The organism is Mycobacterium sp. NPDC003323, from assembly GCF_053589535.1.
This window is the reverse complement of sequence record NZ_JBSFSB010000008.1, coordinates 55985-113161: the sequence shown is the minus strand read 5'-3', so window position 1 is coordinate 113161 and position 57177 is coordinate 55985. Positions and strand designations below refer to the sequence as shown.

The 57177-nt window shown below is 67.8% G+C and carries 53 protein-coding genes and 1 pseudogene (2 of these 54 only partly in view); 21 read left to right on the top strand and 33 right to left on the bottom strand.

From position 1 onward, the window contains the following. Positions 1–551, top strand: the 3' portion of a protein-coding gene (locus ACWDUN_RS19080) for an iron-containing redox enzyme family protein (protein WP_449931364.1). The gene continues 469 nt to the left of window position 1, outside the view; only the last 551 of its 1020 coding nucleotides appear in the window; the start codon falls outside the window, past its left edge; the stop codon is at positions 549–551. A gap of 60 nt (positions 552–611) precedes the next feature. Here the strand turns inward: ACWDUN_RS19080 and ACWDUN_RS19075 are convergent, their stop codons facing one another. Continuing rightward, positions 612–848 (bottom strand): CDGSH iron-sulfur domain-containing protein, encoded by a 237-nt coding sequence (locus tag ACWDUN_RS19075; RefSeq protein WP_449931362.1) that lies wholly within the window; start codon positions 846–848, stop codon positions 612–614. After that, the gene (locus ACWDUN_RS19070) at positions 845–1543 is read right to left on the bottom strand and encodes a HemK2/MTQ2 family protein methyltransferase (protein ID WP_449931360.1); all 699 of its coding nucleotides are present in this window, start codon (positions 1541–1543) and stop codon (positions 845–847) included. Before ACWDUN_RS19070 ends, ACWDUN_RS19075 begins: the two co-directional genes overlap by 4 nt. Positions 1544–2222: 679 nt before the next feature. Between ACWDUN_RS19070 and ACWDUN_RS19065 the strand changes: the two genes are divergently transcribed. Beyond that, positions 2223–4067 carry a cellulase family glycosylhydrolase gene (locus ACWDUN_RS19065; RefSeq protein ID WP_449931358.1) on the top strand — a complete coding sequence of 615 codons (1845 nt, stop codon included), beginning with the start codon at positions 2223–2225 and terminating at the stop codon, positions 4065–4067. 289 nt (positions 4068–4356) lie between these two features. Then, entirely contained in the window at positions 4357–6240 is a 1884-nt protein-coding gene (locus ACWDUN_RS19060) for a hypothetical protein (RefSeq protein WP_449931356.1), read from the top strand. Positions 6241–6306: 66 nt separating this feature from the next. On the opposite strand, the gene ACWDUN_RS19055 is transcribed toward ACWDUN_RS19060, so the two are convergent. After that, complete coding sequence (locus ACWDUN_RS19055) at positions 6307–7146, bottom strand: glycoside hydrolase family 16 protein (protein WP_449931572.1); 840 nt, start codon at positions 7144–7146, stop codon at positions 6307–6309. Between the two features lie 180 nt (positions 7147–7326). Between ACWDUN_RS19055 and ACWDUN_RS19050 the strand changes: the two genes are divergently transcribed. Next, positions 7327–8550, top strand: coding sequence for a hypothetical protein (locus ACWDUN_RS19050; protein ID WP_449931354.1), 1224 nt, complete (start codon positions 7327–7329; stop codon positions 8548–8550). 254 nt (positions 8551–8804) lie between these two features. Here the strand turns inward: ACWDUN_RS19050 and ACWDUN_RS19045 are convergent, their stop codons facing one another. From ACWDUN_RS19045 to ACWDUN_RS19035, 3 genes are all read right to left on the bottom strand, one after another. Then, entirely contained in the window at positions 8805–9494 is a 690-nt protein-coding gene (locus ACWDUN_RS19045) for a hypothetical protein (RefSeq protein ID WP_449931352.1), read from the bottom strand. A gap of 160 nt (positions 9495–9654) precedes the next feature. After that, complete coding sequence (locus ACWDUN_RS19040; protein WP_449931350.1) at positions 9655–11493, bottom strand: Hsp70 family protein; 1839 nt, start codon at positions 11491–11493, stop codon at positions 9655–9657. Between the two features lie 100 nt (positions 11494–11593). Continuing rightward, complete coding sequence (locus ACWDUN_RS19035) at positions 11594–12361, bottom strand: hypothetical protein (RefSeq protein ID WP_449931348.1); 768 nt, start codon at positions 12359–12361, stop codon at positions 11594–11596. A gap of 47 nt (positions 12362–12408) precedes the next feature. Here ACWDUN_RS19035 and ACWDUN_RS19030 point away from each other — a divergent pair, with 47 nt between their 5' ends. Next, entirely contained in the window at positions 12409–12888 is a 480-nt protein-coding gene (locus ACWDUN_RS19030) for a nuclear transport factor 2 family protein (protein WP_449931346.1), read from the top strand. On the opposite strand, the gene ACWDUN_RS19025 is transcribed toward ACWDUN_RS19030, so the two are convergent. Further along, positions 12881–13531: a L,D-transpeptidase family protein gene (locus ACWDUN_RS19025; RefSeq protein WP_449931344.1), complete on the bottom strand. Its 651-nt coding sequence runs from the start codon at positions 13529–13531 to the stop codon at positions 12881–12883. The two genes, ACWDUN_RS19030 and ACWDUN_RS19025, sit on opposite strands and share 8 nt — an antisense overlap. A 77-nt stretch (positions 13532–13608) precedes the next feature. On the opposite strand from ACWDUN_RS19025, the gene ACWDUN_RS19020 reads away from it, so the two are divergent. Continuing rightward, the gene (locus ACWDUN_RS19020) at positions 13609–15060 is read left to right on the top strand and encodes a diacylglycerol kinase family protein (RefSeq protein ID WP_449931342.1); all 1452 of its coding nucleotides are present in this window, start codon (positions 13609–13611) and stop codon (positions 15058–15060) included. On the opposite strand, the gene ACWDUN_RS19015 is transcribed toward ACWDUN_RS19020, so the two are convergent. Continuing rightward, complete coding sequence (locus ACWDUN_RS19015) at positions 15011–15655, bottom strand: phosphatase PAP2 family protein (protein ID WP_449931340.1); 645 nt, start codon at positions 15653–15655, stop codon at positions 15011–15013. The two genes, ACWDUN_RS19020 and ACWDUN_RS19015, sit on opposite strands and share 50 nt — an antisense overlap. 58 nt (positions 15656–15713) lie before the next feature. Here ACWDUN_RS19015 and ACWDUN_RS19010 point away from each other — a divergent pair, with 58 nt between their 5' ends. Then, complete coding sequence (locus ACWDUN_RS19010; protein ID WP_449931338.1) at positions 15714–16196, top strand: hypothetical protein; 483 nt, start codon at positions 15714–15716, stop codon at positions 16194–16196. A gap of 9 nt (positions 16197–16205) precedes the next feature. Further along, positions 16206–16922 (top strand): NUDIX hydrolase, encoded by a 717-nt coding sequence (locus ACWDUN_RS19005; RefSeq protein ID WP_449931336.1) that lies wholly within the window; start codon positions 16206–16208, stop codon positions 16920–16922. A 21-nt stretch (positions 16923–16943) separates the two neighbouring features. On the opposite strand, the gene ACWDUN_RS19000 is transcribed toward ACWDUN_RS19005, so the two are convergent. Next, the gene (locus ACWDUN_RS19000; RefSeq protein ID WP_449931334.1) at positions 16944–17708 is read right to left on the bottom strand and encodes a trans-aconitate 2-methyltransferase; all 765 of its coding nucleotides are present in this window, start codon (positions 17706–17708) and stop codon (positions 16944–16946) included. Positions 17709–17752: 44 nt separating this feature from the next. Here ACWDUN_RS19000 and ACWDUN_RS18995 point away from each other — a divergent pair, with 44 nt between their 5' ends. Next, a complete protein-coding gene (locus ACWDUN_RS18995) occupies positions 17753–18640 on the top strand; it encodes an amidohydrolase family protein (RefSeq protein WP_449931332.1) in 888 nt (295 codons plus the stop codon). Positions 18641–18709: 69 nt separating this feature from the next. Further along, a complete protein-coding gene (locus ACWDUN_RS18990) occupies positions 18710–19900 on the top strand; it encodes an alpha/beta hydrolase family protein (protein ID WP_449931330.1) in 1191 nt (396 codons plus the stop codon). On the opposite strand, the gene eccE is transcribed toward ACWDUN_RS18990, so the two are convergent. The 12 genes and pseudogenes from eccE to ACWDUN_RS18930 form a co-directional block, all read right to left on the bottom strand. Further along, a complete protein-coding gene (gene eccE, locus ACWDUN_RS18985) occupies positions 19890–20783 on the bottom strand; it encodes a type VII secretion protein EccE (RefSeq protein ID WP_449931328.1) in 894 nt (297 codons plus the stop codon). The two genes, ACWDUN_RS18990 and eccE, sit on opposite strands and share 11 nt — an antisense overlap. After that, positions 20780–22171, bottom strand: a complete 1392-nt coding sequence (gene mycP / locus ACWDUN_RS18980; protein WP_449931326.1) for a type VII secretion-associated serine protease mycosin — start codon at positions 22169–22171, stop codon at positions 20780–20782. Before mycP ends, eccE begins: the two co-directional genes overlap by 4 nt. Continuing rightward, the gene (gene eccD / locus ACWDUN_RS18975; protein ID WP_449931324.1) at positions 22153–23559 is read right to left on the bottom strand and encodes a type VII secretion integral membrane protein EccD; all 1407 of its coding nucleotides are present in this window, start codon (positions 23557–23559) and stop codon (positions 22153–22155) included. The genes mycP and eccD overlap by 19 nt, the downstream gene beginning before the upstream one ends. Further along, the gene (locus tag ACWDUN_RS18970; RefSeq protein ID WP_449931322.1) at positions 23541–24401 is read right to left on the bottom strand and encodes an ESX secretion-associated protein EspG; all 861 of its coding nucleotides are present in this window, start codon (positions 24399–24401) and stop codon (positions 23541–23543) included. The genes eccD and ACWDUN_RS18970 overlap by 19 nt, the downstream gene beginning before the upstream one ends. Continuing rightward, positions 24402–24689, bottom strand: coding sequence for a WXG100 family type VII secretion target (locus tag ACWDUN_RS18965; RefSeq protein WP_449931320.1), 288 nt, complete (start codon positions 24687–24689; stop codon positions 24402–24404). It abuts the gene before it with no gap. Positions 24690–24717: 28 nt separating this feature from the next. Continuing rightward, positions 24718–25011 carry a type VII secretion protein EsxS gene (locus ACWDUN_RS18960; protein WP_449931318.1) on the bottom strand — a complete coding sequence of 98 codons (294 nt, stop codon included), beginning with the start codon at positions 25009–25011 and terminating at the stop codon, positions 24718–24720. A gap of 55 nt (positions 25012–25066) precedes the next feature. After that, positions 25067–26641 carry a PPE domain-containing protein gene (locus ACWDUN_RS18955; RefSeq protein WP_449931316.1) on the bottom strand — a complete coding sequence of 525 codons (1575 nt, stop codon included), beginning with the start codon at positions 26639–26641 and terminating at the stop codon, positions 25067–25069. Next, positions 26642–26953 carry a PE family protein gene (locus ACWDUN_RS18950; RefSeq protein WP_449931570.1) on the bottom strand — a complete coding sequence of 104 codons (312 nt, stop codon included), beginning with the start codon at positions 26951–26953 and terminating at the stop codon, positions 26642–26644. Continuing rightward, a pseudogene (eccCa, locus tag ACWDUN_RS18945) lies at positions 26954–30918 on the bottom strand (type VII secretion protein EccCa); the annotation flags it as partial. Beyond that, a complete protein-coding gene (gene eccB / locus ACWDUN_RS18940; protein WP_449931314.1) occupies positions 30918–32462 on the bottom strand; it encodes a type VII secretion protein EccB in 1545 nt (514 codons plus the stop codon). The gene eccB and the pseudogene eccCa, both read right to left, overlap by 1 nt. A 61-nt stretch (positions 32463–32523) precedes the next feature. Further along, positions 32524–34368 (bottom strand): type VII secretion AAA-ATPase EccA, encoded by a 1845-nt coding sequence (gene eccA, locus ACWDUN_RS18935; RefSeq protein WP_449931312.1) that lies wholly within the window; start codon positions 34366–34368, stop codon positions 32524–32526. 229 nt (positions 34369–34597) lie between these two features. Next, entirely contained in the window at positions 34598–35488 is an 891-nt protein-coding gene (locus tag ACWDUN_RS18930) for an oxygenase MpaB family protein (protein ID WP_449931310.1), read from the bottom strand. An 83-nt stretch (positions 35489–35571) separates the two neighbouring features. Here ACWDUN_RS18930 and ACWDUN_RS18925 point away from each other — a divergent pair, with 83 nt between their 5' ends. Beyond that, a complete protein-coding gene (locus ACWDUN_RS18925; protein WP_449931308.1) occupies positions 35572–36180 on the top strand; it encodes a TetR/AcrR family transcriptional regulator in 609 nt (202 codons plus the stop codon). Here ACWDUN_RS18925 and ACWDUN_RS18920 read toward each other — a convergent pair. After that, positions 36177–36752, bottom strand: coding sequence for a VOC family protein (locus ACWDUN_RS18920; protein ID WP_449931568.1), 576 nt, complete (start codon positions 36750–36752; stop codon positions 36177–36179). The two genes, ACWDUN_RS18925 and ACWDUN_RS18920, sit on opposite strands and share 4 nt — an antisense overlap. An 86-nt stretch (positions 36753–36838) precedes the next feature. On the opposite strand from ACWDUN_RS18920, the gene ACWDUN_RS18915 reads away from it, so the two are divergent. The 4 genes from ACWDUN_RS18915 (at position 36839) to ACWDUN_RS18900 (ending at position 41820) form a co-directional block, all read left to right on the top strand. Beyond that, positions 36839–37462: a TetR/AcrR family transcriptional regulator gene (locus tag ACWDUN_RS18915; protein WP_449931306.1), complete on the top strand. Its 624-nt coding sequence runs from the start codon at positions 36839–36841 to the stop codon at positions 37460–37462. Beyond that, positions 37459–38592, top strand: a complete 1134-nt coding sequence (locus ACWDUN_RS18910) for an alpha/beta hydrolase (RefSeq protein WP_449931304.1) — start codon at positions 37459–37461, stop codon at positions 38590–38592. The genes ACWDUN_RS18915 and ACWDUN_RS18910 overlap by 4 nt, the downstream gene beginning before the upstream one ends. Further along, the gene (locus tag ACWDUN_RS18905; protein WP_449931566.1) at positions 38589–39542 is read left to right on the top strand and encodes a 2-hydroxyacid dehydrogenase; all 954 of its coding nucleotides are present in this window, start codon (positions 38589–38591) and stop codon (positions 39540–39542) included. Before ACWDUN_RS18910 ends, ACWDUN_RS18905 begins: the two co-directional genes overlap by 4 nt. Before the next feature lie 88 nt (positions 39543–39630). Continuing rightward, a complete protein-coding gene (locus ACWDUN_RS18900) occupies positions 39631–41820 on the top strand; it encodes an acyl-CoA dehydrogenase (RefSeq protein WP_449931302.1) in 2190 nt (729 codons plus the stop codon). 111 nt (positions 41821–41931) lie between these two features. On the opposite strand, the gene ACWDUN_RS18895 is transcribed toward ACWDUN_RS18900, so the two are convergent. Beyond that, positions 41932–42711 (bottom strand): SDR family NAD(P)-dependent oxidoreductase, encoded by a 780-nt coding sequence (locus ACWDUN_RS18895; RefSeq protein WP_449931300.1) that lies wholly within the window; start codon positions 42709–42711, stop codon positions 41932–41934. A 121-nt stretch (positions 42712–42832) separates the two neighbouring features. Then, the gene (fadD2, locus tag ACWDUN_RS18890; RefSeq protein WP_449931298.1) at positions 42833–44518 is read right to left on the bottom strand and encodes a long-chain-fatty-acid--CoA ligase FadD2; all 1686 of its coding nucleotides are present in this window, start codon (positions 44516–44518) and stop codon (positions 42833–42835) included. A 55-nt stretch (positions 44519–44573) separates the two neighbouring features. Between fadD2 and ACWDUN_RS18885 the strand changes: the two genes are divergently transcribed. Continuing rightward, a complete protein-coding gene (locus ACWDUN_RS18885) occupies positions 44574–45794 on the top strand; it encodes a DNA polymerase domain-containing protein (RefSeq protein WP_449931296.1) in 1221 nt (406 codons plus the stop codon). A 222-nt stretch (positions 45795–46016) separates the two neighbouring features. Continuing rightward, positions 46017–46439, top strand: a complete 423-nt coding sequence (locus tag ACWDUN_RS18880; RefSeq protein ID WP_449931294.1) for an STAS domain-containing protein — start codon at positions 46017–46019, stop codon at positions 46437–46439. Between the two features lie 134 nt (positions 46440–46573). Here ACWDUN_RS18880 and ACWDUN_RS18875 read toward each other — a convergent pair whose 3' ends face one another. The 6 genes from ACWDUN_RS18875 to ACWDUN_RS18850 form a co-directional block, all read right to left on the bottom strand. Continuing rightward, positions 46574–46966, bottom strand: a complete 393-nt coding sequence (locus ACWDUN_RS18875) for a cupin domain-containing protein (protein ID WP_449931292.1) — start codon at positions 46964–46966, stop codon at positions 46574–46576. A gap of 15 nt (positions 46967–46981) precedes the next feature. Next, positions 46982–47710 carry an SDR family NAD(P)-dependent oxidoreductase gene (locus ACWDUN_RS18870; protein ID WP_449931290.1) on the bottom strand — a complete coding sequence of 243 codons (729 nt, stop codon included), beginning with the start codon at positions 47708–47710 and terminating at the stop codon, positions 46982–46984. 29 nt (positions 47711–47739) lie between these two features. Then, on the bottom strand, positions 47740–48333 hold the full coding sequence (locus ACWDUN_RS18865; RefSeq protein WP_449931289.1) for a sigma-70 family RNA polymerase sigma factor: 594 nt from the start codon (positions 48331–48333) through the stop codon (positions 47740–47742). Positions 48334–48640: 307 nt separating this feature from the next. Continuing rightward, positions 48641–49447 (bottom strand): acyl-CoA thioesterase, encoded by an 807-nt coding sequence (locus tag ACWDUN_RS18860; protein ID WP_449931287.1) that lies wholly within the window; start codon positions 49445–49447, stop codon positions 48641–48643. A gap of 32 nt (positions 49448–49479) precedes the next feature. Continuing rightward, positions 49480–50556 (bottom strand): NAD(P)H-dependent amine dehydrogenase family protein, encoded by a 1077-nt coding sequence (locus ACWDUN_RS18855; protein WP_449931285.1) that lies wholly within the window; start codon positions 50554–50556, stop codon positions 49480–49482. Next, positions 50553–51581 (bottom strand): Rieske 2Fe-2S domain-containing protein, encoded by a 1029-nt coding sequence (locus ACWDUN_RS18850; RefSeq protein WP_449931283.1) that lies wholly within the window; start codon positions 51579–51581, stop codon positions 50553–50555. The genes ACWDUN_RS18855 and ACWDUN_RS18850 overlap by 4 nt, the downstream gene beginning before the upstream one ends. 56 nt (positions 51582–51637) lie before the next feature. Here ACWDUN_RS18850 and ACWDUN_RS18845 point away from each other — a divergent pair, with 56 nt between their 5' ends. Then, positions 51638–52261 (top strand): TetR/AcrR family transcriptional regulator, encoded by a 624-nt coding sequence (locus ACWDUN_RS18845; RefSeq protein ID WP_449931281.1) that lies wholly within the window; start codon positions 51638–51640, stop codon positions 52259–52261. Between the two features lie 49 nt (positions 52262–52310). Then, a complete protein-coding gene (locus ACWDUN_RS18840) occupies positions 52311–53297 on the top strand; it encodes an Acg family FMN-binding oxidoreductase (RefSeq protein WP_449931279.1) in 987 nt (328 codons plus the stop codon). On the opposite strand, the gene ACWDUN_RS18835 is transcribed toward ACWDUN_RS18840, so the two are convergent. Further along, a complete protein-coding gene (locus ACWDUN_RS18835) occupies positions 53287–53850 on the bottom strand; it encodes a TetR/AcrR family transcriptional regulator (RefSeq protein WP_449931277.1) in 564 nt (187 codons plus the stop codon). The genes ACWDUN_RS18840 and ACWDUN_RS18835 overlap by 11 nt on opposite strands. A gap of 180 nt (positions 53851–54030) precedes the next feature. Here ACWDUN_RS18835 and ACWDUN_RS18830 point away from each other — a divergent pair, with 180 nt between their 5' ends. Together ACWDUN_RS18830 and ACWDUN_RS18825 are read left to right on the top strand one after the other, a co-directional pair. Further along, on the top strand, positions 54031–54987 hold the full coding sequence (locus ACWDUN_RS18830; protein WP_449931275.1) for a ferritin-like domain-containing protein: 957 nt from the start codon (positions 54031–54033) through the stop codon (positions 54985–54987). A gap of 79 nt (positions 54988–55066) precedes the next feature. Beyond that, positions 55067–55984, top strand: coding sequence for an acyl-ACP desaturase (locus tag ACWDUN_RS18825; RefSeq protein ID WP_449931273.1), 918 nt, complete (start codon positions 55067–55069; stop codon positions 55982–55984). Here the strand turns inward: ACWDUN_RS18825 and ACWDUN_RS18820 are convergent. Then, positions 55958–56830 (bottom strand): LysR family transcriptional regulator ArgP, encoded by an 873-nt coding sequence (locus tag ACWDUN_RS18820; RefSeq protein WP_449931271.1) that lies wholly within the window; start codon positions 56828–56830, stop codon positions 55958–55960. The two genes, ACWDUN_RS18825 and ACWDUN_RS18820, sit on opposite strands and share 27 nt — an antisense overlap. A gap of 91 nt (positions 56831–56921) precedes the next feature. Beyond that, on the bottom strand, positions 56922–57177 hold the 3' portion of the coding sequence (locus tag ACWDUN_RS18815) for a PPOX class F420-dependent oxidoreductase (protein WP_449931269.1). Its footprint extends 203 nt past the window's final position; only the last 256 of its 459 coding nucleotides appear in the window; its start codon lies off the right edge, out of view; the stop codon is at positions 56922–56924.

Below are 57177 nucleotides of genomic sequence, written 5' to 3'. Positions count from 1 at the left end.
ATGCGTGGGCGATCCCGCGGCTGACCGGTCAGGCCAAGGCGGCCTTCGTCGCCGTCGAGTACGACGAATTCGGCGCCGGTAACGGCACCCGTCTGCACCAACGACTGTTCGCCGACCTCTTGGACGCCGCGGACCTGACATCGGCCTACCTCGGATACATCGACGTGGTACCCGCCGAGGCACTGGCCGCGGTCAACCTGATGTCTTTGTTCGGGCTGCACCGGCGTCACCGCGGTGCGGCGGTCGGGCATTTCGCGTCCACCGAGATCACCTCGCCCCCGGGGTCGCGCCGACTGGTCGATGCCCTGCAGCGAATGGGGGCCCCGCAGCCCTGCATCGAGTTCTATGCCGAACACGTCGAGGCCGACGCCGTGCACGAGCAGGTGGTGCGCACCGACGTCGTGGGCGATCTGCTGGCCCACGAGCCGCACTTGGACCACGACATCGTATTCGGTATCCGCGCACACGCTTTCGTGGAGGACCGACTGGCCGACCACATGATGCGATGCTGGCAGCGCGATGAGTCCTCGCTGCGGCGGCCGCTGGAGTGAGCGCACGCGAAGCGGGCCGGGTAGCCACGGCTACCCGGCCCGCATTGCGTGGTCCTGCGCTCAGTCCTTGGCCGGTTGCGGCGCGCTGACGTTCTTGGCACCCGATGTACGGCACCGACGGCGATGGCTGGTGTCGCACAGCGGGTAGGTCTTACTGCGCCCACAGGCGCAGATCGCCACCATGAACCGGTCGGATTCGACGGTGGATCCGTCGGGCAACTCGACCGACACCGGTCCCTGCACCAGGACGGGTCCGCCCCGTACCGCCCGCACGGTGCGGGGTTGCTGCCCACTCACGGCTTGTCGGCCCGGATCACCAGCAGTTCCTCTTCGCGCCGGCCGGGCTGGAGAAGACCTGCGTCCTCCATCCACTGGGCACGCGCCGTCAGCACGGGTCCGAACGGGATCCACTCCCACGCCACGATGTCGGCGTCCAGTCCAGCAGAAGACAGCGCTTCCAACGTCTTTCGCGGATCGGCGAATTCGGACTGCACGATCAGGACGCTGCCGCCGTCGGCGAGCAGGTCGGGCACCGCCTCACACAACGGGTCGAGAATCATCCGACCGTCGGAACCGGCGTCCCATGCGCGGGCAGGTCCGACGGTGGCCGGCAGCGCCTCCAGGGCCGGATCGTGCGGGACATAGGGAGGATTGCAGACCACCAGATCGAACGGGGCGAATTCCGCGGCGCGCGCCCACGAACCGAGGTGGACATCGACGTTCGCGCCGGCGATCTCGGCGTTGGCACGGGCGCAGCGGACCGCGCGGGGGCAGATGTCGAAGGCCGCGACACTCGCGGCGCCCTGGGCCGCGGCGTTGATGGCCGCCACACCGCTGCCGGTGCACAGATCGGCCACCCGGCTGCCGAGCGCCAGGCCCGACTTGTCCATCGTCTCGACCAGCAGTCGGGAGTCCTCGCGAGGGGCGTACACACCGTCGGCCACCATCGTGACAAGTCGGGAGTCGCCGTCGTACGGGTAAGCGGTAGTCATCTTTGCCTCTCGCGGGTCAACGGGCCGGTTCTGCATGCTCTGATGCCCTGCGCTGCAAGCACCCAAACAACGCAGGTCAACCGTCGCGCCGCCTGGATACCCATTCGTCGCGCGGCCCACCACACGCTGCGCGGTCAGGCAGCCGTGGCCGTGTTTCGAGGCCGAACTGGCCATCTGACACCGACTGTCACTTTGCTAAGGGTCTCGACCATCTCGATAAGCAGTTAACTGGGAACTTCCGCGCAAGAGAGCCGATTCAGCAAATTACGATCTTGAAATAGCCGACTGCGCAAATGCCGTTTAGTGTCACTAACTTGCGATATTGAAAAATTTGTATGACCCTGGTGAACATTTGTTCGTCGCATGACTTCGCAATTCGTACAAGCGAAAACTCCGCGCGCACGATCTTCGCGACAATTGACACACCAGCAATATGTTAGGGGGCCTTGAACTGGCCATTCGTAGACGCCAAGGGCATCTAACCATTCTTTGCGCGAATGGCGCCGGTTCCCGCCGGATTGATCTTCAAAATGCTCGGGTACAGCTCGAGTTGCAAGCGATGTGAACCGCATCACTAACTACTAATCCGGTTGAACGGAAGTTTGGGGAAGGCATTATGTGGGGGCCATGGCAGCGAGCAGCAAAGCCACTTTGCTCAGTCGCAGCGCCACTGTTTGCAATGACACTCGTCGGGGCGACGGTGCACGTCGGCACACCGCCCGCACCGTCGGACCAGATCCGACAAGTGTCTTCACCGGTGAATCTGGCCGCCGCCATCGACACTTCCCCGAACGCGGTCGGCATCGCCGAGTCCGAGCTGTACTTCATGACCCCCGAAGAGGTCGAGGTCGCGCTGGACACCATGCAATCGCTCGGCGTCACGCAGGTGCGGATCTTCGTGCCTTGGCGCGCCGTCGAACCGGCGCCCGGTGAATACAACTGGACCGAGGTGGACAAGGTCGTCAACGCGGCCTACGAGCGCGACATGGCCGTGCTCGGTGCGGTCACCAGTACGCCTACCTGGGCATCCGACGTCCAGAACTCGGCCTACGGCGCACCGCGCAACCCCGAGGACTTCGGCAGCTTCATGGGCGCACTGGCCGAACGCTACGGCGCCGGTGAGGGTGATCCCGAGACCGCACGCATCTCTGCATACGAAATCTGGAACGAGCCACAGAGTTTCGTGTTCTGGAATCCGCGCCCCGATCCCGCGGCGTACACCGAGCTGCTCAAGGCCGGCTACACCGCGGTGAAGGAAGTCGACCCGACCGGCACCGTCGTCGGCGGTGTCGTCACCGCAGGACTGTCCTGGGGTGGTGTGAACATCAACCCGGTCGAGTTCGTCCAGACGATGTATGAGAGTGGGGCGGCCGGGTACTTCGACGCGCTGTCCTACCACCCGTACAACTACGACTGGAAGTTCGGCGACGGGTTCGGCAACGAGATCTCGGCGGTCGAACAGCTGCGGTCCATGCAGGCACTGATGGAGCAGTACGGCGACGGGGACAAGACGGTCTGGACCAGTGAGTACGGCCTGCCGACGTCCTACGTCTCGGAGGAGCAGCAGGCCGAGTTCATCGGCGACTTCATGGACACCTGGTCCGAACTCGACGGCGTCGGTCCGCAGTTCATCTACTCGCTGGTCGACCGCAACTCGGCGTCCACCGAGGTCGAGGACACCTGGGGGCTGTTCCGCGACGACTACACGCCCAAGCAGGCGGCCGCTGTCGTCGAGGCCTGGATCGAGGAGAACGGTCCCATCCCGGATGGCGGGATCCCCATCGACGAACTGCCGCCGCTGGAAGAGTTGCCGGAGGCCGAGGTTCCGACCGATCCCGTGATCGACCCGGTGACCGAAGAGCCGACCTCGCCCGAACCGGTGGATCCGGTCGCCGAGGCGGTGGCCAATTGGCAGGCCGCACTGGCCGAAGCCGCCGCCAACTGGGCAGCGGCCTGGGGCCAGACGACGACGCCCACGGCGACGACGCAGCCGGTGTCGGCGACCACCGAGCCGGTCACGGCATTGAGCACCCCGACAGCACCGGCGGATGCGGATACCACGGTTGCCGAGGCTGAGCTGGCCGAGGCGGTTGCCGAGGCGACGACGGCCACCCAGGAGGCCGCCACCGCCGAGGAGACCACCGAAGAGGTCGATGCACCCACCACCGCAACGGATCCCGCGCTGGAGAGCACGGATTCATCCCGCGCGGCGGTGATCGAAGCGACCCAGGCCGAGCCCGAGGACGCTGCCGCCGTCACCGAGTCCGATACGACGGATGCACAGGAGGCGACCGCCGCCGAGGAGACCGCCGACACGTCGGACGACGCTGCCGCCGACTCGACCGCCGATGCGGCGACCGACGATTCTGCGACCGACACGGACAGCAGCTCCACCGACGGCGCCGCCGATTCGGAATCGTCGACATCCGACACCGACACCGATTCGGGCTCCAGCTCGGACAGCGGCTCGGACAGCAGTTCAGACAGCTCGACGAGCAGCAGCTCAGACGGTTCCGCCGAATAGTCACTCGATCATCGGTCGGGGTAGGTCAACACCTACCCCGACCGATTTCGTTTTTTGGCTAACTCGTTGATCATCGAAGCAATCCGGACATCGGGCATTTCCGTCGCCATGACCGCCCGTCGGCAAATGCCATTCCGCAAACTCGATAATTCGTGGAAATCATGACCGGACACCCAACCCGACCTAAGCATCTGCCGACGTCATTGGATGTTTTCGCCGCCCTCGATGGTCTAAGGTCTGAGCAGAGCTGCGCAGCCGCCAGCCAACATTTCGACCGTCGGGAGTCGTCATGGGCAAACCAGCTTCTCACGCCTGGCGCCAACGCGTCACCATCACCATCGCGTCGACCGCCGTGCTCGTGTGCGCCACCGCCGAGTTGCGCGCACCGGCCGAGGTGCGCGCGATGTCGCTACCGGTCGGGCTGGTGGCCGCCATCGAGGAGACACCCACGACCATCGGTCTGGCAGACTCCAATCTGGTGCGCCTGGGCACCGAGGATCTCATCGACGAGCAACTGGACATGATGCAGGCCCTGGGCGTGCAGAACGTCCGGATCGGCATCTCCTGGATCTCCACCCAGTTCACCGAGAACGGCAACTTCTTCTGGGGCGCAACGGATTACGTCATCAATGAAGCTCACCGGCGCGGCATGGGCGTACTCGGCGTCCTCCATGAGACACCGGCGTGGGCGGGCAGCCCGCCACTGTCGGGCACCCCCAACCTCGAAGCGTTCGGGAAGTTCGCCGGCGCCGTCGCACAAAAATACGAGGGCAAGATCTCGGCACTAGAGGTGTGGAACGAACCCAACGGCCGCTTTTTCCTCAATCCCGTCGACCCGGCCAACTACGCCGCCATGGTGCGGACCGCGTACACCGCCATAAAGGCGCACGACAATCCACTGGATCCCAGCGATGACATCACCGTCGTCGCCGGCGTTCTCGGCTCAGGCCGCACCCTCGGTGACGACTTCACCATGAACCCGGTCGACTTCCTGCAGGGCATGTACGACGCCGACGCCCACGGCTACTTCGACGCATTCTCCTTCCACCCCTACCACTACGACATTCCGTTCTCCGAGGGCGAGACGCAGTCGGACTCACCCGTCCTCCAACTTCGTCAGATCCGAGCGCTGATGGAACAGTACGGCGACGGGGCCCTCAAGGTGTGGGCCAGTGAGTACGGGCTGCCCACCACACCCTTCAATCCCGCCAATCCGCTGCTGTACAACTCCCCCCAGAAGCAAGCCGAGTTTCTGGCGGACTTCTTGGCCAATTGGCAGCGGGAGGCCGGCACCGGCCCCATCTTCATCTACTCGACCAGAGACCTGAACAGCGGAAGCCCGAGCGATCAGGACAATTTCGGCATCTGGTACACAAACTGGGACGAGAAACCTGCGGTCGACGTGATCCGCGACTTCCTAAAGGATCTCGATCCCGAGTACCCACTTCTCGCCGCGATCAGGAACGCCATCAATCGATTCGTGGAGATCACCGGCGAGGTCATCAACGACCTCGTCGACATCGGTTTGGCCGTGGCAGAAGCGATCATCGATGCCACGGTCTGGGTCGCCAAGACCATCGCGCAGGTGACCGTCAACGTGGTGGAAGGGATCGTCGACATCACCTCGAAGGTGGTGCACGGCATCGCCGACGCCATCGGCAATGCGGTCAACTGGGTGGTCGACAAGGTGAAGAGTTGCCTGGGCATCGACGCCCCCGCCCCACCGGTGCACAGCCGAATGACCGGGCCGGCAGCGACTTTGACCATCGAGCAACCCGAATCCGCGCCGATGACCGCGGACAAGTCGATCGACGCGGCCGATGAGGTCACCGTCGACAACGACGCGCCCGAGCCGGAATCCAGCGAGATCAAGGAAACAGACGGGGCCGAGGTCGGGCTGGTCGGTGTCGACGCGGTAGAGACCGAAACCGTGGATACCGAACTCGAAGCCGAGATCGAAGAAACAAAGACGGACGATGAAGATGTCGTCGAGGACGATCTCACCGAATCGCCGGGTCTCGACCCGGAATCGACCGATACCGAGGTCACCGAACCCGATACCGACGAGGAATCCGCTGCCTCCGAACAGGAGAAGGCGGACGAGGACGCCGACACATCCGACGACACCTCGGCGGCGAAGTCCGACACGGAGAAGTCTGCTACCGAGGACTGACGCGAATGGCCGGTTATTGCACGCCTTCAACGAAAAGTTGTGCAATAACCGGCCATTCGGCGGCGATCAGAAGACGCGGATCCAGTCGACGAGCATCTCGGCGGGGTAGGTTCCGCCGGCCGGTTCGCGACCGCCCGAACCGCCGATCGCGATGTTGAACACCGGAGCCATGGTGAAGCCCGGATCGTTGAAAGGCCAGTCCGGCAACGAGTTCGACTTCACCGTGTAGAACGGCTCCATGCCGGGCTGGTAGTCCTTCCAGAAGTACATGCCCTCCGGCTTCCAGGTCATCCGCCAGGTGTGCCATTCCCCGTCGACCGGGTGCTTGAAGGTCTGGAACTGGGTGCCGTCGAGTTTGGCGTGCACGGTGGTGCCCGAGGGCCAGTCCTGGTTGCCGTACCACTCGAACAGGTCGACCTCGCCGCCGCGCACCGGGTTGTCGTTGATCAGCCAGAAGGCCGGCCACGCCCCGTTGGTCAGGCAGTTGAGCTTGACGCGGGCCTCCCACGTCGTCCCGACGCCACCGCGCCAATTGCCGATGATCTTCGCGCTGGCGAACTTCTCCTGGATGTTGGCGCCGGGTCCCTCGGTGGCCCGGATCACCAGGTTGCCGTTGCCGTCCTGGAAGACATGCTCCTGGTCGGTGACATAGCGGCCCATGTTGAACGGTTTGTCCCACTCGACGGGGTTCCGGATGGTCTCTCGCTGCGGGACGATGAACCACGCGGCCGGGTCGGGAGGTGAACCGGCGGGACCGTTGAACTCGTCCTGCCAGAGGATCGGAGGCGTGGCGCCGGCCGGCGCCGGGACCCCTGGACCGGGAGCGAGGTCGCCCGGAAGCGGCTCGGCGTGGGCGGTGTTCACGGGCAGCGCCGCGGCGGCTGCACCCAGTCCGAGCATCATCATCGCACTGCGTCGATCGAATTCAGGCACGACCGAACCATAACGATGTCCGGCCGTTTTCGGGCGTAACTGGGCCTGAGCGAACTCTCAGGGGGCCGAAAAGGGAGCCCCCACTTTCGGCTTCTGCTCGGCTAGCGTTTCCGTCGGCAAACGTCCCGACCGACCTCAGGAGTCACTAAGAGCATGGCCAACAAGGTGTTTCGGCAAACCCTCTCCACCGGCGTGGCCCTGGCAAGTGCCGGTGCCATCGCCTTGACTCCGGTGACCGTGGCACCCGAGGTGAAGGCCGTCATCGACACTCCTCGCCTCGTCACCGCCGAGGTCATGCCTGCCGGCCTGATCCAGGATCTGCAACTCGTCGCCTCCGGCGCCCAGGCGGCGCTCGGTCAGAGCTACGACGCGCTGACCCGCAAGATCCCCGACCTGTGGTGGACGGTGCACGAGCAGTGGCCCGACGCCGATCTGCTGCACTGGAACTACGCCCTGGTCAGCGACATCCTGTTGGCGCCCATCACTCCGCTGGTCATCGGGCCGCTCAACGACGCCGTCGCCGAAGCCGTGGCGCGCAACTTCCCGATCCTCGGCGACCAGATCCGGGAGATCCCCGAGTTCGTCGAATACGCCTTCGTCCGCCTCGTCGGCCCGCTGCTGAGCGCGATCGGCGGCGCCGGCGTGGCCCATTCCGAGATCTACTACTCGATGACGACGTGGCGCATCGAACCGTTCATCGAGGCCATCGTGCGGGCCCCGTTCCATGTCATCGACGGCCTGCTCTTCGGCGGCTACGGCGATCTCGGACCGATTCTGCCGGGCCGCGAGGGGCAGTACATCCCGGCGCCGGGACTGCTCACGCCGTGGGGCAAGCCTCCGCCGGTGCGCGATATCAAGACTCCCGACGACATCGTGAACACCACCGTTCCCGGCGCCGACGCCGCACTGGTGAGTCTGGTGACCGAGCCGGGTGAGCAGACCGAGGGCGCGACCACCACGACAACCGAGGTGACGACCATCGAGATCACGACCACCGAGATCACGCCGGCCGTCGAGACGACGGAGACCACCGAGGTCCTCGATCCGGCCGAGGTCCCCGAGCCCGTCGAGACGACGGCGCCGGAAACCACCGCGCCTGAAGTCACCGAGCCGAGCACCGCCCCGACCGACGTGGACGAACCAGTCACCGAGACCGAGATCGAGACCGACGCCGAGACCGAGGAGTCGACCAAGCCCGCCAAGAAGGATCCGGCGGCCGGAATCCGGCAGGGCATCAAGGACTTCCGCGACAATGTCGGCCGGACCGTACAGAAGCTCACCGGCGGCGGAGCACCGTCGCGTTCCGGATCGCAGGATTCCGGCACCGGCAGTCGCAGCAGCGACTCCGCCAAATCCGATTCCGGCGACTCCGAGTAACCGGGCACTTCGGGGGCCCCGTGCACGTCTGCACGGGGCCCACAGTCGTCTCTGCCGAGTGTGTGGCCTGGATGTCGCGTGGTCCGGGCGCGCGAACTACCTGAGCGCAGCCCAGTCGCCACACCCCTGACCAGACTGAAGTCACGCACGCAAACCTCTACGCAACACCTACCTCAACGCAGCCCGGTCACCACAACCCCGACCACACTGAAACCACGCACACGATCGATTCACAGCGGCGGTGGGCCGGCGAGCTAGCGGTAGTAGACCTCGTCACCGGTCGGGTAACCGCCGCCGGTGGTGGTGACGTGCACGTGGTCGTAGTGGCCATAGCCACCGGACCCCGAAGCGCCGGTGGGCGTGTAATAGGTCCCGCGCCAGATCGCGTCCTGCATGCCGAATCGGGCGGCGTTCTTCATGACGTAGGCCACGATCTGATTGCCCAGCGCGATCCCCTGCGCACTGCCGGGGTTGGGGATCATCACGTCCAGGGCCAGGCCGTTGGGATGCCAGCGCAGCGCATCCGGGCGGACGCCACCGATGCTGCGGATCTCCGGGAACACGGCGCTGATCGCCCGGGCCGCCAGAATGGTCTTGACCTGCAAGCCGTGCTCAGGTGCCACCCCGGGCGGCAGCAGCAGCGGTCGGTTGTCGGGACGCCAGCGGGAGGCCGCGACCAGTTGCGCAGACGGGGCCGACGACGCCACCGGCACCACCGCGCCGGGGCTCCAGGCGAACGCTTCGGGGGCGGCGATGACCTCGACGCCGGGCACTGCGCTGTCGACGGCCGGAGCGGCAACGCGGGCGGTGACCGTCATGGCACGTTCGGGGGCGGGAGGCTCGGCTTCCGCGCCTACGGAGAACAGCACGGCCGCGGGTGCGACGATCGCGGCAAGAGCCGCTGCGGGCCGATACCGGCCGCTCGCCGTTCTCTGTCGCGCCATTCACCGCACCTTACGAACTGGTTCAGCAACCGCCGAGACCGTGGCGTTTGCTTGCCGTTACATATTCGTGACTTTGACCACGGGACTATAACCCGGCGTGTCGCTGCGGCTCAACTCTTCGGAAAAACCCATCCGCGCAGGTGAAGGCACTTCCCGGTGGTTACGGGCCTGCCGGAGCCCCCTGATTGGGCACCTGGATCGGTATCGACGGCAACCCCGGGATCACGAGATAGGTGGTCGTCATCGCCGGTCGTGTGGTGGTCGGCTGCGCCGTCGTCGTGACCGGCGGGACAGTCGTCGTGGTCGTCGTCGGCGGCGTCGTGGTCGTCGCGGTGGTCGCCGCCGTGGTGGTGGTCGTCGACGGCGTCGTGGTGGTCGTGGTCGTCGTCGTGGTGGTGGTCGTCGTGGTTGTCGTGGTGGTCGTGGTGGTGGTCGGTTGGGTGGTCGTCGTCGTGTACGTCGTCGGAGCCACCGGCTGCACCGGCTGCGGTTGCGGTGCGACGGGTTCCGGCGGCGGTGGCGGCGCCTGGGTCACGGTGACGACGCCGGGCGGCGGCTCGACGGGCGGGGCCTCCGCCGGCGGCGGCGTCAGCACACCGGTCACCGGAGCGGTCGACGGGCTCGGCGCCGGGCTCTCCGACGTGCCGGTCAGGGCGATCGCGACACCGCCGAGCGCGAGCAGCGAGATGATGCCCACCGCGGCGAACACGGCCATCGGCACCCGTGGCAGGCCGCGCGGCTCCTCATCGTGACCGGCCGGGACATGGTGCGACACAACGCGAGTGGTGTCATCGGTCAGATACGGGTTGACCGGCGGGTAGTCATCGGGCCCGGCGTAGGGCACCGGTTCTGCCCCGACGTCGTCGTCCTGGGACCAGGCCAGCGCCCGGAACGTCGACGATCCCGACGGGTCCTGGGTGATGGCCGACGCCGGCGCCAGACTGGTGGGGGCATCCCCACCGATCGCCGGCGCGATACCGGTCTGCGCGCCGGTATCGGTGCCATAGGCCGCCCGCAGCGCCGCCCCGAGCGCGGCATCCAACGCGGGCTGCGGGGTGTTCACCACCAGGGTCTGGGTGTGCTCGGAGAGCTTCTGGGTGACCAGCGGGATGCTGGCACCACCGCCCACGGTGGCGATCACCGATACCGCGGACCACCCGATCCTGTTGCGTTGCAACAGGTTGTCGAGCTCGGTGAGCACCAGCGCAAACGGCTCGGCGAGCAGCGCCTCCAGCTCGGCACGGGTCACCCGCACCACCGAACGCACACCGGGCAGATCCACGGGCACCTCGGTGGCCGTGGTCGCCGACAGCCGCTCCTTGGCCTGGCGGCACTCCTCGCGCAGGACGCCGAGCTGCCCGACCGCTGCGGTCGCGGCGGGGTCGGCATCGTTGACGCCGGCCAACACATGCGCCAGCAGCGCCTGATCGATGAGGTCGCCCGAGAAGTCGGCCACCCGGACCGTCTCGTCGATCGGTTCGAACGCCGTGTCCGCGTCGGCCAGCGTGATGCTGGTGCCCCCGCCGCCGAGGTCGATCAGCACCACCGGCCCGGTCGCGTTCAGTCCCGGGTTGGCATTGAGCGCGGTCAGCGAGGTGACGGCGTCGGACACCAGCCGCGGTGGCGTGCCACTCGGTGAGAGCACCGGGTTGGCACGCATGGTCGCCCGCAGCGTGCGCATGGTGGCCGGTGTCCAGTGCGCCGGGACGGCGATCACCGTCTGCGCCGGTGCCGGCTGCCCGATCAGTGCCTCCAGCGCCTCCACCAGCAGGTCGTCGGCCAGGTAGGTCGAACCGTCGGCGGCCACCAGGGGAATCGGGTCGCCCACGCGTTCAACGAAACCGGTCAGCACCTGACCGGGGCGTGCCGAGGGCACACCGACTTCCGGTGCGCCGTCGCTGGGTAGGGTCAGCACCGCGCGCCGGATCATGGGTCGGTCGCCGACACGAGCCGCGACCAGGTTGGTCGTCCCGATCGACAACCCCAACGGGTCGCTCATATCGTGACCCACCATAACCACACGGCCGGCGATCGGCGCAACGGACACTCCGCAGCTGGTCGAACTGCGCCGAATTACGTTCGGTCGCTGAACTTTTGAACTATGCGCGGACGGGTGCCAGTCTGCGCAGCACCGCTGACCCGGCCGCTCCGGCAACGATCAAGCCCACCCCCACCGGTACCGATACCGAGTCGGAGACCAGCCCAGAGATGCCTGTCACCAGCACGAACGGCGGCAGCCAGTCCAAGCAGCCGGACACCGGCGGAACGGCCTGCCCGGGTTCCGGCGCCACCCGAGCGGTCGCATAGTCGGGATAGAACTCCGTGAACGACACCGCGAAGACGACTGCGCCGATGGGGATGATCCAGGCGGTCCAGAAGTTGTCGGCATCGCCCAACACCGCACCGCCGACCGCTCCGGCGATCGCCGATATCGTGAAGGCGAACGCCCACGCCGCCGAGATCACGTAATTGATCCGCAGGAACAGCGGCGACTCCCAATACTCGGACGGCGTGGTGTCCTTGGCGTAGGCCAGGGTGAACGGCCGCCGGATCAGGAGTGTGACGATGGCGAAGGCCGCCAACGCGACACTGCTGAGTTCGCCCGCCCACGCCTGCAGCCAATCCAGAACGGCGGGCCCGGCGATCAACCCGATGACCGCCAGGATGCCGAAGAACACCAAAGCGAACGCCTCCAGCAGGTGCACCTTCACTCCGCGCCGTCGCCCGACCCACAAGGTCAACAGCGTCAGACCCAGCGCCGCCGAGGCGGCCTCCTCGAAACGGTCGGGTCCGGCGATGAGCGCCATCAGAATCCACGGCGCGATACCGGCGAACGGGCTTTTAACGAACACGTCAATAAAGCGCATGGCCGGACTCTAGGACATCACGCGCCTTGCTGTGCTGTGATGTCGGCATGGCAGACATCGCGAGCGAAATCGAAGACATCAAGCAGGTCAAGTACCGCTATCTACGCGCCCTTGACACCAAGCACTGGGACGATTTCGCCGCCACCCTGACCGAGGACATCGAGGGCGACTACGGCTCCAACCCGGACGGCACCGGCACCCTGCGCTTCACCGATCGGGACTCCCTCGTGAAGTTCATGCGCGACTCCCTGGGGCCGGCGGTGATCACCGAGCATCGCGTCGACCATCCCGAGATCACCCTGGACGGCCCCGATGAGGCCACGGGCCGGTGGTACCTGCAGGACCGGGTCATCGCCGCGGATTTCAACTACATGCTCATCGGCGCCGCGTTCTACCGTGACCGCTACCGGCGCACCGCCGAGGGCTGGAAGATCTGCGCAACCGGCTACGACCGCACCTATGAGGCCACCATGTCGACCGAGAACCTCGGCTTCCACCTGAAAGCCGGTCCGGCGCTGGCTACTTAGACACCGCGATCACCGCGCCCGGACGTAGCCAGCGCATGATCTGCACCAGCATCGCATCGTCGATCGCGACGCATCCGGCGGTCGGACCGCCGTCGGTGGTGTGCAGGAAGAAGGCGCTGCCCGCGCCGGGCACGCGGGCCTTATTGACGCCCATCACCACCGCGTGCGCGTACTGCGGTATCTGCAGATTCTCGGTACCGGTGCCTTCCATGCCGAACGGGCACTGATCCTTCTTGCACACCTGCATGGTGTTGTAGGTCGGGCTGTCGACATCACCGTCCCACCAGTGATCCGGCCCGACCTGCACATGCGGCAGGCCGCCGCCCGGATTGGGTTGGGTACCGAAGGCGAAGTCCAGGCTGAAGACGCCCATCGGTGTCTTGCCCGAACCCTCGTGGATCTCCTGGGACATGCCGTTGGTCCCGATCTGGGCCGGGATACCGACGCCGATCGGGCGCCACCCCGCCCCGGTGCGCTCCCAGACGTCCATCTTGGCGGTCGAAGGGCCCACGCCCACAACCGAAATCACCTGGGTCGCAGTACCGACGGAGCCGGCGAACCAGGGCGTCTCAGCGGCCTGGGCCACCGGCGCGGCGCCGAAGACCAGCCAGAGCGCGCTCAACACCACGAGCAGTCGCCGCATCGGACCATCGTCGGTACCGGCCGCGCTGTGGGTCAAGTCAAGTTTCGGACACGATCGCGTTGGCTAGGTTGGAGGTCATGGGACTGGGAACGCTCGACCGCCGCATCTTCGACGCCGTCGCCGAATCCGACAGTCCCCTGCTGGACTCCGTGATGCCACGGCTGACCTCGGCCGCCGACCATTCCAAACTGTGGTTCGCAATCGCTGCGGCGCTGACCGCGACGGGCTCACCGTCGATGCGCCGCGGCGCGGCCCGGGGTGTGCTGACGCTGGCGGTGACCAGCCTGCTGACCAATCAGGGCGCCAAGCGCATCTGGAAGCGGCCGCGGCCCAACCACACCGGTGTGCCGTTGATCCGCCGATCACGACGGATGCCGACGTCGAACTCGCTGCCGTCGGGGCACTCGGCCAGCGCCGCGGCCTTCGCGGTCGGCGTCGGGCTGGAGAACCGCTCGCTGGGCGTCGGACTCGGCGTCCTGGCCGGCCTGGTCGGACTGTCCCGGGTGGCCACCGGTGCCCACTATGCCGGCGATGTGCTGGCCGGATTCGGGATCGGGACGGGCGTGGCGCTGATCGGCGCCGCTGTCGTGCCGACCGTCGTCGAGCCACCGGTCACCGCGAGCAACCCGCTGCCCTTCGAGACGCCACCGCGGCCGGACGGCGCCGGTGTGGTGCTGGTCGTGAACCCGAGTTCCGGCAGCGGCACCGGGGCGCGCATCCTCGACGAGGTGCGCACGGCACTGCCGGCGGCCGAGATCGTCGAGGTGGGTGATGACGAGGACATCGAGAACTCGCTGCGGGACGCGGCCACCCGTGCCGAGGTCCTGGCGGTCGGCGGCGGCGACGGCACCGTGTCCTGCGCCGCGGGCATCGCGCTGGAGGCCGGCGTGCCGCTGGCAGTGTTCCCGGGCGGCACCTTCAACCACTTCGCCAAGGACATCGGTTGCGACACCGTGGCCGCCACCGTGGCGGCGATCCGCACCGGGTCGGCCGCCTACGTCGATGCCATCCGGTTCAACGACACCGACACCGTCGTCAACACCGCCAGCATCGGCGCCTATCCGCGTTTCGTCCGCATCCGCGAGAAACTCGAACCCAGGATGGGCAAACCCCTGGCCGGGGTTTACGCGCTGTACCGGACCCTGCGCAGCGATCCGGCCGTCCGGATCGAGTACGACGGCAAGACGGTGCAGACCTCACTGTTCTTCCTGGGCAACTCGCTGTATTCGCCGTCGGGCTTCGCACCGTCGCGCCGGGTGAGGATGGACGACGGTCTGCTCGACGTGCGGATCCTGGAGACCGGCAAGCGCTTCAGCACGCTGCGGATCCTGACCGCGCTGGCGACGGGCCGGCTGGTACACAGCCCGCTCTACCGCGAGCTGCGGGTCCCCGAGTTCAGTTTCACCGCGGTCGACGGACCCACCCCGATCGCCCATGACGGTGAGGTCGAGATCGTCTGTCAGGACGCCAGTTTCAAGGTCATGTATCGGGCGCTGCCAGTGTTTCGTCCGTTGCCACGCCGCGCCTGAGCACCGGCAACCAGGCCAGCACCCACAAGTAGCCCAACGCCCACCCGGCCAGCACATCCGACGGGTGATGCACGTTGAGTACCACCCGCCCGATACCCACCGCGGCGACGGCCAACACCCCGACCAGCACAACCGTTGCGCGCCAACGTCGCAGCCGGTCCCACGCCGCGATCGTCATCGCGATGACGGCGACCGCGCCGCCCAACGCGTGCCCGGACGGAAACGACGAGGACATCTCGGCCACGAGTGCGGTATCCGGGCGGGGGCGGTCCACCACGGTTTTCATCAGCACCACCAGCAGGGCCGACGCCTCGACGGTGAGCATCAGAAAGATCGCAACCGAGTACCGACCGCGCCACAACGCATACCCGATCCAGATCAGGGCCAGCACGCGGAAAACCGCCGGATGCAGCACATTGCACAGCAGATTCCAGCCGTCCACCCACAGCGGATGCGCTGATCCGTAGCGGTACAACGGGTCCAGCACCGTCCAGTCGGCGTCGTCCATCCATGTCCAGTGCAGGACCACCCCGGCCAGGGCGGTCAGGAACACCGCCAGCGCGGCCGCCGCGGACAGACGCATCGGTCGGGACATCCCATCGAGCCTAGGTGACGGCCGACCCGCGTTCGCCGGTTCGCGTATCGTGCGCTTCATGGCTGTATTCCTGCGCAAGTTGCTGCGGATCGGCAAACTGCCGAGCGCGCTGCGCGCCGAAGTCGAGGCCGAGGGCATCCTGTATCTCGCCGAGTATGTCGCGGTCACCCGCCGGTTCAGTGGACAGGTACCCGGCAAGAGATCCGCGGGCAGTATCTCCAGTTTCACCGGGTCACTGGTGTTCACCAATCAGCGGGTTTTGGGCACCCTGTCGACGGTGCCGAAGCTGGCCGGCCGCACCATCGACCAACGCTGGGATGCACAGCAATCGGGCACCGTCACCGCCGAGATCTCGGCCACCGGGGTGGTCTTGGACGTCGATATCGCCAGGGTGGATCCGCGGTGCTCGGGCACGCTGTCGCTGCATTACAAGGAGCCGCTGCCCGATGATCTGCTGGCCCGGCTGCCGCGGCGCACGCTCGCCTACGACGTGCCGCCGGAGTTCGTCTTCCGCGCCGTCGGGGTGCCCTACCACCCGTAAGGTCGGTGCATGACCGTCCCGTACGACGCCGCGCTGCGTGACCGTTTCCGCGCCAACCTGGCCGCCCATGATCGCCGCACCGTCACCGATCCGGCCAAGCGGCACGCCGCGGTCGCGGTCACCCTGGTGGATTCGTACGTCGGCGAAGACCGTGTCGACCCGGCGCCGGTGCAGGACTGGATCGCCGGACGGCCGATGCCCGAGAATTTGGACGGCCGGATGGTCGATGTGTCCGGTGGCGCGTCGTTTCTGTTGTGCCGCAGGGCTTCGCGACTGAACTCGCACGCCGCGCAGTGGGCGTTGCCGGGTGGCCGAATCGATCCGGGAGAAACCGTCGTAGAGGCGGCGCTGCGCGAACTGCACGAGGAGATCGGCGTCGAACTGGCGGCGGACAGCGTGCTCGGACTGCTCGACGACTATCCGACCCGGTCCGGCTACGTCATCACCCCGGTGGTGCTCTGGGGTGGCGGGCGGCTGATGCTGTACCCGTCCCCCGATGAGGTGGTGGCGGTCTACCGGGTCGGTCTGCACCAACTGCTCCGCGAGGACTCGCCGCGATTCATCACCATCCCGGAGAGCCCGCGACCGGTGGTGCAGATTCCGTTGGGTGGCGACCTGATCCACGCCCCGACCGGGGCGGTGCTGCTGCAGTTGCGCTGGCTCGGGCTGGAGGGCCGCTCCGATGCCGTCGACGAGCTCGAACAGCCCGTGTTCGCCTGGAAATAGCGCGATTTGACGAGCGACGAATCACCGCTTCTGGGCCACCACGAACACCCGCCGGAACGGGAAGAACGTCGTCCCGTCGGCGCGTACCGGATACGCCCGCGCCAGCAGCGGGATGATCGCCTCCCGATAGCGTTGCCAGCCGTCCTCGTCGAGCCGCTCACGCACCTGCGTCAGCGTGCTCCCGGTGATCCAGTCCAGAACCGGTGTCTCGCCGCGTAACTCGTGCACATAGGTGGTTTCCCAGGCATCCACGGTGCAGCCGACGTCGGTCAGCAGACCGGCGTAATCGGCCGGCGCGCCGACCACCTCGGCATCGCGGAACGGCATATCGCGCAGCGCCGCGGCGAACGGTTCGCTGCGCGCCACCGCGCGCACCGCCTCGTGCGAGGCGGCATGGAAGTTGCCGGGCACCTGGAAGGCGACCCAGGATCCGGCGGCCAGCTGCCCCGCCCACCGCACCAAGAGCTCACGATGCTCGGGCACCCAGTGCAGCGCGGCATTGGAGATCACCACATCGGTATCGGGTTGCGGCGACCAGTCGGTGATCCGGTCCAACCGCACGTCGAGTCCGCGCTGCACCGCCGCCGCCACCATCTCCGGTGACGAGTCCACCCCCTGCACCACCGCGTCCGGCCAGCGCTGCGTCAGCGTCTCGGTCAGGTTCCCGGGTCCGCAACCCAGGTCGACGACCCGGCGCGGTGCGGTGGCCGCCACCCGGTTCACCAGATCGAAGAACGGCCGGCCGCGGTGGTCGGCGAAGGCGAGATAGACATCCGGGTTCCACATGCCCCCAGTGTCCCGCACGACTACGGATGACAGGATCGTCGGTGATGGATGAAGCAGCCGAGGTGCGCGCGATCTGGGACGGGCTGAGACTGCCCGGGATCATCGACGTGCACACCCATTTCATGCCGAAGAACGTGATGGACAAGGTGTGGAAGTACTTCGACAGCGCCGGGCCGCTGATCGGGCGGCCCTGGCCGATCACCTACCGCTCCGACGAGCGCGACCGCCTCACCATGTTGCGGGCCTTCGGTGTGCGGGCTTTCACGTCGCTGATCTACCCGCACAAGCCAGATATGGCCGCTTGGCTGAATCAGTGGGCGGCGGCCTTCGCCGCGCAGACCCCGGACTGTCTGTCCACGGCGACGTTCTTCCCCGAGCCTGGGGCCGCCCGGTATGTCGCCGACGCGATCGACGCCGGGGCGCGGGTGTTCAAGGCGCACGTCCAGGTCGGCGGCTATGACCCCACCGATGCGCTGCTCGACGACGTCTGGGGCGTGCTCGCCGACGCGGGCACACCGATCATCACGCATTGCGGCTCGGGTCCCACCCCCGGCGCGCACACCGGCCCCGATCCCATCCGGGCGGTGCTGGCCCGGCATCCCCGGCTGCGGCTGATCGTGGCGCACATGGGCGGACCGGAGTACAGCGATTTCCTGGACATCGTCGCGGCCCACGACGGGGTGCACCTGGACACCACGATGTCGTTCACCGCGTTCGTCGAACAGACCATGCCGTTCCCGCCCACGGAGTATCCCCGCCTGCGCGATCTGGGCCACCGCATCCTGTGGGGCAGCGATTTCCCGAACATCCCGTACCCGTACACCGAGGCGATGCAGGTCGTCTGCGATCTCCCCGGCATCGACGACGACTGGTTGCGCGGCGTGTTCCACGACAATGCCGCGGCGCTGTTCGGTTTACCTGCCGATGACTGACTGACACGTTCGGCCGCACCGGGCTACCATCGGCCAGGCTGCGACGGTGCAGCGAGAAAGGCCAGCGACGTGACCGAAACCGCACCCGTCGATCCGCCGATTCCCGTTCCGGACGTTCCCGGCGCCGACGCAGGTGTGCGCGGCCTGCCGCGGCGCATCGACCTGACCCGTCAGCAGCGGCTGGTGGTGGATGCCTCCGCCGTCGCCGATCTCGCGCTGCGCACCACGGTCGCCTCGATCGTCGGCGCGGCAATGCTGCCCCGGATGGCCGGCGCGGCACTGCGCCCCTCCGGCGTCGGTGACGAGGACGCCGCGCTGCAGTTCTACATCGACCTGGCCGCCCGGCGCGATCCGCGGCTGTCGTTCCCGGCCCCGACCGAACCGCCGCGCGTCTCATCGCGTCCGGCGAACCTGCTGGCGTCCTGGGTCGCCCATGGTGCGGTGCACAACATCCGCTTCCGCAGCAGTTTCCAGGCCATCAACCCGGCGCTGCGCGAGCAACGCGCCGGCTACGCCCGCAACAATGTGGTGCACGCCCAGCACTGGGTGCACGGCGACGGACCGCGTCCGACGCTGTGCCTGATCCACGGTTTGATGGGATCGGCGTACCTGTTCAACGGTCTGTTCTTCTCTCTACCTTGGTTTTTCCGGTCCGGGTACGACGTGATGCTCTACACGCTGCCGTTCCACGGGCTGCGCGCCGAGGCAAACTCGCCCTACAGCGGGTATGGCTACTTCGCCGACGGTATGGCCGGTTTCGCCGAGGCGATGGCTCAGGCCGTGCACGACTTCCGTTCGGTCATCGACTATCTGGAGTACACCGGCGTCGACCGGATCGCGCTGACCGGCATGTCGCTGGGTGGCTACACCTCGGCGCTGATCGCCTCGGTGGACGACCGGATCCAGGCCGTCATCCCGAATGTGCCGGTGGTGACGCCCGAGTCGGCGTTCGACGACTGGTTCCCGGCCAATTACCTGGTGCGGCTCGGCAATCGGCTGACCGGGGTCGACAAGTCCCGCTCCGCTGCCGCCACCATGTTCCACTCACCGCTGAACTACGCACCGCTGGTCGGAAAGGAACGCCGACTCATCATCGCCGGCCTCGGGGACAAGCTGGCACCACCGCAACAGGCCGAACTCTTGTGGCGGCACTGGGACCGGTGCGCATTCCACTGGTTCCCCGGCAACCACGTGCTGCATGTCAGCCAGCCGGATTACCTGCGTCGGATGACGCGGTTCCTGCGGTCGTTCATGTTCTGACCGCACCGTCGGCGGGCCAACGGATCTCGGCAGCCAGGCTGCCCGCCGGCTGGTGTCCCGGCAGGCGCTGCGACGAGAACGGGTTCAGCGCGTTCAGCGTGACGCGCTGCCGGCCACCGAGCGGGACCAGCCCGGTGATCGGCGCACCGGGCGACGGCCGTTCCGCGGTGCGCAGCGCGACCGCGGCGGCCACCGTGTCGGGTCCGAATTCGACCGCGGTCCACCGCTCGTCGCCGGGATGCGATCGGACCGCATCGAGTGCGCCCGGCAGTGCGCCGGCCGGAATCCGGTAGGCGGTCAGGAAACCCGCATCGTCGGACAAGGCGCGCCAGGTCTCCTTGGCGTGGTCGCCGACCGGTTGCGGGGCCGCCTGCAGCGGGGTCACCGTCCAACCGCCCTCGCGCAGATGGTCGGCCAGCCGACGGCCGATGACGTCGACGGTGTCGTGCAACGGGATCCGCGGTGAGCGGGCCTGCAAGGCGGACAGGTTCTGGGCGGCATCCATCGTCAGGCTGACCCAGTGCGTGCGCTGCCCGGCGGCATCACGGCTGGTGATGCGCACCTTGTCCAGTCGCAGTCCGTACCGGTCGGCGTATCCGGCGATCAGTTCGACGGGCAGTTCGTCATCCAGTGGATCCTCGATCTGCAGCACGGCGGTGGCACGGTCGGACCGATCGCGCCGGTTGCCGCCGCGGTTCCCGCGCCAGATGGCCCATCGGTGGGCAAGCTTGGTGGTGGCGAATTCCCCACGCCACCAGGCCAACAGCACGATCACCACGACGACCGACACACCCAGCACCCACTGCTGGGTGACGGTCCGGAACGGATAGGCCAGCGCGGCAGCCACGATGAACAGCAGCGCCAAGGCGAGTCGAGCCGTCATGCGGCGTTGTCCTTCCGTCGTTGGGTGGCGGTGACGGCGGTCACCGCGGCGACGAGGGCCAGCAGCCCCGCGCCGATATAGGCGATGGTGCGTCCGGTGTGGTCGGGCTCGACCGGATCCGGGGGTGCGGCAACTTGTCTCGTGGTCTCGGGGGCGCTGCCCGGACCGGGCACGTCCCAGGTCAACGCGGCGACCGGATCGATGGTGCCGGCGCCGACCAGCGAGGACGGCGACCGGTCGGCGCCACGCGCGGTCACGGTCAGCCTGCGGATCACCTGGGCGGCCGAGAGGTCGGGAAACCGACTGCGCACCAAGGCCGCCACACCGGAGACGTACGCGGCCGCGTAGCTGGTTCCCGCGACCGGGGTCAGCTCACCCTTCTCGTTGGGCTGGCCGTTGGCCAGCCCGCCGTCGGGGCTGTTACTCACCGAGGTGATGTTCTCCCCCGGCGCGGCCAGCCCCACCCACGGACCGGACATGGTGAACGGTGCGGGTTGTCCGGCCGGGTCGAGCGCGCCCACCGACAGCACGTAGGGCTGCCACCAGGACGGCGTGGACACCGAGCTGACACCCGCCCAGTTACGCGGATCGTCGGGCCGATTCGGGTCGGTCAACGGATTCGGCGCGCACGCGGTCCCCCCGGCGATGCCGCCGCCGGTGTTGCCCGCGGCGGCGACGATGACGGCGTCCCTGTCCACGGCGGCGTAGCGCAACGCCGCGCCCAGCGCGCTCTGGTCGAGCGTCGTGGTCGCCGGCACGCAGGCCACCGAGGAGATGTTGATGACCCGTGCGCCCAGATCGGCGGCCCGCACCACCGCCCGGGCGAGCGTCGCGATGTCATTGCTGGCCTCGGCGATCACCGGGTCCTCGCCGGGCTGATTGGGCGAGTACTTACCGGAGGTCTGCCGGATCGAGAGCAGGCGGGCGCCGGGTGCCACGCCGGAAAAGCCATCCGGGCCGGGCTGACCGGCGATCAGACCGGCGACCATCGTCCCGTGCCCGTCGCAGTCGGTCAGCCCATCGGTGCTTGCCACGTAATCACCGCCGGCCTCGACGTCGGGCAGGCGCGGTCCGGGCTGCACACCGGTGTCGATCACCGCCACGGTCTGCCCGTCGCCGCGGCTGTGCCGCCATGCGTCATCCAGGTTGAGCGACAACTGATTCGGTGATGCCTGCGCGGGGTCGGTGCCCGGGATGATCCCGGTCACGGTGCAGGCGGCGCGCTGCGCCATCGGCTGCACGGGGCCCGCGGTTCCCGGTGGGGGTGCCACCGCATCGTCGACCTGGGGCGGGGTGATGGCTCCCGCGGCCGGGCAGCCGATCATCGCGACGGCCACCACGGCCGTCAGCGCGGCGGCTCCCCTGCGCATCACCGGTTCAGGACCCATTCGAACAGGCCCAGCAGGTACGCGGCGATCGGGATCAACGATGCATCGACGGCTGCCGCGGCGAAACCGAACAGCCGGCGCATGGGCAGCGAATAGGTGTCCGGGGAGGCGACGCGCGGGTTGAGCGCGGCGATGATCCAGAACGCGACGACCGCCACCAGCGCGCCCAGCGCCCACCATGCGGCGGCGTACCGCTCGGTCAGCGCGAACACCACCAGCAGGCCGGCGGGCAGCAGGAACGACTGGCTCAGCAGCCACGCCTTGCACGGTGTCGAATCCCACACCCGGGCGCGCAACGTGGTGCCCACGGCGGCAACGGCGACCAACACCCACGCCCACACCGACACCTCGGGCCGGCCGACCAGGATGAGCGATCCGACCACCGACAGCAGCACACCCGCGGCAAGGAAGCCGGTCTGGTGCGCATCGGTGACGCGGATGCGGCGCGGCAGGTCCTCCAGCACGCGCAGCGGCTGCGCCGACGGCGTGGGATCACCGGGTGCGGGGATGACCGGGACGGGTAGCCGTGCCCACAGCGCCGACAACCGGGCGGCCTGCACGGTGACCAACAGGGCGAAGACGATCAGCCCGGTGCCGGTCCGGGTGGGGGTCATGTCCCAGATGGTGGCCAGCGCGGCGAACAGGGCGACCCCGACACCCAGCACGGTCGCAGTGGTGAACGCGGCGATCGCGCGTTCGAAGACCACGATGCTGATCACCGACCAGGCGGCCACACCGGCGGCGGCCAGCAGCACCTGGGCGGCACCGAGCTCGCCGGGAACGGCCAGGCCGAAGGCAGCCGCGATCGGGGCCAGCGCGGTCAGCGCCAGGGCGGTGCCCAGCCCGGGGTGGCGCACCCGGGCCGCGAACGATGTCACGACGGTGATCGCGGCCAGCGCGGCGACGGCGAACAGCCCGGCGGAGTGCCCGGTGACCAGCCGCACGCCGGTGGCCAGCGCGGTGCCGAGCAGGATCAGTGCGATACCCGCGCTCGCCGCGGCACGCTGGATCTGCGGCTGACCCCACGGCCGCTCCCGGGCCGCGGAGAAGATGACCGCCGCGTCGGCGATGTCCTCGATGATGCGCGGCGCGGCGGGTCCGGCCGGGATCTCCTGCAGCGCCAACAGATCGCCGTCGACGACGCCCACGGTGTCCAGGGTCGCGTCCAGACTGAACGGAGCCCCACCGATCGGTGCGAGACTGAGCCGCGCCGGTGCGCCGTCGGTGCCGTCCGTCGCGGGCAGCACCGTGCGCTGCACGGCGGGGATGATCTCGCGCAACGGCAGCTCGGCCGGCAGCGCCAGCTCGGTGAGGCGTCCACCGGCGGAGCCGTCCCCGGCGGACAGCACGGCCACCCGCACGATCGGCATCACAGTGTTGTCGGGCATCGGTTTTCCGTTCTCTGGTCGAAATCTCGGTTGTGCTGTCGGTGCGCGAACCACGCGCCGTCGGGCAGCGTGGCGATGAGGTTTTCCACGGCATCGGCGATGGCCGACGCGGTTCCGGGTGTGAAGGTGGACACCCATTCCCCGTCGAACGCCTTCGACGGGCTGATCAGGATGCGGCCGGCCTCGGAGTCCATCACGCTGACCCCCACGTCGGTGCTCACCCGGTGGCCGTCGTGGTGCTCGCCCGCCACGATCTCGATGTAACTGCGTCTGCCGGTGAACACGGCCTCGACCACGGGCCGAGCCGAGGACGGAATCCCCAGGTACTCAAGCACTTCGGTCATGTCGGCTCCGGCTCTCAGTTTCTCGTCGGCGCGGGCGCCGGCTCGGACGGGTACGGTGAAATCGGCGAAGGATGCGGGTCGGCGACCCGACAGGCCGGCCACCAGCACCGGCGCCAGATCGCGCGGGGTAGGGATGTCCATCACGGTGAAGGTGACCAGACCGCCGTTGCGCAGGGCCACCACCGTGCTGCCGTCGCGGCGTGCGACGACGCCGCGCAGCATGTCACCGCGCGCGGACACGATCCGTAATTCGAGCCACTGCCGCGCCTGGCAGGTCTGCTTGATCCACTGCGCGACAGCGGAATTCACGGCTCCGCCGCCTGAGAACACCCCCAGGGCAGTCAGCTCGGCGATCCGCTCGGCGGCGAACGGTTCGGCGGCTGACGGCTCGCTGTAGGGCGGCGTGATCGCCAGAACCCAAGGGAACGAGCCGCAACCGACCTCTTCCGCGATGAACCAGGCCTGCTCGACGGTCAGCTCGACCGCATTAGCAGCCATCTATCCCCATTTGGCGCCTTCTGCCCGGTCCCGGGCGTTCATGGCGATGGTGTTCGTCTCATGGGTGCTCGCCATGGCCTGGTAGGCGCGCACCAACTCGGCCAGGCTGGCGTTCCACTGGGCCTGCCAGGCCTGGTAGGTCATCCCGGTGTCGCCCTGCCACGCGCCGGCCAACGCGGCCTGCTCGGCGGCGATATCGGCCCCGACGGTGTTCAAAGCGCCTGCATAGCCGTTCATCTCGGCGGACAGACCCAGCATGGCCGGATAGTTGTACATGATCTGAGACATACGATTTCTCCTGTTCGGCCGAGGGTTATCAGATGCCGGTGTACGTGCTGGCGGCGGCCGCGTCCTGCGCGACGTAGGTGCCTGCGGCGTCGGCCAGGTTGGCCTGGGCGATGTCCAGCAGCGCGTTCACCCGGGCGGACACCTCGATGAAGCGGGCGTGCGCGGCCTGGAAGGCCGCGGCGGACTCACCCATGTGGAAGGCCTGCGAGGCCTGGGCGGCGGATTCGGCCTGGGTGATGGTGCTGCGCATCAGGGCGGCCTTGGCGGCGAATGCCGACTCGGAGGCGACCAGCTGCGGGATGTGCGCGTCGAGCATGCTCATGGATTTTCCTTTCCAAGCACTGTATTTCGTGGTTCAAGCGGTACGGGCGGGGTTCTCAGTGTGGTCTGCCCCCTTCCGATGCGGGCGGATCCTCCGGACTCCATGACCCGGGCAGCATCGGGTTGGTGGGACCGCCGCCGAAGGTGTCGCCGGCCAACTCCGTCATACCGGCGGCGGTGCGCTGCTCGTCGGTCACCGCTCCGGTGAAACCGAGCTGGCCGGCGCCCTTGTCCCCGGCCTGGATGCGCGGCTCGGAGCGCGGCAGTGGAGGTTCGGGATCCTCGTCGTAGTCCATGAATTCGTCGGCGTAGGCGCGATCCTTGATCTCGCCACCACGCTTGCGCCGGCGCTTGCGGCGTTCGGCCGCCGACAGGGCAGCCGCCGAGGACACCGCCGCCGCCGAACCCGATGCGGGTGCCTTGGCGCTGGTGCCGTCCCGCACGGTCGGGCTGAATCCGCCACCGGGATGTCCGCCGTACACCGCGTAGGCCATCGCCGGGGCGGTCGCGGCCGGCGTCGCGGCGGGTGCCGTGGCCGGTGCGGTGGCCGGTGCCGCGGGTGCGGCAGGCGCAGCGGACGGGGTGCCCGCCGGCGCGATGCTCGCCACCGGGAGTGCGGCATCGGGTCGCTGCGCGGCCGGCGCGGCCGGGTCGCCGAGCACCAGCGGCGGCAGGTCGGTGAATTGCGGTAGCAGCGCCAGGAATCCGAGTGCCGCCAGACCGATTCCGAGAAGCGGCACCAGGAACGGCGACAACGCGACACCGATCCAGGTGCCCCAGCCCACCGGCTGGAAGAACGCCTGATAGCCGACGCCGAACAAGAACGGCCCCCAGGTCGCCAGGAACGCCGCCGGGTTGGTCAACAGGTCGACCATCATCTGCTGCAGGGTTCCGAACGGGTCCAGCAGGAACCGCGCGACATACTCGCCGCCGATCAGGCTGGGCTGGTTGAAGTAGTCGGCCAGCAGCCGGATGATCGGATTCTGCGACCACCAGTCCGGGGTGCTCAGCGCCTGCGCCGAGATGGCGCCCTGCACCTGTGCGCTGGCCTGCATCAGGCTCGCGGATGCGGCGCCGGCCGCACCGGCGCCCGGTGCCAGCAGCATCGGTGCCGGGGCGCTCGACGGCGTCGCCGACACAGCCGCGCCCGACACCGCCTGATAGGTGGCCATGGTGGTGGCCGCCTGGATCCACATCCGGACGTAGTCGGCCTCGTTGAGGGCGATCGGAATGGTGTTGATACCGAAGAAATTGGTCGCGACCAGCACACCGTGCACGGCGTGGTTGGCGGCCAGTTCGGCCAGCGTCGGCATGGTCGCCAGCGCCGTGGTGTAGGCCGCGGCGGCCGTCTCGTGTTGGGCTGCGGCCACGGCGCTGTTGGCACTCTGCTGGGCCAACCAGGCGAGGTAGGGAACGTGCGCGGCCAGGTACTGTGCCGAACTCGGTCCCTCCCACGAACCACCCTCGACCGCACCGAGGACGCCGGTGAGTTCTGCCGCGGCGGAAGCGTATTCGGTGCTCAGCGATTGCCAGGCCCCCGCGGCGGCGAGCAGCGGCCCGGGGCCCGGACCGCTGCTCAGCAGGGCCGAATGCACCTCGGGTGGCAGCGCCATCCAGATGGGGGCGGTCATCTAGCCGCCTTGGATCATCGTGTAGGACGACGCGGCCATCGCATCACCGGTGGCGTAGCTGGCACCGGACTGGGCCACCCCGACACCGGACCGCCCGAGTTCCTCGACACCGAGGGCCGCGATCGCGGAATGCTCGACGCCGTGCGCGCTGAACGCCGCGGCGGTCTGCAACGACACCGGGTCGGCGGCCGGCGGCACCACGGCATTCACCAGCGGGGCGGCCGCGGCATGCGCGGCCGCCAGCCGGGCGGTCAGCGATTCGACCGCCGCGCCCGCAGCGGTCAGTCCTTCGGGAACCACACGCAGAGTCATCAGCTGTATTCCTTTCCGTTCGAGCTCGCCGGTGAGATCCGCTCAGGCACAAGCGGGTTGACAAGTTGTACGTACGTCGCCTCTTCGCTGTCGCCCAGCAGCATCGCCCGGCCCGCCGGCAGCCTGCTGAACCGCTTGCCGCGGAGTTTGCCCCCGTCGGCGGGACTGCCCGACAACATCACGGTAGTCGCCTGCAGGTCGTTGAGGCGGCGCAACAGCGGCGCGGTCATCACCGCATGTGCCGAGCCGCCGGCCCGCGCGGTGACGATTACGCGCAGCCCCAGGTCGCCCGCCTCGGCCAGCAGTCCCAGCAGCGGCGTCCACGGGCGCTGCCCGGCGTAGGGCCCGCTGACCGCGGGGCCGTCCGGGATCTGATCGACATCATCGATGATCAGGTAGTGGGTCTGGCCTCCCCCATGAGCACGGAAGCTCCAGCGGCGCAGGTCCTCGGCGCTCAGGCCGGCCGGCGGCCGACGCTTCTCGATCAGCGCCGACAACCCCAGCATGGCCGGGGTGACCCGGTCGATGTTCGGGGTGTACTCGTTGTCGGGGAACAGCGGTTCCTCGACCAGGTGCAACCGCCGGTCGATGACCGTGAACGCGACGTCCTGCTCGTTCGAGTTGTCCCGGATGGTCCGGATCAGGTGCCGCAGCAGGGTGGTCTTGCCGGAGCGGGAGTCACCGAACACCATCATCAGCGGGTGCCGGGCGAAGTCGATCGCGACCGGGCGCAGGTCCTCCTCGCGCTGGCCGATGACCACCTGCTCCGGACCCACGTACAGGGTGCCCAGCGCCGCGGGCGACAGCTGGGTGGGCAGCAGCCGGATCGCCGGGGCGTGCTGCCCGGCGTACCGGGTGTTGAGCACCGCGATATCCCGCAGATCCGGCGCGGCGAACAGGAAGTGCTCGGCGGCCATGGTCAGGCCGCGGCCCGGCTGGTCGGCCGGGACACCGTCGGCGGGACGGTGCAGGGCGCCGACCACCCGGACATTGCTGTCGTGCGAGTCGCTGAGCTTGAGCTCCAGACGCATGCCCAGGCCGTCACGCATCGCCAGCGGCACCTCCAGCCAGTTCGGCGTGGTGATGACGACGTGGATGCCGTAGGCCAGACCGGAATTCACCAGTTCGGTGACCCGGGCCAGCAGCGGATTGCGGGTGTTGAACGTGTCGGTGTTGTCCCGGCTGAACGCGTACAGGTTGTCGATGACCAGGAAGACCTCGCCGTACCCGTCGGCATACGCGCCCGAACCTGCGGCACCAAGTTCCTGCCGGGTGCGTAGCAGCTGTTCGAGTTCGGCGAAGGTGCGCCGGATCAGTTCGGGCTCCAGCGCGGTCGCGACGGCACCGACGTGGGCCAGATCGGCCATCGGGCGCAGCTGCCCGCCGCCGTAATCCAGGCAGTAGAAGCTGACGTCACCGGGCGCGTGCAGGGCGGCCGCCGACAGCATGAACGTCTGCAGGGCGGTCGACTTGCCCGACCGCGGGCCGCCGTGGATCAGCAGGTTGCCGGCCGCGGTGGCCGCGTCGAACACCAAAGCGTCGCGGCGCATCTCGAAGGGCTTGTCGATCTCGCCGAGCGGCCAGCGCCAACCGCGTTCGGCGATCTCGGTGCGCGTCAGCAGATCGGCCAGCAGGATGGTCTCCTCCAGCGGGGGCAGCCACAGCTGCGGTGCCTTCGGCCCGTAGTTGGCCAGCTGCTCGCCGATGGTGGCGATCAGCTTGCGCGGCGGCGGAACGTCCTCGACCTCACCGGTGACGATGACGGTGTCGGGAGCCGGCTCCACCCAGCCCGCGGTGAACACCTGTGGTTCGGGCACCGAGTGCACCACGACCGAGCGACTGTTGCGCGGCGGGTCATAGATGCCATCGACGTAGGTGCTGCGGAACTTGATCGGATTGGCACCCGGCGCCGGAACCAGGAAGCCCTCACCCTTGTGTTCGCGGCCCGACTCGATCTGGAAGGCGTCCTCGGTGCCGATGATCTGCCGGCTGATCGACGGGCTGGCCACCTTCAGACCGACGCGGTAGGAGGTGTTCTTGTCGATGTCCTTGATTCGGCCGACATCCAGGGTCTGCGACGCGAACAGGATGTGGATCCGGAACGACCGGCCTTTGCGGGCGACATAGTCGAACAGTTCGGCGTACTCCGGGTGATCGGCGAGCATCAGGGTGAACTCGTCGGCCACCACGAACAGCGTCGGGATGGGCGCCAGGTCGTGGCCGGCCGTGATGGCTGCCTCGTACTCGGTCACCGAGTTGAACGCGCTGCCCTGCACGGCGCGGCCCGCGTCCTTGAGCAGCTGCTCGCGGCGGGCCACCTCACCGCGCAGCGTGTCGGCGAAACGGTCTGCCAGCGAACGCTTCTCGGCCATGTTGGAGATCACCGCGACCACCTGCGGGAAGTTGCGGAAGATGTCCGCACCCGCCTCGCCTTTGAAGTCGGCGTAGATGACGATCAACCGGTCCGCCGAATGCGTGGTCAGCAGCGACAGCAGGATCGACATCAGCGTCTGGGACTTGCCCGAGCCGGTCATACCGATCATCAGGCCGTGCGGGCCCATACCGCCCTCGGCCTCGTCCTTGAGGTCGAAGATCAGTGGTTCACCGGTGGCGGTGACGCCGATGGGAACCCGCAGTTCCTCGTCGCGGCTGCGCGGCGCCCACAGGCTTGCCACATCCAGTGCCGAAGCGTCGGTGATACCGAACAGGGTGGTGAACGTGGTGGCGCCGGTGGCGGCGGTGCGGGCCTGCTCGGGATTGGTGTCCCAGCGGGCGAGCCGACGGGCGAGGTGGCCGGCCTGCGCGCCGGAGAAGGCGTCGGCCGCATCCACGTAGGGCTGCCATCCGCCGCTCTGCCAACGCTCGATCCGGCCGCCCGTGATCTGCAGGATGGGGCGTTCGGGGTCCGAATACTGTTCGCGGTGCGGCTGTTTGGTCGACCGGTGGATCACCGTCACGCCCGCCACACCGGCCCTTCCCACCACCGTGTCGGGGTCGGCGTCCGGGTCGTCGACCAGCACCACCAGGTGCTTGCCCGCCGCCAGAGCGCTGCCGCTGAACGGATCACGCTCGTCGAGTACCGGTGTGAGCAGTCCGCGCAGCCCGTCGACCGAGGTCGACAGATAGCGGGCCGGACCCACCCCGTCGACGCGGCCGGGAACATCGGTGTGCGGCAACCACTTCAGCCACGACCAGTCGGCGGCCTCCAGGTCGGGCGTGGCCAGCGCCACGCCCAGCACCGCGGGATCGTGCCAGGTGACGGCCTGCGCCACCCAGGCGCGCATGGCGTCGCGGACCTCGTCGGCCGAACCCAGCACGGTGATGCGCGAGACCTTGCCCAGGTCGATACCGGTCGGCGCATTGCGCACGGTCCGGTGCACGTCGAGCAGACCGCGCAGGGTGGTGTGCGCCACCGGTTCCAGGTCGACCTCGTCGGCGGCGTCCTTGACGCGCAGTGCGGTGTTCAGCGGGACGTCGGCCAGGCCGGTGCGCACCACCAGGAAGTCGGGATCGTGCGGGTCACGCTCCCACTGCCTGCGGGTGCCGGGCACCGCCGACAGCGAATCCGGTTCGGGGTGTGACCATTCCAGCGCGGCTCGCTGATCGGCGGCCTGCGCCCGCACGTTGTCGCGGACCACCGACAGGTAGCGCAGGTAGTCGGCGCGTTCGGCGTCGACCTCCTCGGTGCGCAGTTTGTTGTCCGAACCGCGGTACAGCGCGGTGGCCGCCAGCAGCAGCACGAACGGGAAGAACAGCATGGTCGGCGAGATCATCCGCATGCCCGTGGCGAACAGCGCCACGATCATGCCGACGATCAGGATGACGATCAGGTACGGCAGCACCCGGCGCAGCAGCGACGGCGGCACCAGGCGCGGCAACGACGGGGGTGCCTCGATGGTGATGGTGCCCTTGCGGGCCTCCGGCACGGGCAGTCGGCGGCGTGCCTCGAAGATCAGGCGACTCATCAGCGTTCTCCATCCGGGCCGGATGCCACCGCACCGACGGCATCGTGGGCCACCAGCGCGTCGGCCCGCGACAGCGTGGGGCCGGGGGCGAACTGGGTGAGCACCGACCACGGGATGGCCAGTGGCGGCGGGGTCAAGCCCAGGGCGTCAACGGCTTTGGAGTCCGCGGCGGCGTCAACCCCGTAACGCACGCCGGTATCGCTGATCCAGAACGCCGCACCGGCCGGCGGTGCTCCGGCGTCGGAGCCGACGGACTGGACGAAGTAACCACTGCCCGGGGTGAGCGCGACCCGTTCGGCGGTGATGGCACCACCGGAGCCGACCAGATCGACCGTGCCCATCCCTTCGGGCAGCGGCAGTGCCGCACCGGACAGCAGCGTCAGCCTGCCCTCGGTGGCGTCGGCGGGTTTGGCCCAGTATGCGCAGGTGACCGGTGCCGGAGCGGCATCGACCAGGGTCACCTCATCGGCCGGGTAGCCGCCGGTGTCGATGCCACCGGCGACGGGCATCCGGGCCACCTCATCGGCACCCAGACGTGGGGGTTGCTGCAGCCCATAGGAATTCGTGTTGCGCATGATCGCCGCGAGCACCGGCGACACCGCCTGCAGGCCGTCGGCGTGCACGACGTAGTAGCGGATGGTGTTGTCCGCCTCGAACGCGGCCACCACGGCGCCGATCGGCGCGGGCACCGGCAGCGGGAAACGCGGCGGCTCACCGGCTCCGGGCAGGACCGGCGCCACCAGCGGCGCCGATTCGGGAATGGCGTTGAACAGGCCGGGGGCGATGATGCGCGGTTCGGGGATCGCGGCGCCGAGCCCGAGGGCATCGGTGACCGCCCGGTTACCCAGATCGATGGGACTGCGCTTGCCGCCCCACAGCAACCAGGTGCCCGCATGCACACCGCCGACATTGCGCACCAGCACCGCGCGGTCGGCGGGCAGCGTCGCGGCACGCTCGCCCTGCTCGTCGGGGGCACCGGCGATGAGGGTGACACCGGCGGAGGTGTCCGAGACGGCATCGCACACCGTCCAGTCGGCGTCCCGAGAGCTGTTCTGCACCATGCGTTCCGGCGCGCCAGGGATACCGATGAGATTGCCGCGGGCGAACCGGTCGATCTCACTGCTCTTGACCGCCGTCGGATTCTCGGCCTGTCCCGCGATCAGTCGGGCGGAGGTGAGGTTGAGCGCAGGGTGCACCACATCTCCGATGCGGACGTACAGCGCCGAGGTCTCCCGATCGGCCAGGATCGTGGCGTTGCCGGCGTCCCCGCCGGGCCGGATGAGTGAGAAGACAAAGCATCCGGCGACGACGGTGACCGATACCAGCGCGCCGACGAGCACCGCACGGTTCTGGGTGCGCAGCGGATCGACCAGCATGCGGGTGTCGTGCAGTGCCACGCCGGAAGCGATGCGCCGCATGACGAAACGCCAGCCCGACACCTGATGCCGGGTGACGAACCCGCGCCGATACGCGACCCGGTCCGGGTTCTCGTTGACCGGTGTGCGCGAGGCGAATTCGCGCCGCTCCTCGTGACCTTCGCTCATTCGACTGCCTCGCAGGCTCGGCTGCCGAATAGCAGCCCTTTGATTCGCTCGTAAACTTCGCTCATGCCTGCGGCACCGTCAGTCCGAGCCCACGCAGCAGCGGAGCGGCCGACCGGCTGACATCCTCGGCGGTGATCGTCATCAGTTCGTCGTCGGTGAAGTCGTCGGAATCGGAGTGGTCCAATCGGTATTCGCGTTCCTCCTCGGAACGCTCGACAAGGTTGCGGACGAAACGGCCGTTACCGGCGATGTCCAGGCTGCGTCGGGCGGTGCCGATCGCGTCCGGGGTGGTGCTGGCCGCCAGATGGGCGAACAGCGCCTCCATCTCGTCGTGCGCGGAGGGCTCGAAGATGCTGTCACGCTTCTCGGCCATCCGGGTGGCCATCTCGACCAGTTCCGGTGCGCTGTAGGAGGGGAAGTCGATGCTGCGAGTGAAGCGCGACCGCAGACCCTCGTTGGTGTCCAGGAACCGGTCGAGGTCGGCGCGGTAGCCGGCGACAATGACGACGAGCCGGTCGCGGTCGTTCTCCATCCGCGCCAGCAGGGTGTCGATGGCGACCAGACCGAAATCGTTCTTGGCACCGGTGGACACCAACGCGTAGGCCTCGTCGAGGAACAGCACACCGTCCAGGGCGCTGTCGATGATGGCGTTGGTCTTGGCCTCGGTCTCGCCGATGTGCTGACCGATCAGGTCGGCACGGTGCACCTCGCGCACCGTTTCCTTCTTGAGAAGGCCCAGGCCGCAATAGATCTTGGCGACCACGCGGGCGATGGTGGTCTTACCGGTTCCCGGCGGACCGGCGAACACCAGGTGGTTGGTGCGCTGGGCGACGGTCAGGCCACGTTCCTGACGCCGGATCGACATCGCCACCGAGCTTTTCAGCCGTGCGACCTGATACTTGACCTCTTCCAGGCCGATGAATTCGGCGAGTTCGGCCTCGGCTTCGATGAGCAGGTGCGCCTTGCGCTCCTTGGCACCCGGATCGACGAAGTCGGATTCGCCGGGCTCGGTGTCGGGATCCCACGGGTTGCTGCGCGCCTCGATGCGCGCCGCGGTGGTCGTCTGCAGGCCGAAAGACTTGTCCAGCAGGGCTTCTTCGACACCGGTGTGCTCGGGGTTGGCGGCGTAGAGTTCGGCCAGGACGTCCTCGGCCTCGTCGTCCTCGCCCTGGGCGCGCAGGCACAAACCCTTGATCAGGCCGCCGTCGACCGCGGCGACCGGGACCGGACCGGCCGGATTTTCCAGGTGCGACAACGCCGGTGCGTACATGCCCAGCTGTGCCAGCGCCACGCCGAGGGTCACCCGTGCGGCATGGGCGTAGTGCTCGTCGAGCTTGGCGTCGTTGACGATCGGTGTCAGCAGGCGCACCACATCCGACCAACGCCTGCTGCGGTGATAGAGGGCGACTCGCACCCAGCGGGCCTGCAGCCAGGCCGGGCGCCGGGTGATCAGTTCGGCGACCAGCTCGTCGGCGGCCACGAACTCGCCGGCCTCACCGAGCGCGGCGGCGTAGGCCAACGCGATGTCATCCCGATCGGTGGCGCGGAACTGCAGATACAGGCCGGTGTCGTACACGAAGCCGAGCGCGTCGGCGCCGAGTTCGACCTCACGGGTGAGGACGCCGAAGGTGCCCAGCGTGCGCCAGACGGTGGCGATGACGCGACCGGCGTTGTCACCGGTGCCCTCGCCGGCGGCGGCGAGGCCGATCCAGGCGTCACACTGCTCACGGGCGATGCGGGTCAGTTCGGTGAACCCCGAACGCGCCGCGGCGAGGTCTGCCGGGCGCCGCCGGTCGTTGACCGACAGCCCCAGCGACCGGCAACAGGTCGCGAACCTGTTCACCACGTCGCGGTCGACGCGTGCTCCCCCTACGCTCGCCACGAGCGAGTTACTGACCGTATCCATATGTTCTTCGCAAAGAAGCGACTCGCCCCCCTGCCGTCTCCTTAAGTATGCCTAGGCTAACTCCGCAGAAGTTAGCATCGCATCAACTGACCTGTCGAGACGTCCGCCCCCTCTGCGATGGTGAGCACGATCACCGCCGCACCGCCGGTGCTCAGCGAAGATTCTCAGCGCAGCAAAAGGCGGCTGGACTGGCGATAGCCCAGTGCCAGCAAATTTCCGCAGGGGCCGATCAGACCAGCGGCCGCCCGGTGCGAATACGCCAGTCCAGATCCTTGAGCAACACGTTGAAGGGAAACTGCCGCACGAAACCGGGCGCGACGTTGTTGGCGAAGCGCAGCACCGCCATCAGCCGGTCGAAGCGGCGCTGACGCTGCGCGTCCCAGGGCAGGCGCATCTCGTCGCGGAACCGCTGCGGCAGGAATCCGGTGGTGATCAGCCCCGCCAAGTCCTCGGCGGCGCGCTGCAACGGGCCGGGCAACCGCACTCCGCGCAGTCGACCCACCGCGATCGGATACAGGAACTCGCGGGCGGTGTCGTCGATGTGGATCTGGTCCAGCTGCTCTTCCCAGTACTTGTCGAATGCGGCACGGTCCGCCGGCCACATCTCGGGCGTGACCTGCAGGGTTGTCGCCAGCGTGATGCCGTCGCGGTAGTGCTGGTCGGCCGTCTCGTCATCGATCTCGCCGACGAAGATGCGTCGCACGTCCACCGATCCCTTGTAGAGGCAGGCCGCGACCCACAACTGCAGGTTCTTGTCGAATGCGTTGTACTCGACCGGGCTGTCCTCGGTGGAGTACACCTGGGCGTGCGCCCGGTTGACGGCCCGACGGAAAGCCGCCTTCTGCTGGTCGGATCCCCGCCCCGCGACGGCGAGGTAGGTGAAGGTGGTGCGGGCCCGCTTCACCGGATGCCGGTCGATGCGCCCGCTTTCGACCTTGCTCTCGATCACCCCGTACGCGACGCCGGGGCGGCCGAGCTGCATGACCACATTGGCCGGGCCGGCCAGCAGCGCCACGCCCATCAGACCGTCGGCGGTCGAGGCGCCCCAGCGCCGCTGCCGTTGGCGCGGGCGCACCGGCGGACACGTGGTGTCGTGGACGGGTCGTTCGACGATCGCCATCGCAGTCAAGCTCCTCGGACCAAAAGTGAGAACGAAAGTTTCCTGATATTGCCCTTCCACTCGACAGGTGTCAATATTGACGCGTGACGCAGATCAGGCCGTACCGCGGCGTCTCGGCGCCGCAGCGGCTGGCCGATCGGCGTCAACGGTTTCTCGATGCCGGACTCGACCTGCTCAGTAGCGCGAACGACGATCTGACGGTGCGGGCCATCTGCCGCTCGGCAGGCGTGGCGACGCGGCACTTCTACGAGGCGTTCACCGACAAGGACGCGTTCGTCGCGGCGGTGTTCGATTCGGTCGTCGGCACCATCGCCGCCACGACCCAGGCAGCCGTCGCCTCGGTGCCGCCCGCCGAACAGAACCGGGCCGGTATCACCAACCTCGTCCGCACCATCGGCGAGGACGCCCGCGTCGGCAGGCTGCTCTTCGACAACCACCTGTCCAACACGGTGTTGGTCCGCAAGCGCGCCGAGCTCGGCGGATTCTTCGCGGTCCTGGCAGCCCAGCACGCACAGGACGTCCTGGGCCGGGCCGAGCCCGAGCAGGTTCAGGCGATCGCACACTTCGTCGTCGGCGGGGTCAGCCAGACCATCAACGGCTGGTTGAACCGGGATATCGCACTGACCGGCGATGCACTGATCGACCTGCTGACCGCAATGCTGGACAGCTTTCCCGACCCGCGCCGGCGCTAGACGACCGCTCGCGGTCGGCGGTCCGCTGCGGTCTTCGGCACCGCCGCCGTGTCAGCCTCGGTGAATTCCTTCACCCAGCAGGCGAACTCCAGCGTGATGCCGTCGGGATCCTGGAAGTAGAAGGACCGTACGTACACACCCGGATGCAGCGTTTTGGACGCCTGCCACTCGCTGTCGTCGTGGTTGAGCACCGGACCGACCCGCACACCCTTGGCCTTCAGCTTCTCGCGGTACTCGTCGAACTTCTCGGCAGGCACGTGGAAGGCAAGGTGGTTCATGGTGGACACCGCGCTGGTGATCTCACCGAGGCCGGGCAGCGCGATCGGCGCCGAGACGCCCGGTACGCCGTCGGGGGCGTCGGTGAACCAGAAGAACGCCACGCAGTCGCCGTTGCCCGCATCGAAGAAGAAGTGCTGCCCCATCCCGCCGGGCAGGTCGAGGGACTTGATCAGCGGCATGCCGAGCACGCCGGAGTAGAAGTCCACGGTGCGCTGCATATCCGAGCAGACCAGGGCGACATGGTTGATGCCGCCGAGGGTGAACTCGGAATTCGGATTCTCGGGCTTGATCACGATGGTCTCCCAGCTCTGGCGCCGATCTGAAACTGAATCTAACATCAGATTCAGGTTTGATCAATGAAGTCGGGAAGGCAGGTCAGGTGACCGCTCGAGTCGAGCTGCCCACCGTCCGCGGGCGACAGACACAGGCCGCCATCGACGCCGCTGCGCGAACGGTGGTGGCGCGCAAGGGGATTCTGGCTGCCACCATCGCCGATATCGCGGCCGAGGCGGGCCGCTCCACCGCGTCGTTCTACAACTATTACGACTCCAAGGAGGCGATGGTCCGCGAATGGGCCGTCCGCTTCCGCGACGAGGCGCGGATGCGGGCCCGCGCGGCGGCCGAACCCGGACTCGACGACGCGGCCCGCGCCCAGGCCGCCGCGGCGGCGCACTGGAACACCTACCGGCACCGTCTCGCCGAGATCATCGCCGTATCCCAACTGGCGATGATCAGTGACGATTTCGCCCAGTACTGGGCCGAGATCTGCGAACTACCCATCACTTTGGTCACCGAGATGGTCGAACATGCGCAGGGCCGAGGCTTCTGCCCCGGCGATGACGCCCATCTGATCGCCGTCGCCCTGGTGTCGATGCTCAACCAGTTCTGCTACACCCAACTGTCGGGCGCCGGTGCGCAGACCGCAGACGACGACAAGTGCATCGCCACCCTGGCCGCCATCTTCTACCGCACCATCTATCACGAGGGGACGAACCGGTCATGACGTCGAAGAGCGCGACACCGGGGGTACAACGGGAGTTCGTCGGGGTCGACTCCCCCACCGCCCGGCGCGCGGGTGCCGGCGGGCACCCGTGCCAGGGGCTGTATCACCGGGGCCTCGGGCGCAAACCGAAGGTCGCGGTGATCGCCACGCACTACCAGATCGACTTCTCCGAGCACTATCTCGCCGATTACCTCGCCACCCGGGGCATCGGTTTCCTGGGCTGGAACACCCGCTTCCGAGGGTTCGAGAGCAGCTTTGTGCTCGACCACGCCCTGGTCGACATCGGGGTGGGGGTGCGTTGGCTGCGCGAGGTGCAGAACATCGAAACCGTGATCCTGCTGGGCAATTCCGGTGGCGGATCACTCATGTCGGCCTATCAGGCGCAGGCGTTGCACCATCACGTCACCCCGTTGGACGGGATGCGACCGGCCGCCGGAATCACCGAGCTGCTGCCCGCCGACGGTTACGTGGCCAGCGCGGCGCACCCGGGTCGTCCCGATGTGCTGACGGCCTGGATGGACGCCGCCGTCGTCGACGAGAACGATGCCCTGGCAACCGATCCCGAGCTCGACCTGTTCGACGAGCGCAATGGTCCGCCCTATTCGGCCGAGTTCGTCGAGCGCTACCGCGCCGCTCAGGTCGTCCGCAACGAGGCCATCACCGACTGGGCCGAGGCCGAACTCAAGCGCGTCCGGGCCGCCGGCTACTCGGATCGGCCGTTCACCGTGCTGCGCACATGGGCCGACCCGCGCATGGTCGATCCCACGCTGGAACCGACCAAGCGTCAACCGAACCTCTGCTACGCGGGTACGCCGGTCAAGGCCAACCGCTCCGCGCGCGGTATCGCCGCGGCATGCACGCTGCGCAACTGGATCGGCATGTGGAGTCTGCGGCACGCACAGACCCGGGCCGAACCGCACCTGGCGCTCATCGACTGCCCGGCGCTGGTGATCAACGCCGAGCAGGACACCGGCGTCTACCCCTCGGACGCCCAGCGCATCCATGACGCCTTGGCGTCCACGGACAAGACGTCGGTGTCGATCGACACCGACCATTACTTCACCACTCCGGGTGCGCGCAGCGAGCAGGCCGATACGATCGCCAGGTGGATAGCCAAGCGGTGGCGGTGACGGTCCTGGCCCATTTCACCCCGGGCGAAAAGGTGCTCAACCTCGTTGCGCCGGAATCGGATTGGCTGGACATCCAGTGGTGCGCCGAGGACGACGACGACACCTTCTACCGGGCGCTACCCGACGCGCAGGTGATCTGGCATGTCCTGCGCCCACTGTCGGGTACGGACCTGGAGCTGGCGGGCAACTGCACCCTGGTGCACAAGCTGGGCGCCGGGGTGAACACCATCGACGTGGCCACCGCCACCCGGCGCGGTATCGCGGTGGCCAACATGCCGGGCGCCAACGCGCCGTCGGTCGCCGAGGGCACGGTGTTGCTGATGCTCGCCGCGTTGCGCCGGCTGCCGGTGCTCGACCGCGCGATCCGCGACGGCCGCGGTTGGCCGTCGGATCCGACGCTGGGTGAGACGGTCCGCGATATCGGCGGCTGCACCGTCGGGCTGATCGGGTACGGCAATATCGCCAAACAGGTCGAGCGCATCGTGACGGCGATGGGCACCCCGGCCGAGAAGGTGCTGCACACCAGCACCCGCGACGACGGGCACCCCGGCTGGCGGCCACTGCCCGCGCTGCTGGCCGCCAGCGACATCGTCTCGCTGCACCTGCCGCTCACCGACGCCACCCACCACCTGCTCGACCGCGATGCGCTGGCGCTGATGAAGCCCGATGCGGTGCTGGTCAACACCGCGCGCGGGCCGATCGTCGACGAGGACGCACTCGCCGACGCGCTGCGCACCGGCCGGTTGGCGGCCGCCGGACTCGACGTGTTCTCGACTGAGCCGGTGACCGCGGACAATCCCTTGCTGGGCCTGGACAACGTGGTGCTCACCCCGCACGTCACCTGGTACACCGCCGACACGATGCGTCGCTACCTGGAGTTTGCGGTCGACAACTGCCGCCGCATCCGCGACGGCCGCCCGCTCGCCAACGTGGTGAACCAAGTGAACTAGGGGCCGGGGGTGACAGCCATCACGCCGGGGGTACCCTCGGTTACCAACCGACCGGTTATTAGGGAAGTTGCCCCCATGGAGGTTAAGCGTGCCCATCGCGATCAACTCTGAACACAACGACCTGGCCGATTCGGTCCGGTCCCTGGTGGCCAAGGTGGCCCCGTCCGATGTCCTGCACGAAGCGCTGGAGACACCGATCTCCAACCCGCCGCCGTACTGGAAGGCCGCCGCTGAGCAGGGCCTGCAGGGCGTGCACCTGTCCGAGAAGGTGGACGGTCAGGGCTTCGGCATCCTCGAACTGGCGATCACCCTCGCCGAGTTCGGTTACGGCGCGGTTCCCGGGCCCTTCGTCCCGTCGGCGATCGCCAGCGCGCTGATTGCCGCGCACGACGCCGATTCGTCGCTGCTCGGCGGCCTGGCCTCCGGTGCGACCATCGCGGCCTACGCCATCGATTCCGGTCTGACCGCCACCCGCCAGGGCGACAATCTGGTGATCCGCGGTGAGGTCCGGGCCGTTCCGGCCGCCGCTCAGGCTTCTCTGCTGGTGTTGCCCGTGTCGATCGACAGCAGCGAAGAGTGGGTCGTCCTGGACGCCGAGAGCTGCGAGATCGAAGAGGTCAAGAGCCTCGATCCGCTGCGGCCGGTGGCCCACGTGCGGGTCAGTGCGGTCGAGATCGCCGGCGACCGGGTGTTGTCGAACCTGACGCGTGCGCATGCCCGCGCGCTCATCGCGACGCTGCTGTCGGCCGAATGCGTCGGCGTGGCGCGCTGGGCCACCGACACCGCCACCGAGTACGCCAAGATCCGCGAGCAGTTCGGCCGTCCGATCGGGCAGTTCCAGGCCATCAAGCACAAGTGCGCCGGCATGATCGCCGAAACCGAGCGGGCCACCGCCGCCGTCTGGGATGCGGCCCGGGCCCTCGACGAATTCCACGGGGGCGGTGAGGATTCCAAGTACGAGTTCGCCGCCGCGGTGGCCGGCACGCTGGCTCCGGCCGCGGTGCAGCACACCGCGCAGGAGTGCATCCAGGTGCACGGCGGTATCGGCTTCACCTGGGAGCACGACACCAACGTCTACTACCGCCGGGCGCTGGTGCTGGCCGCGAGCTTCGGCCGGGCCGCCGACTACCCGCAGCAGGTCGTCGACACCGCCACCGGTGGCGGTCTGCGCAAGCTGGACATCGACCTTGACCCCGACACCGAGAAGCTGCGCGAGGAGATCCGCGCAGAGGTGGCCGCGCTCAAGGCCATTGCGCGCGAGGAGCGCAACACCGCGATCGCCGAGGGCGGTTGGGTGCAGCCGCATCTGCCCAAGCCGTGGGGACGCGACGCCGCACCGATCGAGCAGATCATCATCGCCCAGGAGTTCTCCTCGGGCCGGGTGGCGCGTCCGCAGATGGGTATCGCGGCCTGGATCATCCCCTCGATCGTCGCCTACGGCACCGACGAGCAGCAGCAACAGTTCCTGCCGCCGACCTTCCGTGGCGAGATGATCTGGTGCCAGCTGTTCTCCGAGCCCGGTGCCGGTTCGGACCTGGCCAGCCTGACGACGAAGGCCACCAAGGTCGACGGCGGTTGGCGCATCACCGGGCAGAAGATCTGGACGACCGGCGCACAGTTCTCCCAGTGGGGCGCGCTGCTGGCCAGGACGAATCCAGATGCCCCGAAGCACAACGGCATCACGTACTTCCTGATCGACATGAAGTCCCCGGGCGTCGAGGTGAAGCCGCTGCGCGAGCTGACCGGTGACGCGATGTTCAACACGGTGTTCATCGACGACGTCTTCGTCCCGGATTCGATGGTGCTCGGTGAGGTGGACCGCGGCTGGGAGGTCAGCCGCAATACGCTGACCAACGAGCGCGTCTCCATCGGCAGTGCCGAACCGCCGTTCCTGGCCAGCCTGGACCAGTTCGTGGAGTTCGTCCGCGACGGGCAGTTCGACCAGATCGAGCAGAACCACGCGGGCAAGTTGATCGCCGAGGGGTACGCCGCCAAGGTGCTCAACCTGCGCTCGACGCTGCTGACGTTGGCCGGTGGCGACCCGATGCCCGCGGCCGCGATCTCCAAGCTGCTGTCGATGAAGACCGGGCAGGGCTACGCCGAGTTCGGGGTGTCCTCGTTCGGCACCGACGGCGCGCTCGGCGACAAGGAGCAGGAGCCGGGCAAGTGGTCGGAGCGGCTGCTGTTCAGCCGGGCCACCACGATCTACGGCGGCACCAGCGAGGTGCAGCTCAACATCATCGCCGAGCGCCTGCTCGGCCTGCCCCGCGACCCGTAAGCGGTCACCTTTCACTCGCGAGCAGGCGCAAAACTGCCCCATTTCACCTGAAATGGGGCAGTTTTGCGTTCCCCCGCAAGCGGGAGGTGCCCCCAGTTCGCCAGGTGACCGCTACGGCAGGATCGCGTCGACGTAGCCACCGTCGACCCGCAACGCACCGCCGGTGGTCGCCGAGGCCAGCGGCGAGGACAGATACACCACCATATTGGCGATCTCCTCGGGCTCGATGAGCCGCTGGATCAGCGATTGCGGGCGGTGCAGTCGCATGAACTCGCGCTGCGCTTGCTCCCAGGGCAGCTCCTTGTCCACCAGCTGATAGACGAAGTCCTCCACGCCGGCGGTATGTGTCGGTCCGGCGATCACCGAGTTCACCGTGACCCCAGTACCCGCCGCGTCTTTGGCGAACCCGCGGGTCACCGCGAGCAGCGCGGTCTTGGACACGCCGTAGTGGATCATCTCCGCGGGAGTCACGATCGCCGAGTCGCTGGCGATCTGAAGCGCACGGCCCCAACCCTTTTCAATCATGTTCGGCAGATAGGCGCGGATCAACCGGACCGCGGAGAGGACGTTGACGTCGAAGTAGGTGCGCCACTGCTCGTCGGTGACCTCGCGGGCCGGGACAGCCTCGAAGATGCCCAGGTTGTTGACCAGCACATCCACATCGGGGAACTCGGCTACCAGCGCGGCGGCCCCGTCGGCGTCGGCCACGTCACCGGCGAAGCCGACCGCGTCGCCCCCGACGGCGGCGACGGCCTCGTCGACGCGGGCCTGCGTGCGGCCGTTGACGATGACGCGCGCTCCGGCGCCGGCCAGGCCCTTTGCGATGGAAAGACCGATGCCCTGGGTGGAGCCGGTGACGAGTGCGGATTTACCGGAGAGGTCGATATTCACGAAGAGGTATTACCACCGCGCGCCCCGAGGTATTCCTGCCCGGTGAGCGTGCGTGAACTCGCGCCAGCAGGCGGCGTGTCCGCCGCGGACACGCACGCTCGCCGAGGAGGGCAGGTGCGGTTCAGTCGATCTTCATCTCGCGCAGTTCGCGCTTGAGGATCTTGCCGGTGGGGTTGCGCGGCAACTCCTCGATGAAGACCACCTCGCGCGGCACCTTGTAGCGCGCCAGGTTGTCCCGGACGTAGGCCTTGATGGCGTCCTCGTCGACCGAGGAACCCTCCACCCGGACGACGAAGCAGCGCAGCCGGTGGCCCCACTCCTTGTCTTCCACACCCAGTGCGGTCGCCTCGACGACCTCGGGGTGCCCGCTGACCAGATCCTCGATCTCGGCCGGGAAGACGTTCTCACCGCCGGAGACGATCATCTCGTCATCGCGACCGCTGACGTAGAGCAGATCGTCGTCATCGAAATAGCCGACATCGCCCGAGGACAACAACCCGTCGATGATCTGCTTACCGCCACCGCCGGTGTACCCCTGGAACGGGAAGAAGTTGCCGACGAAGATGCGGCCCACCTGACCGTGGGGCACGTCGTTGCCGTCATCGTCGAGGATGCGCACCTTCATCCCCTTGACGACGGGGCCGACCGTCGCGGGATTCTTCGAAAGATGTTGCGGTCCGGCGATGGTCGCGAATGCGACCTCGGTGGAGCCGTAGAGGTTGTAGATGACCGGGCCCAGATCCTTCATCGCGCGGGTGGCCAGTTCGGCGCCCAGCTGGGAGCCCGAGACGAACACGATGCGCAGCGACGACAGGTCCGGTTTGGGCGAGGTCTTCTCCAACTCGTCGAGCATGCGCGACAACATCACCGGCACGACCACGATCGCGGTGGCCTTGTGCTTCTCGATATCGGCGAGCACGGTCGCCGGCTTGAACCGCCGGCGCAGCACCAGCGTGGTGCCGAGCATCATCGCGATGGTCGAGTGCAGGAAGCCCAGCGCATGGAACATCGGCGCGGGCAGCGAGGTGACCTCGTTGGCCTTGAACGGCACCGAGGACAGCACGCCACCGATCGGCGCCAACGACGGCGGCGCAGATCGGTTGGCGCCCTTGGGGGTTCCGGTGGTACCGCTGGTCAGAATGATGATCGAGGACTTCTTGGTCGCCTTCGGTGGCGGTGCCGAACCGGTCTCGGCGATCAGCTCCTCCAGCGTCTTGTCGGTGCTGCCCGAGGGTTCGTCCTTGTCGGGGTTCACCCCGAGTGCACGCAGCTTGCCCAGTTCGGGCTCGGCCTGCGCGACCGCGGCGGTGTACTCGTCGTCGTGGATGATGATCCGGCTGCCCTCGCGCTCGGAGACCTCCTTGATCTGCGGGCCGGAGAACTCGCTGTTGAGCAGGATGATGCGGGCGCCGATCTTGGCGGTCGCATAGACCGACACCAGGAACCAGCGGTGGTTGCGGGCCAGGATCGCGACACCGTCACCGCCGGTGATCCCGCGCGCCAGCAGCGCGTTGGCCACGGCGTTGACCGCATCGTCGAGTTCCTTGAACGTCATCGTGCCGAAGTCGTCGATGACGGCGTTGCGGTTCGGGTAGCGCCGGGCGTTGAGCGCCGGGATCATCCCGATCTCGCCCCACTGCTTCATGTCGTTGACGAATGCGGCGATATCGCGCGGCGGCTCCAGTTTGAGGGCGCCGGCCTGGAACATCTTGCGGGCGTAGTGCAGCTCGGCCGACCCGCGGTCCAGGTACTTGCCGACCGATTGCTGAATCTTGGCGAGCGCATCCGCCGGACTGAGGTTAGACATGTGTCAACCTTATGTGACATCCGTCGCTATTCGGTGTCGAACCTACGATGAGGGAATGGCAGCCGCCGAGCATCTGGACATCGCCGGCCGACACGTGCCCATCACCAATCCCGACAAGGTGGTCTTCGGCGATCTCGGACTCACCAAACGCCACCTGTTCGACTATTACTCGGCCGTGGCCGAGGGCGCGCTGCGCGGTGTGCACAACCGCCCGATGATCCTCAAACGCTTCGTCAAGGGCATCGGCGTGGAGGCCATCTTCCAGAAACGCGCACCCGAGAAACGGCCGGACTTCATCGACGTCGCCGAGCTGAAGTACGCCTCCGGGACGTCGGCCAGGGAGGCGGTCTTCACCGAGCCGGCCGGGCTGATCTGGGCGGTCAACCTCGGGTGCGTCGACCTCAACCCGCACCCGGTGCGCGCCGATGATCTGGACCATCCCGACGAGTTGCGCGTCGACCTCGATCCGATGCCGGGCGTGGACTGGCAACAGATCCTCGACGTCGCGGTGGTGGCGCGCGCGGTGCTGGAGGACCACGGTCTGACGCCCTGGCCGAAGACGTCCGGGTCGCGCGGTTTCCACATCTACGCGCGTCTTCACCCGCACTGGCCGTTCAAACAGGTCCGGCTGGCCGCCGAGGCGGTGGCCCGCGAGGTCGAGAACCGGGTGCCCGACCTGGCGACCGCCCGCTGGTGGAAGGAGGAGCGCGGCGAGCGGGTGTTCGTCGACTTCAACCAGAACGCCAAGGACCGCACCGTGGCATCGGCCTACTCGGTGCGCGCCACCCCGGATGCGCGGGTTTCCACACCCCTGCACTGGGACGAGGTGCCCGACTGCCGTCCCGAGGACTTCACGGTGGCCACGGTGCCGGACCGGTTCGCGACCCTCGGCGACCCGTGGGCGGCCATGGACGAGCACCCCGGCGCGCTGGACGGCCTGCTGGAGTTGGCCGACAGATTGGGCCCGGCAGAGAAACCGCCGAAGGGTAAGGGACGACGCGTCCAGCAGATGCCCCTGATCGAGGTGGCCCGGACCAAGACCCGGGACGAGGCATTGGCCGCACTGGAGGTGTGGCGCGAGGCCCATCGCGACGTCGCCGAACACCTGCAGCCGATCGATGTCCTGATCGATGGAATGCGTGGACCGAGTTCGATCTGGTACCGGGTCCGGCTCAACCTGCAACACGTGCCGCAGGATCGGCGACCGCCGCAGGAGCCGCTGATCGCGGACTACTCACCGTGGGACGGATACTCGGGAAATCAGTCCAAACGCTGACCGCCGGAATCGGGCTACCGAGCAGTAAGGTTTACCCGCAACTGTTGAGTTCGAAACTTCGTCGTGAAATATGTTGCCACACAACGGCTTACATTTTGCTCAGCGAACCCTTACCCCCTTCTCAGACTATCTTCTTAGCAAAGTCTCAATCACTACTCCCAAGTACCTTAGAGTCGGCCGATAACTTCGGTGGCAGTTGAGATCCACGAAGGGAGGCAGTACATGACCATCGCATTCCGGTATGGGAACCCCGCAGTCCAGTGCGACGGCGCCGAACTGCGCGCGCAATGCCGCCATCTCGCCTTGGTGGTGACCGTGTCGGGCGTCATCGACGATGACAACGTCGAGCGTCTCACCGAGCAGGTCCGCCGTCTGGTCCTGGCCGAGAAGCCGTTTGTTCTCGACCTCAGCGACGTGACCTTCCTGTCCGCACGCGGTGTTTCACTGCTCTACGCGCTCGATGACGAATGCGATATGGCCGGAGTCGAGTGGGCGCTGGTCGCCGGCTCGCCGGTCCTCTACGTCCTGCACATGCTCGACGACGCATTTCCCATCACGGTCTCCGTCCCGGAGGCGCTGCACCACTTCGCCGAGGGCACTCTCGCCCGGCGTCGCCTGCTCCCGCTGCTGCACAAGACCGCATAAGAAAGGCGGAACCGACATGTTGCTCGACGTTCGCTGGTTGACCGCCCTGATCGGTCGGCATCGCAAGCCGGCCCACTAGGGCCCCCGACGTTTGAATCGGCCCCTCCCACCACGTGGGAGGGGCCGATTCGCGTTCAGTCGGGCCGCCAGCGCAGATCCTTGCGTCGCTCCAACTCCTGCTCGTCGACCAGTTCAAGCATCGGCCTGCCGGGTACGCACATCATCGTGACGGTGAACTTGCTGGGAATGTCGGTGCGGTTGTTGCCATCGCTGTAGTGGATGACGTCACCGCCGGGCTCCCAGAACGCCTCGCCGGCGCGGACCACCCGCGGTGGCTGCCCCTCCAGTTCGAAGAGCATCTCCCCCTCGATGACGTAACCGAAGGCGGGCCCGGGATGCCGGTGCGGTGGGGTGCCGCTGTCCCCGGGCGGGAACTCGACGACCACCGTCATCACGTGCGCGCCCGCGGGAATCTCGGGCTGCGCCTCCTGCAGCACGGTCAGCGCGGTCTTCCAGGCATTCGACATCTCGGGTCCTCCTTGTCAGACGGCCGCGCCGCCACCATCGGCGTGCAGCGTCACGCCGGTCACGAAACTCGACGCGGGTGAGGCCAAGAACAGCACCGCCTGTGCGATCTCCACCGGCTCGGCGGTCCGGCCCATCGGCAGTGCCCGGCCCAGTTCGGCGTTGGTGTCACCCCACTCGGCGACGACTCCCTCGGTGTCCGTCGGTCCCGGTGCCACGGTGTTGACCCGCACCCCGCGCGGGCCGAACTCGGCGGCCCACGTCCTGGTCAGTGACTCGACGGCCGCCTTGGAGGCGCTGTAGACCGAGGCCCCCGGCACACCCTTGGACGCCACCAGCGACGTGACGTTGATGATGCTGCCCGCACCGCGTGCCAACATCCCGGGAACCAGACCGGCCACCAGGAAGTACAGGCCCCGGACGTTCGTGTCGAAGGTGGACTCGAAGGATTGCACCTCCTGGTCGACCGTCGCGGCACCCGGGAAACGGGCCGCATTGTTGACCAGGATGTCGACATCGCCGCTCTGGCGCACCAGCTCGCGCACCGAGTCCAGATCACCCATATCGGCCTGGATGAAGCGGACGTCCCCGTCGATACCCGCCGCGGCGGTCTTCCCGCGGATCTGGTCACGGCCGGCAATCAACACCGTCGCACCGGCCTCGGCAAGCAGCCGCGCCGACGCCAGCCCGATACCCGCCGTGCCGCCGGTGACGAGTGCAGTTCTTCCATCCAAAGTTGTTGTCATTTCACACCTTTCGCATTTTTGATTGGCACTCAAGCTGAACGCTTCTGCAGCCGTGGAATTCCCCGCTCGCGCGCCGCGCCGGCCAGCGTGCTCCGCAGCTGGGCTCGAGCGCGGAACACCCGCGACATCACGGTGCCGATCGGGGTGCCCATCACGACGGCGGTCTCGGCGTACGTGAGGCCCTGTACATCGGAGTAATAGAGCGCGATCCGAAAACCCTCGGGCAGCTGATCGAGTGCCGCCTTCAGCTCGGCGTCCGGGAAGCCGTCCAACGCCGTCGACTCGGCCGAACGCGCGTGCGTGGTGCGCATGACAGCGGTGGGCAGGTCGAGATCGGCGATGGACCCCACCGCGTACTCCGTCGGTCGCCGCTGTTTCATCCGGTAACCGCTGATCCAGCGGTTGTGCATGATGCGGAACAACCAGGCGTTGAGGTTGGTTCCCTCTTCGAATCGGTGGAAGCCCATGAACGCGTGCATCAACGCGTCCTGGAGCAGGTCCTCGGCATCGGCTTCGTTATGGGTCAGCCGGCGCGCTCCACGCATCAGCACCGGGCGCAGCGGCGCGGTATCGCGTTCGAATCGCGCGCACAGCTCGGTATCGGTCTCATCGGTCCTGCACACGCCGTCCTCCTGGCCCAGGTCTGCCTTGTTGCTTCTCAGACTCGGCCTCCGCGGCGACCACGGGACCCTTGAAAGTCCGTAGTCCCGGATCGGCACCCCGTGGACCACTGGTCACCGGCGTGTGATGCTTCGCACAGGTGCGGCGGCTGCAGCCTACAACGGCGCGCAGCGCCGCGGCGATGATCGGCGAACACCGGCCATGCCGGGGCCTGCGTCACAACCGATTACGGCGCTGTCATCGAGCGCTGAGCGACCAGCCGTCGAGCGACGCGCCACTGACCGATGGCCGCATGTGCCACCAGGGACTTCAGCCCTTGAAATAGACGATCTGGTGGCTGGTGGCCAGCAATGCGCCACCGACACCCCAGATCTGCGCGGTCTGGTCGAAGTGGCCCGCGGCGTACTGCTGGCCGCGGGCCCGTGCCAGCAGGTGCCGGCCGCCCTGGGCCGCCAGGTCGTCGACCCCGGCGTGGTAGTACACGGTGATCGACACCGTGCCGGCCGGCATGATCCGGCCCTGTCGCAGGAAGACCCTGGGGTAGAAGATGTCGCAGATGGCGGTCAACGCTGCGAAATCGATTGGCCGGGCGGGATTGTCGCGTACCCACAGCAGGGTCTCCGAGGAGGCTGCCGGGTCCTCGGCGACGGGGATGCCGCCACCGATGTAGCGCATGTCGTAGTTTCGCATCCAGGTCGGGCCGTTGTCCGGTGCCGGCGACAGCTGCTCCGGCGACGGCACTTCGGGGGCCGCGTACTCGGTGTCGCCCCAGGTGTCCCGGCGGATGCCGAACACCGCGGTGGCCGTCGTCTTGGTCTCACCAGCCTGGCTGAGCTCGATGATCCAGTGCTGGTTGGACCGGTTGGTGCGCACCGCACGGGCATGTATGTCGAAGTCGCCGTCGACGATCGGTGCCAGATAGTTCACCGTCACCGCGACGGGCAGGCCGTGCACATCGGGTTGCAGTTCGACCGCGCGCACCAGCACGGCGGCGGTGATCCCGCCGAAGGGTCCGACCATGTTCGCCCATTCGGGCACGGTCCGGCCGTGCAGGAGTCCGTCGGCGCCCCGGCGTAGCGCGAGGCCGTTGTCGAGCGCGGTCAGCGGTTGGTTCACGCCGCAAGACTCTACGCAGGCGGTGCACCGGACTACTTGAAGCGTCCGGCGAATCCCCGCAGCGGTATGTCGGCGCTGGTGCGCAGTCCCGGCGGCGCGGCGACCACGGAGCGGATGGCGTTGAGTGCCGGCAGGCCGGTGACGGTCATGCCGATGGAGGCGAAGCTCGCCGGATCGGACAGGTCGACGCCGGGCTTCGGGAAGATCATGTGCTTGTTGTACACACACGGGTCACCCTTGATCTGAGTGATGTAGCACCCCTTGATATCCCAACTCGGATCGGTGTGCGGGGTCATCTGCCACTCCAGGTGCGTCTCGACGCGCGGCACCCCGTCGACCATGCCCCGATACTTGATGTAGTTGCCGCCCAGGGAGCCCTTGGGCAGGGTGTACCAGCCGAGGTCGACATCCTTGGTGCAGGCGCCGAGTTCGTAACTGAATTCGACCTCGTCGAGTTCAAGGTCGAAACAATCGGCCATCATCCGCACGCTGTCGGCGAACACCTCGGTGTACTTGCGCAGCTTGCCGGGGATGCTGGGGTCGTCGACCGGCAGACCGTATCCGACCTCGATCCAGGTGTCCCGGCTGTGATGACACGACACGTCCACCGACTCGATGGTGGTGACGTTCTCGATCTCGGCGACGTCGGCCGAGCACACCACCCCGAGGATCTGATTGAGTCCCGGGTTCATGCCGGTGCCGTAGAAGGTCGCCCCGCCGCGTTCACACGCCTGCGCCAGCACCTGCGATACCGGCCTACCCGAGGGGTGCGGATGATTGTTGTCGCGATGCCAGCCGGTGATCCAGTCGGCGGTGGTGACGATGTTGATGCCTGCTTCAAGGACTTTCACGTACAGGTCCTCGTCCGGGAACACACCGTGGAAGGTCAGCACATCCGGTTTCGCGGCGATGATCTCCTCCACGGTGCCCGTGGCGATCACGCCGTTGGGTGCCAGACCGACGATCTCCCCGGCGTCGCGGCCGATCTTCTCCGTTGTGTAACAGTGCAATCCGACGAGTTCGAGGTCGGGACGGGCCGCGATGCGCCTGACCATCTCGGTGCCCAGATTGCCGGTGGCGACCTGGAACACGCGGATCTTCTCGGTCATAGGGTGTCTGCCTTCCTTACTTCGGCGAGGGCGGCAGCGGACCCGCCGCGGCCGTCCGGATAGAACTGCATGGCCCACTTGCGGATCGCGGTGAAACCTTCGTACTCGGCCGTGGCCAGCGCCGGTGGGTCCGAATAGCGTTGGTAGCGCCAGATGTCGATGTCCTGGGCGAACTGCCGGATCACCTCGTCGCCGAACATCCGGGCCTTGTCGGCGGCACGCTCGTCGTCACGTCCGGGCGTGCGGCCGATGTAGACCATGAACCGGACGTCCGAGGTGCGCTCGTCGACCGGGGTGACCGCCGAGATGGTGCGGTTGTCGACCATGCCCCAACTCTTGGTGACGGCGATGCCCAGACCGCCGTTGATGGCCTCCACACCGCTGTTGACGTCCTCGATCTGCTGTCCGTCGTCCCCTTCGAAGGTGATGGTGAAGTCGACGTAGGACACCGGTTCGGCGAAATCGTGCCGGGTGAACACCGGCACGATCGGCGTCTTGTGCACGAACTTGAAATGTGCGAAGTCGACCCCGTTCTCGAGCACATACTGCGGATGCAGTTCCAGGCCCTGCCGGAACAGGCGCTGCTGGGGGTAGTAGTCCGCCTCGGTGCGGTGGCCGAAATCGGCGAAGATGTCGGGCGGGTCGAAGAACGGCTCGCGGCCCTCCAGGTCATGCCAGATGTACACCGAGGCATTGCGTTCCACCACCGGATGGGTGCGTATGCGCCTGCCGCGATTGGGGCGGTCCTGGTAGGGGATGCAGACGTTGCGGCCCTCGTGATTCCACTGCCACCCGTGGAACGGGCACTCGATGACCTCACCCTCGACATGACCGCCGTGGCCCAGATGCGCGCCGAGATGCTCGCAGTAGGCGTCCATCACCGTGAGGCGGCCGGACTGGGTACGCCAAGCGATCATCTCGCGGTCGAAATAGGTCATCCGGTGCACGTCACCGATGCCGATCTCATCGGACCACGCCACCTGGAACCACCCCGTGGGCTTCATCGACAGCGGTGGTTTCGCCATCACCCGAGAATCACAGAGGGTTCTATCAAAGTCAATACTCGAGTAGCATCCGCACGATGACCGAAGCCGCCGAACGCCGGACCAATCGGCGCGGTCAAGCCACCCGCGACAGCATGCTGGAAGCCGCGCTGCACGCCCTGGCCTCCGGTGAGCCGAACTCGGTGTCGGGCAACCGGATCGCCAAGGACGCCGGAGCCACCTGGGGCACGGTGAAATACCAGTTCGGCGACATCGACGGATTGTGGGCCGCGGTGTTGCAGTACACCGCGCAGCGGCGCGGTGAGCTGCCGTCACGAGCCGCGCCACACGGAACCCTGCCACAACGCGTGGCCGGCATCCTCGACATCCTCTACGACGGACTGAGCACCGCCGACTCACGCGCCATCGAGAATCTGCGCGCCGCGCTGCCGCGCGACCGCGCCGAGCTGGAACGGTCCTACCCCCGCACCGCGGCCGAGTTGGCATCCTGGCAGAAGACGTGGATTCTCGATTGCCAGAACGCGTTTGCCGATCTCGATGTCGACCCGGACCGGGTTCGCGAGGTCGCCCTGTTCATCCCCGGCGCCATGCGCGGGATCACGTCGGAGCGCCAGCTGGGCACCTATATCGACCTCGACGAGGCGCGTCGCGGTCTGTCGAACGCCATCGTCGCCTATCTGCAGGCCTCGCCGCGCGGTTAGGGACTTCCGGCCCTATCCGGGTGTGCGGGCATCGCCGCAGACTGTTGGCATGCCAGCTCCATCGCAGACAGTGGGTTTGATTCCGGCCATCGAGCACGCCGTGCGCCTGGCCTGCCGCGCCCCGTCGTACCACAACAGCCAACCGTGGCGGTGGATCATCACCACCGACGGGGTGCAGCTGTATGTCGACACCGACCGACTGGTGGCCACCGACAGCGGCGGGCGCCAAGCCGTGATCAGTTGCGGGGCGGCGCTTCACCATTTCCGGGTCGCCGCCGCGGCGGCCGGGATGACGACCCACGTCGAGCGCTATCCGGACCCCGATGACCACCTGCACCTGGCAACCGTGAGGCTGACCGCAGCGCAGGAGACCACCTCCGAGCAACGCCGCCGCGCCGATGCCATCCTGAGCAGGCGCACCGATCGGCTGCCGCTGGCCGCACCGGTGGACGGCGCCTCCTGCGATCTGCTGCTGTGCGCATCGCATGACCCGGCCGTGACGGCAGTGGACATCATCGACCCCGCCGACCGGGCGACCGTCGCCGACGCCGCCCAGCTGACCGACAGCCTGCGCCTCTACGACTCCGCTTACCACCACGAGATCGACTGGTGGACATCACCCTTCGAGGTCACCGACGGCATCCCGCACAGCTCGCTGATCTCGGCTGCCGAGGCCGACCGGGTCGACGTGGGCCGCAGCTTCCCGGTGACCACACATCGCGAGCGGCGCAGGCACCTGATCGAGGATGCGGCCGAGCTGGTCGTCATATCGGCGCCCGCCGATACGCGGCTGGACATCTTGCGCTGCGGCGAGACCCTGTCGGCACTGTTGCTGGAGGCCACCATGGCCGGACTGTCCTCGTGCACCCTGAGCCATCTGACCGAGGTGCCGGCCAGCCGGGACATCGTGGGCGCGTTGGTGAACAGGACGCATCCGCAGGTGGTGGTCCGGGTGGGCATCGCCTCCGAGCTCGACGAGGTGCCCCCGCCGACGCCCCGGCGTCCGCTCTCGGACGTGCTGCGCGTCAAGGTCTGAGCAGCGTCTCCAGTTGCGTACCGACCACATCGAGTGGTTGCAGACTGCGTTCGGCCCGGCACATCGCCACGGCGCCTTCGATCGCGGCGACCACAAGGGTTGCCATATCCGCGGCGGCCGGTCGAGCCATACCGTGTGCGCGCAGGGCCGCCGACAACATCGCCGTCCAGTTGCTGAAGGCGAACACCGCCGCGTCGCGTGCGGCGTCGTCGCAGTCCTGCTGCACCGCGACGGCCAGCACCGCGCATCCGCACTGGAAGTCACTGTCGCTGAGCACGGTGCGCCACATGTTCAGGTACTCGCGTAGCCCCGCCTCGGGCCCGGCGTCCAGGGCGCCGGCCAGCACCGCGGCCGTCTGCCCGTCGGCCCACCGCACCGCCTCCGCGGCCACTTGCGGCTTCCCACCGGGGAAGTAGTGGTAGGTCGATCCGAGCGGCGCATCGGCGTGCCGGGCGAGTTCGCGCACGCTCATCGCCGTCAGCCCGCGCCGCGCCAACATGTCGGCCGCTGCGGCCACCATGCGGTCTCGCGCATTCGCAGTCGTGTCAGGCATCGCGCTCCTATGACGGTCGATATAAATGCTTCTGAACTGCAATTATTACAGTCGACATACCTCGGCGACGAGACATGGGCCACATCCCGGCGTGTCCCGTGTCAAGTCACCGTGCGACGGGTAGCCGATGACAGGAGGTGCTGACGCACCGATGCACCCGACCAATCCGAGGGGGATTTCATGACGGACACCACCACACTGATCACCAACCTGCGCACGTTGCTCGAACTGACGAGCACCGAGATTCAGATCGCAGAGTTTCGCACCACGCAGGCTCGCACCGAGGCGGTACTGGAAGAGCTGACCAAGAACGCCGAGAACGCGCGTGAGCGGGCCGCGCTGCTGGAAGCGACCATCCGTGAACTCGGCGGCTCGCCGAGCATCCTGGGCCCGTTCGTCGGTCGCGCGGCCGCGGCCGTGAAGGCCCTGACCGAGCAGGCCGAACCGTTCGCCGAGGCGCTGTTGGGCGATCTCGCGCTCGAGCACGTCCTGGTCGACCGTTCGCGCTACCTCAAGACGCTGGCCGTCGCCGCCGGCAACCGGGAAGTGCAGGATCTGGCCGATTCGCTCATCGAGGCGCACAGCGCCACCGTGACCTGGCTGACCACCGTGCTGGCCGAGGACGCCCTCGGTGGACCGGCGGCCCTGCGCCGCACGCCGATTCAGGCCGCCGCCGGTGCCGCGGTGAAGCTGGCCAACCTGCCCGGCAGCGTGGCCGGTCAGGTCATCGACCGCGTGCTGCGGACCGTGCGCGCCACCGGACCGGCCGTCGACGACGCCCTGGCCCGTACCGGACGCGCCGGCGAGGTGGCTACCAAGACCCTGACGGCATCGCGCGATGCCGCGCTCTCGGCGGCCGAGAAGATCACCCGGCGCGAGGGAGCCGATGATGTCGCCGACGCCCTGCACACCGCCCGCGGCAAGGCCGGCGTGCTCGAGTCCGGCGAACTGCCGATCACCGGCTATGACGAGCTAAATGTCAACGACGCTGTGGCGGCGGTCAAGGAACTGACCGAGCCGTCCGACATCCGCGAGATCATCGCCTACGAGGAGGTCCACAAGGATCGCCAGCGTGTGGTCTCCGCAGCGCAGACCCGGCTGAGCACCATCGCCCAGGAGATCGTCGGTATCAACTGACCCTCTCGACTCCACCAGTAACCTACGGTACCGTAACCTACGGAACCGTAGGTTACTGGCCGTTTGGGACGGAGTCGTCATGTCGGACGTGCAGACCAGCATCTTGTATGAGCTGGAACCGGTCGTCGCCCACAATCTCGAACGTCACCTGCCCACCGTAAAACCCTGGGACCCACACGATTACGTGCCGTGGAGCCGCGGACGCGATTTCGCCTTCCTCGGCGGTGAGGATTGGCGTCCCGAGGATTCACCGCTGGATCCGGTGGCCAAGGCGGCGCTGACGGTCAATCTGCTGACCGAGGACAACCTGCCGTCGTATCACCGCGAGATCGCCACCCGGTTCGGCCGCGACGGCGCCTGGGGCAGCTGGGTCGGACAGTGGACGGCAGAGGAGGGCCGGCACAGCATCGCCCTGCGTGACTATTTGGTGGTCACCCGCGGCGTGGACCCGTCCCGGCTGGAGGCGTTGCGCATGGAGCACACCATCGCCGGCTACGACTCCGGTGACAAGACTCCGCTGGCGGCCCTGGCTTATGTGTCGTTCCAGGAACTGGCGACCCGGGTGTCGCATCGCAATACCGGCCGGGCATCGGGCTGCCCGCTCGCCGACCAGCTGCTGGCGCGCATCGCCGCGGACGAGAACCTGCACATGGTCTTCTACCGGAATCTGATGGCCGCCGCACTGGACATCGCACCGGATGCGGCCATGGCGGCCATCCGCGACGAGGTCGTCGGATTCACCATGCCGGGCGCGGGAATGACCGACTTCAAGGAGAATTCGGTGCTGATCGCCAAGGCCGGCATCTACGACCTGCGCATCCACCATGACGAGGTGCTGCAACCGGTACTGCGCTTCTGGCGGGTCTTCGACCGCACCGATCTGGGGCCCGCGGGTGAGCGCGCCCGCACCGAGCTGGCCGACTTCCTCGACATCGTGGACCAGCGTGCGCGGTACTACGAAGAGAAGGCGCTAGCTCGCGCCGCCTCCGCGCCGTAATGTCCCCGCCGCGGAGGTGACGGCCGCGCCGATGGAGGCCACCAGCGCGCTCTCCAATTTCCACGACTGCCAGAACAGCGGCACGTCCAAGTGGACATCGCAGATCTGCACGAAGTCGGCGCCCACCAACTGCTCGGGGTACACGCCCCAGCCCAGGCCGGCGCGGACCGCGGCTCCGAAACCCTCCGCCGTCGAGACATAATGCACCGGCCGGCGGATATCGCGACGGAACGCTTTGCGAATCAGCTTGTCCTGCAGGGCGTCATCGCGGTTCCAGGCCAGGGACGGACTCCGCGCCGCCGTGCTCGCGGTGAAGCCGTCCGACAGGTATCGCGCGGCATAATCCGGCGAGGCCACCGGCACGTAGCGCATCACGCCCAGCGACTGGACCCGACAGCCCGGCACCGCCGCGCGTTCGGTGGTCACCGCGCCCATCACCGATCCCTCGCGCAGCAGACGCGCCGAGTGGTCCTGATCCTCGATCCGGATGTCGAACAGCACCTCGGGCAGCAGACCGAAGACCGCGGTGAACCAGGTGGCCATCGAATCGGCGTTGACGGCCAGGGCCACCCGTGTGCCGGCCGCCGATCCACCGGCGGCCTCGGCCAGTACCTCGGACTCCAGAATGGCCATCTGCGCCGCCAGACGCAGGATCGGGATACCCGCTGCGGTGGCGCGGCAGGGCTTCTCGCGCACCACCAACACCTGACCCACCCGCTGTTCGAGCGCCTTGATGCGCTGGCTCACCGCCGACGGCGTGACGTGCAGTCGCTCGGCCGCGGCATCGAAGCTGCCCAACTCCAGGACGGCCGCGAACGCCGCCAGTTGTTGGCTGTCCAGCTTCACGCCTGTCAGGCTAGCCGAGGGCAGACCGACACCCCCGCCGTTCGCAACCCGGGAATCCGAATGCGTTGCCCGACAGTAGCGTCGGACCCACTCACCGGGGCGGCGGGAACCCCCCGGTCGCGACGGGACCCCAGCGACGTGGCGTGATGCGCAGCAGGCATTTGCCCTGATCGGTCATGGCCTGGCGATACTCGTCCCAGTCCGGGTGCTCCCCGGCCACGGCGCGGAAGTAATCGACCAACGGTTCGACCGCATCGGGCAGGTCGACGCATTCGGCGTCACCGTCGACCTGGACATAGGGCCCGTTGAAATCCTCGGACAACACGGTGACACTTGCCCGCGGTGTG

Coding starts and splice junctions, on each gene's coding strand:
- ACWDUN_RS18910 (WP_449931304.1), top strand. CDS start 37,459: ATGACGTCGAAGAGCGCGACACCGGGGGTACAACGGGAGTTCGTCGGG.
- ACWDUN_RS18930 (WP_449931310.1), bottom strand. CDS start 35,488: ATGGCGATCGTCGAACGACCCGTCCACGACACCACGTGTCCGCCGGTG.
- ACWDUN_RS18850 (WP_449931283.1), bottom strand. CDS start 51,581: ATGGCGAAACCACCGCTGTCGATGAAGCCCACGGGGTGGTTCCAGGTG.
- ACWDUN_RS18875 (WP_449931292.1), bottom strand. CDS start 46,966: ATGTCGAATGCCTGGAAGACCGCGCTGACCGTGCTGCAGGAGGCGCAG.
- ACWDUN_RS19060 (WP_449931356.1), top strand. CDS start 4,357: ATGGGCAAACCAGCTTCTCACGCCTGGCGCCAACGCGTCACCATCACC.
- ACWDUN_RS19070 (WP_449931360.1), bottom strand. CDS start 1,543: ATGACTACCGCTTACCCGTACGACGGCGACTCCCGACTTGTCACGATG.
- ACWDUN_RS18965 (WP_449931320.1), bottom strand. CDS start 24,689: ATGTCTCAGATCATGTACAACTATCCGGCCATGCTGGGTCTGTCCGCC.
- ACWDUN_RS19055 (WP_449931572.1), bottom strand. CDS start 7,146: ATGATGATGCTCGGACTGGGTGCAGCCGCCGCGGCGCTGCCCGTGAAC.
- ACWDUN_RS18995 (WP_449931332.1), top strand. CDS start 17,753: ATGGATGAAGCAGCCGAGGTGCGCGCGATCTGGGACGGGCTGAGACTG.
- ACWDUN_RS18880 (WP_449931294.1), top strand. CDS start 46,017: ATGACCATCGCATTCCGGTATGGGAACCCCGCAGTCCAGTGCGACGGC.
- ACWDUN_RS18870 (WP_449931290.1), bottom strand. CDS start 47,710: ATGACAACAACTTTGGATGGAAGAACTGCACTCGTCACCGGCGGCACG.
- ACWDUN_RS19015 (WP_449931340.1), bottom strand. CDS start 15,655: ATGTCCCGACCGATGCGTCTGTCCGCGGCGGCCGCGCTGGCGGTGTTC.
- ACWDUN_RS18960 (WP_449931318.1), bottom strand. CDS start 25,011: ATGAGCATGCTCGACGCGCACATCCCGCAGCTGGTCGCCTCCGAGTCG.
- ACWDUN_RS19000 (WP_449931334.1), bottom strand. CDS start 17,708: ATGTGGAACCCGGATGTCTATCTCGCCTTCGCCGACCACCGCGGCCGG.
- eccB (WP_449931314.1), bottom strand. CDS start 32,462: ATGAGCGAAGGTCACGAGGAGCGGCGCGAATTCGCCTCGCGCACACCG.
- ACWDUN_RS18845 (WP_449931281.1), top strand. CDS start 51,638: ATGACCGAAGCCGCCGAACGCCGGACCAATCGGCGCGGTCAAGCCACC.
- ACWDUN_RS18840 (WP_449931279.1), top strand. CDS start 52,311: ATGCCAGCTCCATCGCAGACAGTGGGTTTGATTCCGGCCATCGAGCAC.
- ACWDUN_RS18825 (WP_449931273.1), top strand. CDS start 55,067: ATGTCGGACGTGCAGACCAGCATCTTGTATGAGCTGGAACCGGTCGTC.
- ACWDUN_RS18835 (WP_449931277.1), bottom strand. CDS start 53,850: ATGCCTGACACGACTGCGAATGCGCGAGACCGCATGGTGGCCGCAGCG.
- eccD (WP_449931324.1), bottom strand. CDS start 23,559: ATGCCCGACAACACTGTGATGCCGATCGTGCGGGTGGCCGTGCTGTCC.
- ACWDUN_RS19005 (WP_449931336.1), top strand. CDS start 16,206: ATGACCGTCCCGTACGACGCCGCGCTGCGTGACCGTTTCCGCGCCAAC.
- ACWDUN_RS18855 (WP_449931285.1), bottom strand. CDS start 50,556: ATGACCGAGAAGATCCGCGTGTTCCAGGTCGCCACCGGCAATCTGGGC.
- ACWDUN_RS19035 (WP_449931348.1), bottom strand. CDS start 12,361: ATGCGCTTTATTGACGTGTTCGTTAAAAGCCCGTTCGCCGGTATCGCG.
- ACWDUN_RS19050 (WP_449931354.1), top strand. CDS start 7,327: ATGGCCAACAAGGTGTTTCGGCAAACCCTCTCCACCGGCGTGGCCCTG.
- ACWDUN_RS19025 (WP_449931344.1), bottom strand. CDS start 13,531: ATGCGGCGACTGCTCGTGGTGTTGAGCGCGCTCTGGCTGGTCTTCGGC.
- ACWDUN_RS19045 (WP_449931352.1), bottom strand. CDS start 9,494: ATGGCGCGACAGAGAACGGCGAGCGGCCGGTATCGGCCCGCAGCGGCT.
- fadD2 (WP_449931298.1), bottom strand. CDS start 44,518: ATGTCTAACCTCAGTCCGGCGGATGCGCTCGCCAAGATTCAGCAATCG.
- ACWDUN_RS18955 (WP_449931316.1), bottom strand. CDS start 26,641: ATGACCGCCCCCATCTGGATGGCGCTGCCACCCGAGGTGCATTCGGCC.
- ACWDUN_RS19010 (WP_449931338.1), top strand. CDS start 15,714: ATGGCTGTATTCCTGCGCAAGTTGCTGCGGATCGGCAAACTGCCGAGC.
- eccA (WP_449931312.1), bottom strand. CDS start 34,368: ATGGATACGGTCAGTAACTCGCTCGTGGCGAGCGTAGGGGGAGCACGC.
- ACWDUN_RS18950 (WP_449931570.1), bottom strand. CDS start 26,953: ATGACTCTGCGTGTGGTTCCCGAAGGACTGACCGCTGCGGGCGCGGCG.
- ACWDUN_RS19030 (WP_449931346.1), top strand. CDS start 12,409: ATGGCAGACATCGCGAGCGAAATCGAAGACATCAAGCAGGTCAAGTAC.
- ACWDUN_RS18885 (WP_449931296.1), top strand. CDS start 44,574: ATGGCAGCCGCCGAGCATCTGGACATCGCCGGCCGACACGTGCCCATC.
- ACWDUN_RS19020 (WP_449931342.1), top strand. CDS start 13,609: ATGGGACTGGGAACGCTCGACCGCCGCATCTTCGACGCCGTCGCCGAA.
- ACWDUN_RS19040 (WP_449931350.1), bottom strand. CDS start 11,493: ATGAGCGACCCGTTGGGGTTGTCGATCGGGACGACCAACCTGGTCGCG.
- ACWDUN_RS19065 (WP_449931358.1), top strand. CDS start 2,223: ATGACACTCGTCGGGGCGACGGTGCACGTCGGCACACCGCCCGCACCG.
- mycP (WP_449931326.1), bottom strand. CDS start 22,171: ATGGGTCCTGAACCGGTGATGCGCAGGGGAGCCGCCGCGCTGACGGCC.
- eccE (WP_449931328.1), bottom strand. CDS start 20,783: ATGACGGCTCGACTCGCCTTGGCGCTGCTGTTCATCGTGGCTGCCGCG.
- ACWDUN_RS18830 (WP_449931275.1), top strand. CDS start 54,031: ATGACGGACACCACCACACTGATCACCAACCTGCGCACGTTGCTCGAA.
- ACWDUN_RS18970 (WP_449931322.1), bottom strand. CDS start 24,401: ATGGCTGCTAATGCGGTCGAGCTGACCGTCGAGCAGGCCTGGTTCATC.